Consider the following 57,326-nt stretch of genomic DNA (forward strand, 5'->3'; position numbering starts at 1 on the left):
ATGCAGAGCCGTACCGACCGCGCCATCCCGGCGATGAACCTGGCGCCCTCGGCAATCACCCAGGCCACCGGCCCCACCGGCGGCACCACGCTGTTCCCACCGCACGTCAACAAGGGCACGGAGCCGGGCGACCCGTTCACGCCGATGCTGCGCACCTACTCCGGCGACAACGTGCGCCTGCGCATGCATGCCGGTGGCCACGAAGAGGAGCACAACGTCACCTTGCACGGCGTCAAGTGGCTGCAGAACGGCTCGGGCTTCGGCAACAGCTCCAACTCGGGGTGGAAGTCGTCGCAGATGGTCGGTATCTCCGAGCAGCTCGGCTTCATGGCCCCGGTGTCGATGATCTCCAGCTCCGCCGCCACCAACGGCGACTACCTGTACTCGCTGGACGCCGCCCTGGAAGGCTACTGGAACGGCATCTGGGGCATCATGCGCAACTACACGGCCCAGCGCGCCGACTTGTTCGCCCTGCCGAACAACCCGCAGCCGGTGGCCATGCGCAACACTGTCAACTTCGACGGCATCTGCCCGAAAACCACGGCCAACGCCAATGGCATCGGCTCCCGGCCGACGGTCAAGCGCAGCTACGAGGTGGTCGCGGCCCTGGCCAACGACATCCTCGAGAACCGTCATGGCGTCAGCATCAACGACCCGGCCGGCATCGGCCAGCACGTGGGCGGCGCGCTCAAGGCCAACGGCGGCACCCTGGTGTTCAACAGCCGCAAGGTGGATATCCCCATGGCCACGGTCACCGACGAGGAGGACGGCACGACCTTCACCGTCGGAGGGCACAGCTCGCCGCTGCACGATCCGACCGCGGTGCTCTATGTGCGCAAGGCCGACCTCGATGCCAGCACCGGCAAGCTCAAGGCCGGCGTGCCGGTCGAGCCCCTGGTGCTGCGGGCCAACGCTGGCGATTGCATCAGCATCACCCTGGAGAACCGCCTGCCGCTGGTGATGCCGGACCTGCCCAGCACGGCGGTGATGCAGAACGTGGTCAAGCGCGACCGCGCGGGCAGCGAAGGCTCCACGGCGTTCAACAACAACCTGATGCGTCCGTCCAGCCACGTCGGCCTGCATGCGCAACTGCTGGCCTACGACATCACCAAGTCGGACGGTGTCAACGTCGGCCTCAACCCGGTGCAGACCGTGCCACCGCGCGCCGGCAGCAGCGGCGCCTACCCGAGCAAGGTGTACCAGTACTACGCCGGGCACCTGGAGCGTGAAGGCAAACCGGTGCTGCAGCTGGGCCGCACGGTGGACAACATCAACACCACCGCCATCGAGTTCGGCGGCCTGAACCTGACCCCGGCGGATGTCATCAAGCAGCCGCAGAAAGGCCTGGTCGGCGCCATGAGCGTGCTGCCGCAAAGCGCCACCTGGACCGAGGACGCCGCCAGCCGCGCCCAGGCCACGGTGAAGGTCAGTGGCCAGCCCGACTACCGCGACTTCGTCACCGTATGGCAGCGCTCGCTGAACATGCGCTGGGCCGATGGCCGTCCGGTGGAAGGCATCGCCACCGAAGGCAACGGCGTACCCGGTGATCCGAAGGACAACGGCAACATGGCCATGAACTACAAGACCGAGCCGCTGTGGCTGCGCTTCGGCCTGGCGCCGGACGCGCCGTTCGGCCATGCCGACGGCTTCGGCTTCGCCGATGTGCCCAACGCGCACATGGCCTACAGCAACGCCCTGGTCGGCGGCGATCCGCAGACCCCGGTGCTCTGGGCCAAGCCCGGCCAGCCGGCGCGCAGCCATGTGCTGATGCCCAGCGGCGGCAGCCGCGGCATCACCTACCAGCTGGACGGGCACCTGTGGCCGTTGCACAACTACCAGGCCGAGAAGAGCGATGTGCATGGCTACCCCATGGGGCTGCCGGGGATTGGCTCGGTGCGCTTCGGCTACAACCCGATGGCCATGTACGTGGGCGCGCAGGAGAGCGTGCTGCCGGCGGCGCACTTCAGTTTCATGCTGCTCAGTGCGGGCGGGGCCAATGCGGTGCCGGGGGATTATCTGTTCCGCGACTATGCGGCGTACGGCAATGCGTCGGGGTTGTGGGGGATCTTGCGGGTGACCAACGAGGCGCCGCCGGCCACGGCTCCGGCGCAGTGAGGACGCCTGGTGGCCGGACGCGGGATTGGGGGAGGCCACCCGGTGTTCGTCGAGGGAGTTGCAGCGCCTATTAGATCGAGCGCCGCCCGCGCGGCGCATCGCCGGCAAGCCGGCTCCCACATCTGTTTCGGGCCAGTCAATCCTGTGAGCTTATCGCTGTCCGCCTTGGCGCAGGCCTTGAAACAGGTGGGACGGCAGTGGTGCCCACGCTGAAACCGCGCCATACCAACAAGGCGTACAGCCGCGGCGGCGCAGGCATAACTGGCCCGAAACAGATGTGGGAGCCGGCTTGCCGGCGATGCGCCGCGCGGGCGGCGCTCGATCTCACAGGCGCTGCACAACCAATAGCCCGGCACCTGGTCGCCCACATGCGCTCGAAAGACAGGCTCATGACCCTCCTGATGCGGTCATTCCCAGCCAGGCGAATCAGATCTCAGCGCTTCTTCTGTAGTCCACTCCCCAAACACCCTGCGAGCGTTTTTTCATTGCGGGGGCGTCTAGTCTCGCCGGGCTGCTGTTCATGCTCACGATCGCCCCTCGCGCCGCGAACGGGACACAAAGCGCCCCCGGCTTTGGGGCAGCCTCCCCAATTTTCTCGGGTTGTTTATCCAACTATCTGATTTAGAACGATACTTTTCATGGCATAGCGCTTGCTTCCACCCTCCACAGACCCCTTGAGCCCTGTGGAGGTGCAGCATGATCATCCCGCTCGAAGGCGCCGCCCCGTGCGCGCAAAACCCGGCCAGCGGAGCGCGGGCATGAACCGCGCACTGCGCCCGGCGTATCTCGGGCTGCTGCTGGGCGCGGCGCTGATCGGCCTGGGCGTCGCCTACGAAAAGCTCTGGTGCGACCCGCGCGAACTGCTCGAACAGGCGAGCGATCCGCAAGCCCTGCACACCCTCAGCCGCGACGGCGTCACCGTCGAATTCGAGGCCCGCCCCCTGAGCGGCGGCGAGCTGCGCGAGGGCGACTTCGCCACGATCCGCTTCAAGGTCAGCGACCAGGCCAGCGGCCAGCCGCTGTCGGGCATGGCGCCCGGTGCCTGGCTGGACCCGGCGCAAGCGGCGCCGGACGGCGATCGCGACAGCAGCTGCAAGGCACGCGTGGCGCTGTTCCTCAAGAGCAGCATCGGTGCCCGGCCACTGCTGGACCTCAACAGCTACTTCCTGCTGGTGCTGAACAAGGACGCCAGCCTGACAGTGATCGACCCGACGGTGTCGGTGGGCGGCATCACCAGCACCCTGGCACGTATCGACCTGCCGGGCCGGCCCATGGACTGGGTGGCCACGGGCGATGACAAGCTGGTGTTCGTGTCCATGCCCGAGCGCAATCAGGTGGCATTGATCGACACCGAGACCTTCACCCGGGTGGCCACGCTGGACGCCGGCGAGCAGCCGTTGCGGGTCGCCCTGCAGCCCGACCAGCGCCAACTGTGGGTGGGCAACAACAGCAGCGACCCGGCCAAGGGCGGGGTGAGCGTGATCGACGTGCCCAGCCGCACGCTGCTCAAGTCGTTCGTCACCGGGTCCGGGCATCACGAGATCGCGTTCAGCGCCGACTCGCGCCACGCCTTCGTCAGCAACCGCGATGCCGGCACCCTCAGCGTGATCGACATCGCCCAGATGCGTCTGGTGAAGACCCTCGAGGTCGGCCCGCACCCGTTGTCGGTGGCGTACTCGGCGTTGTCCCAGGCGGTCTATGTGGTCGATGGCCAGGAGGGCACGGTGCGGGTGATCGATGCCCGCAGCCACCTGCCACGCCACACGGTCAAGGCCGAGCCGGGTCTGGGGCCGATGCGCTTCAGCGGCGATGGCCGCTTTGGCGTGGTGCTCAACACCCTGGAGAACCAGGCGTTGGTGATCGATGCCAGCAACGACCAGCTGATCCAGCGCATCCCGGTGGCCGCCGAGCCCTACCAGCTGACCTTCACCAAGGCCTATGCCTATGTGCGCGGCCTGGCCTCGCCGAAGGTCAGCATGATCAACCTGGCGAGCCTGGGGCAGGGGCGCGAGGCCATCGTCCAGGGCTTCGAGGCCGGCCCCGCGGCACCGCGCCAGGCGGGGGACCTGCCGCTGGCGCAGGGCCTGAGCGTGGCGCGTGACGACAATTCGGTGTTCGTGGTCAACCCCGTGGACAACACCACGTATTTCTATGCCGAGGGCATGAACGCGCCGATGTCCGGCTACAACAACCGTGGCCACCAGGCCCGCGCGGCCCGTGTCATCGACCGCAGCCTGCGCGAGGTGGCGCCAGGGGTGTACGGCTCGACGGTGAAACTGCCGGCGGCCGGTACCTTCGACGTGGCGTTCCTGCTCAACCAGCCGCAGATCATCCACTGTTTCAGTACCCAGGTGGCGGCGCTGCCCGAGGCGAACCAGCGCAAGCGCGTGCGCGCCGAGTTCCTCGGCACCGATCAGCCGTTGTCGCGGCACGGTCCCTACCTGGCCCGGGTGCGCATCCTGGCCGAGGATGGCAAGCCGCGCGTGGGGCTGGGTGACCTGAGTCTGCGCTATTTCCTGGCACCTTCCTCGCTGCCGCGCAATGTGCCGCTGACGGAAGTCGGCGAAGGGATCTACCAGGCACCGCTGGAGCTGGCCGAGGCCGGCGCCTGGTACCTGCACCTGCAGTCGCCCAGCCTCGGGCGCACCTTCACCGAGGAAAACTACACCAGCCTGCGCGTCCTGCCGGACGCCTTGGCGCCCACCGCTTCCCAAGGGGAACCCAGGAGTGTGCGATGAACCGTCTTCATGGCTCAACATTGCTCGGCCTGAGCCTGCTGCTGGCCAGCCAGCTGGCGCTGGCCCACGCCGGCCACGATCATGGCGGCAAGCCAGAGCAGCCGCCCGCCGCGCGACAGGAAAAGGCCAGCGTGCGCTTTGCCGATGTGTCGCTGCTCGACCAGGACGGCATGCCGGTGCGCCTGGAGCAAGACCTGGTGGGTGACCATCTGGTGGTGATGGGCTTTATCTACACCCGTTGCACCACGGTGTGCCCGGTGGTCTCGTCGATCATGAGCAAGGTCCAGCAGCAGTTGGGCGGGCGGGTGGGCGAGGAGGTGCGCCTGGTGTCGATCAGCGTGGACCCGCAGCGCGACGACTCGAAGCGCCTGGCCGGCTACGCTCGCGCATTCCAGCATGGCCCGGGTTGGAGCTGGCTGACCGGTTCGCCCTATGCCATCAGCGAAACGCTCAAGGGGCTGGGCAGCTTCAGCGCCAACCTCGCCGAGCACCCGCCGCTGATCCTGGTCGGTGACGGGCGCAGCGGGCACTGGACCCGTTACTACGGCTTCACCGATCCCAACGTGCTGCTCGGCGAGATCGACCGCCTGAGCGCACGCCGGGTGCATGCCAAGAGCACGGTCATCGCCGGCCAGGAGGTGCAGCCATGAACGCGCGAACTTCGCGCCATGGCGGCATGCGCGGCCTTGACTGGCTGGTGCTGGGCGGCTGCCTGTGGATCCTCGCCTCGGTGGCGGTCGCCCATGAAGGGCATGCACCTGCGCCGCAACCGGCACCGCAACCGATGCTCAGCGGCGCCGGCACCCGCGATGCGCAGAGCTGGTTCACCGACACCGTGCTCAAGGACCAGGATGGCCGCGAACTGCGCTTCTACAGTGATGTGCTCAAGGACCGGGTGGTGATGCTCAATGTCATCTTCACCCACTGCAACGACGCCTGCCCGCTGATCACCCGCAAGCTGCGCGAAGTGCGCGAGGCCATGGGGCCTGAGCTGGCGGCGCGGGTGACATTCGTCTCGGTGAGCAGCGACCCGTCGAACGATACCCCCGAGGTGCTCAAGGCGTTTGCACGCAAGCAGGGCGTGGACGGGCCGAACTGGTTGTTCCTGACCGGCGACAAGGCCAGTGTCGGCCTGGTGCTCGGACGCCTGGGGCAGTTCCTGCCCAGCCCCGAGCAGCACTCCACGCAGTTGATTGCCGGTGACGTGGCGGGCAAGCGCTGGAGCAAGATCCGCCCGGACGCGCCGCCGGTGGCGATCGCCCAGCGCATGCAGCTGCTGACCCAGCCGCTGGCGGGGCGCTGACATCATGAGCAAGCCCGCTCCCGCGTTGGTCCTGCTCGTGCTGTGGTTGTGCCTGTGGGGGCCGGCGCAGGCGGCGCAACTGAACGAGCAGGAGCAGGCCGGCAAACGTCTCTACCGCGAAGGCGTCTCCAGCAGCGACGCCCAGTTGCTGGCCCGGGTGGGGCCTGGCGACATGAGCGTCCCGGCCAGCGTGCTGCCGTGCGCCAGCTGCCACGGCAACGATGGCCGTGGCCGCAGCGAAGGCGGGGTGCGCCCACCGAACCTGGACTGGCAGCGCCTGGCCCTCGGATCGGCTGAGCGCGAGAGCAACAGTCGACGCTACCCGGCCTACAGCGATGCGAGCCTGGCGCGGGTCATCCGCAGTGGCATCGACCCCGCCGGCAACCGCCTGGACCCGGCCATGCCTCGCTTCGACCTGAGCCTGGCCGATCAGCGCAACCTGCTCGCCTATCTCAAGCGCCTGGGCGAAGACCATGATCCGGGCGTGGAGGAGGGCACGTTGCGCCTGGGCACCCTGTTGCCGCAACGAGGCCCGCTGGCCGAGGCCGGGCGCACGGTGCGGGCGGTGCTGGAAGACGGTATCGAGCAACTGAACCGGCAGGGTGGGATCCATGGCCGACGCCTGCAACTGATCGCGCGCGATCCGGGCTTGGACCCGAGCAGTACAGCGCAGGCGCTGGACAACCTGATACGGCAGGAGCGGATCTTTGCGCTGATCGCGCCGCTGGCTCCGCTGCTCGACGGTCGTCAGTTGGAACAGGCAGGCCTGCCGCTGATCGGGGCCACGCCGCGCGGTGGTGGTAACGCACAGGTGTTCGACCCTTTGCCGGGCGTGCCCGAGCAATTGCTCAGCGTGGCCTTGCATGCCCGTGACGCGCTCGGCCTGGCCCCTGATGCCCTGCGGGTGGTCCACGCCGGCGAAGACCAGGCCGAGGTGGCGCAGGTGGTGTCTGGGCGTATGCGTCAACTGGGCTTTGTCGTCGCGCCCGCCCAAGCCTTCACCGGTCAGGCCCCAGAGGGTGAGGGCATTGTCTTCGTCGGGCGCGCCCAGGCGTTCGCCGAGCTGGCGTCCAGCCTGCAGGCGATCGGGCGCCACCCCTACCTGCTCGCGGTGTCGGGCCAGGTGGCCGGAGCCGTGCCGGGGTTGGCGCCGGTGTGGTCGCAGCGGGTGTTGCTGGCCTATCCCTTCGTGCCCGGCGACTGGACGGCGCAAGGGCGGGCGACCCTGGCCGGTGTGCAGCAGCGTCAAGGACTCGAGGCGCGGCAGGCATCGTTGCAGGTCAGCACCTTGAGCGCGTGGCGCTTGCTGGTCGAGGCCTTGCGGCAGGTCGGGCGCGATGCCAGCCGCGAGCAACTGCTCGACGCCCTGGAGCGGCTGCATGATGTCGACACCGGACTCACGCCGTTGCTGGGCTTCGGCCCTGGGCGCCGGCAGGGTATGGCCGGTGCCCATGTGGTGAAGGTGAGCCTGCCGGGGCCGGCCTACACCGAGGTGGCGCCGTATCGCCCGGTGCCGCAGAGCCCATGAGTGGTGTGTGCGCCTTTGATGCATCGATGAGGGGAGAAGCTTGCCATGCGAATCCTGATTGTTTGCCTGTTGTCGCTGCTTGCCCAGGCAAGCCACGCCGATACCCCGGTAGCCCGGGTCAACGGGGTGGAGATCGGCGTGCTGCGCCTGGAGCGCTATTTCACCGAATACCTCCAGGCCCAGGGCAGGGCGGTGGCCAGCATCCGCAATCCCAACCTGTACCGCAGCCTGCGCGAACAGGCCCTCGATGAGCTGATCGACAAGGAACTGCTCTGGCAGGAGGCCCGACGTCAGGGCATCGATATCAGCGACGCGCAGGTAGTGGCACGAGTCGGCGAGATGGAAGCGGCATTCGCCAGCCCTGCGGTGTTCGAGCGCCGCCTGGGCGAGGCGGGTTTCGATCGCGCGAGCTTCGCTGACTACACTCGACGTGAGATGGCGGCGCAACAGGTCTATGCCCGGCTGACCGAGGTCCGGGCGCCCAGCGAGGCCGAGGTGCTGGCCTTTCATCAGGCCAACCGGCAAAGACTCCAAACCATGCAGAACCAAAGCGATAACACTTCTGTCTCACCTGAGACTGACCTGAAACTGGCCCGGGCGGCGCTCGTCGCGCAATTGCAGGCCCAGCTGCGGCAGTCGGTACGCCAACGTTTGCGCGAATCCGCTAAAGTGGAGCGCGCCGACTGAGGGGATGCCTGGGGTTTCCCCAGTGTTGGGGAATCGCGACTTGGCAAAGTGCCATCAGTTTCCCCGGTTCTGGGGAAACTGGCGGCCGGGTAGTTCGGGATGGGTGACAATCTCCATCGTTATCAACGACTTGAAAGCGGTGCGCAATGACTTTTAATGCCTGGCACGAAGCCTGCTCAAGCCTCTACAAGGCCGCACTTCGCAGACCGGGAAACCGGGCAGTTCATGGGAGTGGACCTTGGTGAACAGAGTATTGGTAGTCGATGACGAACAGACCCTTGCGCAGAATCTGCAGGCGTATCTGCAGGCGCAAGGCCTGGAGGTCCATCTCGCCCATGACGGTACCAGTGGTATCGATCAGGCCGAGAGCCTGGCACCGGACGTGATCGTGCTGGATTACCGCTTGCCCGACATGGAGGGATTTCAGGTCCTGGAGACCGTGCGCAGGAACAGGCCGTGCCATTTCGTGCTGATCACCGCCCACCCGACCGCCGAGGTCCGTGAGCGGGCCGCCGAGCTGGGCGTGACCCATGTCCTGTTCAAGCCGTTCCCGTTGATGGAACTGGCCCGCGCCGTCTTCGACCTGATGGGCATCGAGCGCCAGCGCAGGGCCACGGACACGCCGGCCGAAGGGTTCGTCGAACGACGCCAGAACAGGAACGAGTCGTTCCCCTTGCAGTTGTACGATGGCAGCTGGGTCCTGGCCGACCGCCGACGCAATGGCGCCAAGCCTCCCGAAGCTGACAACGATCAACTGCTCACCGGGGAATAGCGGCGCCCGCGGCTACCCCGAAGCCTGCGACGCCGCCCCTGAGCGGAGTCGCAGGCCATGTCCCAGGCATTCGATGCAGATTCACCGGCACCCGCGGATCCGCGGCAGCGGGCTTGCCCCGAGATTGCCGCCTATCCTCGCGACCTCCTGGCCCAGGCCCGCCAGCAAGCCGGTGAAGAGCGCCTGCTGGCCTGCCTGGAGCGCCTCTGCAGCGACACCCCCGCCATCTTCACCCAGCGCCTGGCCGCCACCCTGCATTACCCGGTGCTGGCCACCCAGGCTCTGTTCGCCTGCGCCCCGGCCTTCGAACGGGTCAGCCTGGCGCAGTGCCTGAAACGCGAGTTCGCTCTGGTCGAGCACGAAGGTCAGCAGGTCGGTGTGTTCGCCGATCCCTTCGACAGCGCCCGTCTGGCCTGGATCGACGACTGCCTGCAGGGCCTGGCGCTGTACCTGGTCCATGCAGCCGACCTGGCCGCGTTTCTCGCCCGCCACGAAGAGAGCTTTCACGCGGTCGACGCGCTGGGCCAGGACACCGAGGCCAGCAGCGAGACCGATCCGCTGCAACGTCTGTCACTGACCAGCATCAGCGAGGACCAGAGCCGTGTGGTCAAGCTGGTCAACTCCACGCTCTACGACGCCCTCAAGCTGCATGCCAGTGACATCCACCTGGGCATGACCGGCCAGGGTCTGACCATCAAGTACCGCATCGATGGCGTGCTCAACGGCGCCGGCAAGGCCAGCGGCAGCGCGTTCGCCGAGCAGGTGATCTCGCGCATCAAGGTGATGGCCGAGCTGGACATCGGCGAGAAGCGCGTGCCACAGGACGGCCGCTTCAAGGTGGCCATCGGCGAGCGGCAGATCGACTTCCGCGTGTCGATCATGCCGAGCATCTTCGGTGAGGACGCGGTGCTGCGGGTGCTGGACAAACAGGACCTGGCCGACCAGGTCAGCGGCGTGCAGCTGCAGGCCCTGGGCTTCGAGGAGCAGACCCTGCGCGCCTTGCGCCGGCTGGCCGGCGAACCCTACGGCATGATCCTGGTCACCGGCCCCACCGGCAGCGGCAAGACCACCACCCTCTACGCCATGCTCAGCGAGATCAATCATGGCACCGACAAGATCATCACCATCGAGGACCCGGTCGAGTACCAGCTGCCCGGTGTGCTGCAGATCCCGGTCAACGAGAAGAAGGGCCTGACCTTCGCCCGTGGCCTGCGCTCGATCCTGCGCCACGACCCGGACAAGATCCTGGTCGGCGAGATCCGCGACCCGGACACCGCGCAGATCGCCGTGCAGTCGGCGCTCACCGGGCACCTGGTGTTCACCACCATCCACGCCAACAACGTGTTCGATGTGATCGGCCGCTTCAGCCAGATGCAGGTCGACCCCTACAGCTTCGTCTCGGCGCTCAACGCCGTGCTGGCCCAGCGCCTGGTGCGCCTGGCCTGCCCGCACTGCGTGGTGGCCGCTGAGCCAGATGACGAACTGCTGGCCGCGTCCGGCCTGAGCCGTGACGGGGTCGCCGGCTGGCACTTCGTGGGGGCCCAGGGCTGCGGCCAGTGCCGTGGCAGTGGCTACCGCGGGCGCAGCGCGATTGCCGAGCTGCTGCACCTGGACGACGACCTGCGGCAGATGATCGTCGAACGGCGCCCGCTCTCACAGATCAAGCAACTGGCCTGCCAGCGCGGCCTGCGCCTGTTGCGTGCCTCGGCCCTGGACCTAGTCCGCGCTGGCCGCACCACTCTCGAGGAGATCAACCGTGTCACATTTATCGCCTGATCGGTATTGCGCGGTGCTCGGCGCCGAAGGTGTCGGCCTGGGTCGCTGGCACGGCCAGCAACATCAATGGCTGGGCAGCCGTGGCTTCAGCTGCGAGGCAGCCCAGCCGGCGTGGGCCGCGGCCCTGCAAGCGCTGTCTGGCCTGCTGGGCGAGCACGCGGTGCGTGGCGCGCAACTGCGCGTGCTGCTCTCGGCGCGCTACAGCCGCTTCTGTCTGGTGCCCTGGAGCGAGGCCATCGGCCATCCCCGCGAGCTGGAGGCCTATGCTCGGGCCTGCTTCGAGAATCTCTATGGCCAGGTGCTGCACGACTGGCGCATCGTCCTGTCGCCGGAGCCGGCCGGTGCCGCGCGCATCGCCACCGCGCTGCCCGAGGCGTTGCTCCAGGGCCTGCAGGCCCTGGGGCGCGAGTGCCGGCTGAGCCTGCGTTCGGTGCAGCCCTACCTGATGGCGGCCTACAACCGCTGCTCGGCGCAGCTGGCCCAGGGCGACTTTCTGTTCGTGCTCGCCGAGCCGCGCCGCAGCGTGCTGCTGCTGGCCGCCGGCGGCCTGTGGCAGCAGGTGCTGGCCCAGGGCTGCGCGGACAGCGACCAGGCCCTGCAGGCGCTGATCGAGCGTACCTGCGAGCTCTACGGCGAGCAGGTGCCCCGGGTGTACCTGCATGCACCGGGACGCACCGCTGGGGCCGGCATCGCGGCGGTGCAGCTGTGCGCGCCGGCCACCGAGGCCGACCCGCTGTGCGCCATGTGGCGGGCGGTGGCCTGACATGCGCCGCCTCGACCTGGAATTCCAGCCCCGGCGCAGCGGCCCGCTGGCCTGGGCCCTGCTGACGGTGGCCGCTGCCGTGCTGGCGCTGCTGGTGCTGGTCCAGCAGCGGCTGGTCGGCGAACAGGTGGCGCTGGAGGGGCGGGTGCACCAGCTCGAACTCAAGCTCGGCCGCCGCCCGGCGAGCGCCGCTGTGCCAAGCGGCACGGTGGTTCGCGAGCAGGCCGAGCGCCTGGCGCAGATGCGCAGTGTCTCGCAGCAGTTGCAGCGGCCCTGGCAGCAGCTGTTCGCCATGCTCGAAGCGATGCCCCAGGAAGATGTCGCGCTGCTCAGCCTCACCCCTGATGCGCGCAAGGGCCAGGTCCGCATCAGCGCCGAGGCGCGCAACCTCGAAGCGATGCTGCAGTACCACCAGCGCCTGGAGCGCAGCGAGGCGCTGTCGGATGTGTCGCTGCTCAACCACGAAGTGATGAGCGGGCAACCCGAGCATCCAGTGCGCTTCAACCTCACCGCCACCTGGGAGACCGGCCATGCGCGTCCCTAGCCTGATCGTTCACGAAGCGGCCCGGCGCCTGGGCCGGGCAGGGCAGGCCGCCGTGCTGGTCGGCAGCCTCGCGCTGGCCGTTGCCGTGACCCTCGTGCTGCCGCAGTGGCAGGCCGTGCGCGAGCTGCGTGCCAGCGAGGCCGATGCCCGTGCCCAGGTGCAGCGCCTGGCGCGGGGCGAGCTGAAGGTGCAGGCCAGGCCCGAGCAACAGGTGCTGGACGATTTGCGTCGACAACTGCCGGGCCAGCCCCAGGCCAGCGAGCTGATCGAGCGCCTGTACCAGCTGGCCAGCGCCGAGCGCATCAGCCTGGCGCGTGGCGAGTATGCCCTGGGCGTGGACCCGAAGACCCAGCTGGCGCGCTACCAGATCGTCCTGCCGGTGCGGGGCAGCTACCCGCAGATCCGCGGCTTTCTCAAGGCACTGCCCGGTCAGCTTCCGGCACTGGTGCTGGAGGACCTGGAGTTGCAGCGCAAGCGGATCGGTGACCAGGAACTGACCGGTCGTGTGCGCATGACCCTTTACCTGTCGAGGTCGTGATGAACGCAAAGCGCGCGGTGACATGGGCCGGGTTCCTGGGGATGAGCGCAGTGCTCGCCTGGGCACCGGGGCATTGGTTCGGTCAAGAAGACGCGGTGGCCCCATTCGCGGGTAAACCCGCTCCCTCAGGGGCGACGGCGAGCACCGAGCCTGTGGGAGCGGCTTCAGCCGCGAAAGGACCGGCACGGCCTTTGAGAGATCTGTTTCCCAGCCAGCAATGGACCCCGACGCAAACCCTGGCCACCGTCACCGAACAACCCGTGGTCACCGCCCCGGTGGTGGCCGCGCCCACGGCTCCGGCCTTGCCCTTCCAGTTCATCGGCCGCCTGGACGATCGCGACGACCTGCAGGTCTTCCTGCAGAGCGGCGACAAGCTCTACGTCGTACGCCAAGGCGACGTGATCGATGACACCTACCGTCTGGACCACGTTTCGGCCACCGAGCTGAACCTGGTCTACCTGCCACTGCACCAGCCACAGACCTTGTCTGTCGGGAGCGCGCCATGAAACCGTCGAAGTTGTGCAAGCCTGCGCCGTTCGTGCTTCTGGCCCTGTGCGTGGCCATTGCCGGATGTGGCTCGAGCGCCGTGCGCAAGGACAGCCAGGACCTGATCAAGGAAGGGCAGTACGAAGCCGGCATCGCCCGCCTCGAAGAAGCCCTGCGCGAGGATCCGCGCGACACCGAGCTGAACCTGGCCCTGGCCCATGGCCGTCAGGCCGCCGTCGAGGCGCTGCTCGGCCAGGCCGACAGCGACCGCACCCGCCACGACTTCGCCGGCGCCCGCATGGGCTATGGCCGGGTGCTGACCCTGGAGCCGAACAACCGCCGCGCCCAGGAGGGCATCCGCCAGCTGGAGCTGATGCGCACCCTGGACGACCGTGTCGCCCTCGGCCAGGCGGCGCTGCGCCAGGGCGATCTGTTCGGTGCCGAGCGCCACATGCGCGAAGTGCTGCGCCTGGACCCGCAGAACCAGAAGGGCCAGATCCTGCGCAGCGACATCGAGAACGTGCAGGCGCGCACCGCCACGCCGTATCCGCAGCTGCGCAGCAAGCTGGAGCGCCCGGTCACCCTGGAGTTTCGCGAGGCCAACCTGAAGACCATCTTCGAGGTGCTGGCCCAGGTCGCCGGCATCAACTTCATCTTCGACAAGGACCTGCGCCCGGACATGAAGGCGACCATTTTCGTGCGCGAGGTGCGCATCGAGGATGCCGTGGCCCTGCTGCTGGAGCAGAACCAGCTGCACCAGAAGATCGTCAACGACAACACCCTGCTGATCTACCCGGACTCGCCGCAGAAGACCAAGGACTACCAGGAACTGGTCATGCGCACCTTCTACCTGACCAGCATCGATGCCAACACCGCGCTGAACATGGTCAAGACCATGCTCAAGACCCGTGACGTGTTCGTCGACGAGCGCCTCAACACCCTGACCATGCGCGACACCCCCGACGCCGTGCGCATGGCCGAGAAGCTGCTGCAGTCCCAGGACCAGTCCAACCCCGAGGTGGTGCTGGAAGTGGAGGTGATGGAGGTGGCCCGTTCGCGCATCCTCGACCTCGGCCTGCAGTGGCCCAACACCTTCGGCCTGCTGAGCAACGACGGCAAGCCGGTCAGCGTGCTCGACCAGCTGCGCGGCATCAACTCCAGCCGCATCAGCATCGCGCCGGCCCCGCAGGCCAAGATCAACGCCGCGGACAAGGACATCAACACCCTGGCGAGCCCGGTGATTCGCGTCAGCAACCGCGAGCAGGCGCGCATCCACATCGGCCAGCGCGTGCCGATCATCAGCGCCACCTCGGTGCCCTCGACCCAGGGGCCGGTGATCACCGAAAGCGTCACCTACCTGGATGTCGGCCTCAAGCTCGAAGTCCAGCCCACGGTGCACCTGAACAACGAGGTGGCGATCAAGGTGGCGCTGGAAGTGAGCAACGCCACGCCGCTGGAGGCGACCCGCCAGGGCACCATCCCGGTTCAGGTCGACACCCGCAACGCCCAGACCACCCTGCGCCTGCACGATGGCGAAACCCAGGTGCTGGCGGGCCTGGTGCGCAACGACAAGACCGGCAACGGCAACAAGATCCCGGGGCTGGGCGACATCCCTGGCCTGGGCCGGCTGTTCGGCAGCAACCATGACGAGACCAGCAAGTCCGAGCTGGTGCTGGCCATCACCCCGCGCATCGTGCGCAACCTGCCGTACCAGAGCCCGTCGGACATGGAGTTCGCCACCGGCACCGAATCGAGCCTGCAGGTGCGCCAACTGGCCCAGCCGGTGCCCGCCAGCGCCTCGCCCGCCGAAGTGCCGGGCGAGGCGCCGCTGGTGCAAGGTCAGGTGGCGGCGGTGCCTGCCGGCGTGGGGGCGCGGCCATGAAACGTCGGCAGCGGGGTTTCAGCCTGATCGAGGTGGTGCTGACCCTGGCGCTGCTCGGGCTGCTGGCCAGCATGGCCGCGCCACTGACCGAGACCGTGGTGCGCCGTGGCAAGGAACAGCAACTGCGCGAGGCCCTGTACCAGATCCGCGATGCCATCGATGCCTACAAGCGCGCGTTCGACGCTGGCTACATCGAGAAGCGCCTGAACGCCAGCGGCTACCCGCCGAACCTGCAGGTGCTGGTGGACGGCGTGCGCGATGTGCGCAGCGCCAAGGGGGCCAAGTTCTATTTCCTGCGGCGCATCCCGCACGACCCGCTGCGCAGCGCCAAGCCTGACGATGAAGGTGGCTGGGGGCTGCGCGCCTACGACAGTGGCGCGGACAACCCACGTGAAGGCGAGGACGTGTTCGACGTGTATTCCAAGGCGCCCGGCAAGGGCCTGAACAGCATTCCCTACGGTCAATGGTGACGGCGATGAAACCGAGCAAGGGCTTCACCCTGATCGAGCTGCTGGTGGTCATGGCGATCATCGCCACCCTCATGACCATCGCCCTGCCGCGCTACTTCAACAGCCTGGAGGCCTCTCGCGAGGCCACCCTGCGCCAGAGCCTGGCGGTGCTGCGCGAATCCCTGGACCACTACTACGGCGACACCGGGCGCTACCCCGAATCCCTCGAGCAACTGGTGGAGCAGCGCTACCTGCGCAATACACCGCTCGATCCGATCACCGAACGCCGCGATGCCTGGCAATTGCTGCCACCCCCCGAGGGTGTGGCGGGTGGCGTTGCCGACATCAAGAGCGGAGCCACCGGGAGGGCGCGCGATGGCAGCCTCTATGCCGAATGGTGAAGCGGGCTTCACCTACCTGGGCGTGCTGCTGCTGATCGCGGTCAGCAGTGTGGCCCTGGCCGCCACCGGCAGCCTGTGGGCCACCAGCGTGCAGCGCGAGCGTGAGCGCCAGTTGCTGTGGGTCGGTGGCCAGTACGCCCAGGCCCTGCGCAGTTACTACCGCGCCTCGCCCGGCCTGGCGCAGTACCCGCGGGACCTGGGCGAACTGCTGGAAGACAACCGTTTTCCCTCACCCCAACGCCACCTGCGCAGGTTGTACCCGGACCCGCTCGGCGGCGCTGACGACTGGGGCCTGCTGCGCTCGGTCGATGGGCGCATCACCGGGGTGTACAGCCGTTCGCGCGCCACGCCGCGCAAACGCAGCGGTTTCGATGCCCAGTGGAGCGGTTTCGAGGGGCTGGAGCATTACAGCGACTGGCAGTTCGTCGCCGAGCAGGCCTTCGCCGAGAGCGCCAGCGGCGCCCGCCGGCACGGCGGCCCGGGAGACGCGCCATGAGCCGCCTGGGGGTACTGCTCTGCCTGTGCCTGGTCCTGTTGCACGGGCCGGCGCGGGCCGGGGAGGAGGACGAGATGATGGGCTTCATCGTCGACAACACCATCTCGCACATCGGCCACGACTTCTATCACGCCTTCAGCGACCGGCTGCACGCCACCAGCCGGCTGGATTTCAACCTGGTGGTGCGCGAACGCCCGGATGCCCGCTGGGGCAGCCTGGTGACGGTGGAGTACGAACGCGAGGTGGTGTACCGGCGCTTCCTGCCGCCCAGCACCACGCAACTCAAAGACGAGGCCATTGCGGCCGCCGACCTGGTCAGGCAGCAGATCATCCAGCGCAAGCTGCAACGGCTGCTGCAGGACACAACCGATCTGGAGAGGGACGAGCTATGAGCAACCCGATGCCTCAACGTGTCGCCGCCGGCCTGCTGGCCATCGGCCTCAGCTGCCAGGTACTGGCCACGGAGCTGGTGCATACCCCAGTCAACCCGGCCTTTGGCGGCAACCCGCTCAACGGTGCCTACCTGCTGAACAACGCCCAGGCCCAGAACGACTACGACGATCCAGACCTCAAGGACCGGGCCTCGGCGTTCACCGGCACCTCGGCCCTGGAGCGCTTCAGCAACCAGCTCGAATCGCGCCTGCTCGGGCAACTGCTGGACAACATCGGCAACGGCAGGACCGGCAGCATGGCCACCGATGCCTTCCTGATCGACGTCATCGACGACTCGGGCGCGTTGAGCATCAAGGTCACCGACCGGGCCACCGGCGAAGTTTCGATCATCGAGGTCAGCGGCCTGAACCCCTGAGAGGGACGGGTCTTTACCGGGGAGAGAACACCATGAAACGCCTGCTGAGCACACTGCTGATCCTCGCCGCCTTGCAAGGCTGCGGCCTGCGTGAGCCGATGCCCGCCGAACAGGACGTCGAGACGCCCACACTGACGCCTCGCGCCTCCACCTATTACGACCTGGTCAACCTGCCTCGGCCCCGTGGCCGACTGATGGCGGTGGTCTATGGTTTCCGAGACCAGACCGGGCAATACAAGCCGACCCCGGCCAGCTCGTTCTCCACCAGTGTCACCCAGGGCGCGGCGAGCATGCTGATGGATGCCCTCAATGCCAGCGGCTGGTTCGTGGTGCTGGAGCGCGAGGGGCTGCAGAACCTGCTGACCGAGCGCAAGATCATTCGCGCCTCGCAGAAGAAGGCCGATGTACCCGAGAACATCCAGGGCGAGCTGCCGCCGCTGCAGGCCGCCAACCTGATGCTGGAGGGCGGCATCATCGCCTACGACACCAACGTGCGCAGTGGTGGCGAGGGCGCGCGCTATCTGGGCATCGGCCTTTCCCGCGAGTACCGGGTCGACCAGGTCACGGTCAACCTGCGCGCGGTGGATGTGCGCACCGGGCAGGTGCTGGCCAACGTGATGACCAGCAAGACCATCTATTCGGTGGGGCAGAATGCCGGGGTGTTCAAGTTCATCGAGTTCAAGAAGCTGCTGGAGGCAGAGGTGGGCTACACCACCAACGAGCCGGCGCAGCTGTGCGTGCTGTCGGCCATCGAGGCGGCGGTGGGGCACCTGCTGGCCCAGGGCATCGAGCGGCGCTTGTGGCAGGTGGCGGGGGATGGGGCAGGAGACAAGGCGATGCTGGACAAGTACCTGAGTCAGTCCCAGCAGCCGTGAGCAGCGGCCACGGGCGTGGCCCTATGGTATGTGGTGCCGAGTGAGAACCTGGTAATTCTGTCAGTAGCACCGGTTTTTTTCGCATGGGTAAATGGCCCGACAGATGCCTGCCCACACCCTGCGATCGAGGTGCTTCATGAAAGAACCCCCCTGCCTGGCTGCAAGATGCCTTGCTGGTTTTACGCTGCTTCTGACCCTGGCCTCATGCAGCTCGACAGCACCGCCTGGCCTGACGGCCACGTCTTCACCGATGCAGCTCGACGCGCGCGGCCGGCAGGCCGTCAGCGAGCTCAGGCGCTGGTACAACAGCACCACCGAGGACTGCGGCGGTCCGGACAAGCCTGCCTACCTGTGCAGCGGCATGGCCTTGCGCACCACCTCCAGCAGCCCGGATTTCCTGCCTTGGGAACCCACCGACGGCCAGCTTGAAAAAGGCAGCGTCGCCTTCTCCTGGGTGCGCCGGGACAACAACTTCGGCAATCCCTTCGGCAACCAGAACGGCCTGCTCCTGTACCCGCCCCAGGCGGTGCCGGCTGGTAAGATCGCCGATCTGAACGTGCTGTGCACGTTCCCGATCAATGCCAACACCAACCAGCGCCCGGCGTTGCACGGGTGCGGCCCGATCACCGGTTTCGAAAGCACCACCGACACCTGCATGGCCCTGGGCATCGACACGGCGCAGCAATGGCTGGGCGCCTATCCGCAGGCGAACAACTACCGGGTGTGCGGCTGGGACCTGCGCCAACGGCCGGACGCCGCGGCCAGGTGGTTCCAGACCGCGATCCAGGCACGCGCGGGGATGTCCGAGGCACATTGGGCGATCAACAACGAGGTGCTGTTGCCGGTATGGGCGAGGGGCAAGGGTGGCGAGCTTCCCGTGCACTCGTTCTTCTACGTCGAGGGCGAGCGCGAAGCGTTGGCCAAGGCGCAGTACAACCAGATCCGCTACGCGCAACGCTACCAGCAGTGGTTGCCTGTGGTGCGGGTGACGTTCCCGGCGCAAAAGACCGACGGCATGACCTTCAGCTACCTCCCTCAGGACCAGGCGGCGGGCCGTCCGACGCCTACGCCGTCCATCGACTTCGAGGACCAGGCCATCGGGCCGCGCAACCAGGTGACCAGCCATGGCGTCGAGTTCAGGTTGGGCGCGCGTAACCGCGGTGTCAGTGACAAGCCGCACGAGAAGAGCGCAGGCCTGATCACGGGCAAGCACCTGGAGGCGGACGCCTCGATCAGCTTCGTGCTGGAGGGCGCCGGGCGTCGGTTGGTGAGCTTCTCCTGGGGGTGCAACACCTACTGCTCGATGCAGACCGCCATCGGGCAGGACCAGGTGGACCTGTACGAAGACGAATTGGGCGAGATGCACTATGGCAGGCAGGAATTCATCATCGACGGGCCCGAGGCATTCACCCTGAACATCGACAATGAACACGACGGCAGCCTGCTGGTGCTGGACAACCTGAACGTGCGGGAACTGCCAGAAAAGTAATCGCCGTGCTGCGTGACGGGCTCATTCGCGACGGCGTCGCCGAGCCCGTCGCGACAGTCGCAGGCACACCCATCCTCCGCGGGCGCCGGGCATTGGAAGCCGCGCGCCCGGTCCCCGCTTCGCCGATGAACCTTTCATGACAAAAGTTCGGTAGCAAAGCGCCATCTCTGTCAAAGCCATGAACACGGACAAGGCACCTGGCCAACTGGCCAGGCGCGCCGTCGGAGCACGCGGGGAGCGGGGCGATGGGGACTATGGAACGCTACACGAAAGTGGGAATGCAGGAGCTCGACCAGCGTCTGGCGAAGATCGTCGAGGCGGCGCGCAAGCAACCAGTGTCGGTGTACCGCTACGGCGCGCCCTGGGTCTGGATCGTCTCCCAGGAAGACTGGCAGGGCGCGCTGCGCGAGGTGGCCAGCTGCGTGCCGCCGGGGCACTCGCTGGCGCAGCTCAGGCCGCGCATCGAGGCGCTGCTGGACGAGCACCAGGCGGCGCTGACGCAGCTGGCCGAGCAGCAAGGCATGATCATCGCCCCCCACACCCTGATGCACGTGCTGTTGCTGCAGCTTCTCTACTCGGTGCCCAGCGAGAAGCAACTCTACGAACAGCTCAACTACAACCTGCTGTTTCGCTGGTTCGCCGGCCTGGAACTGAAGTCGCGGGTGTGGAACTTCAGCCTGTTCAGCCACGACCTTGGCGTGCTGCTGGGCAGCGCCATGGCGGTGTCGCTGCTGCAGCGCATGGTCGACGAGGTGCTGGGTGCCAGCCTGCAGGCGATGCCCGAGTTCAGCCTGAACCTGGCGCTGCTGCACAGCTGGCTGGCACGTCATCAAGGTCAGGGTTCGCCTGACCACCATCACTAGAAACCAATCGGATTACGGGCTCTGTAAGGGGGCGGTGTGGAGCATTTGTTCTTCAAGCGATGCGGCGTGGGCGCAGGGGCGCTGCTGTGCCTGTTGGCGGCCACGGTGGCCGCCGATGAGCCCGACCGTCGGGTCGAAATCAACGAGTACGTGGTGCGCGGCAATAGCTTGCTCGACGCCCAGGCCATCGAAGAGGCGGTATACCCGTACCTCGGTCCGGACAAGACCCTGGCCGATCTCGAGGGGGCCCGCGAGGCCCTGCAGAAAAGCTACCAGGCCCGCGGCTACCAGTCGGTGTTCGTCGAACTGCCGGAGCAGAAGGTCGAGGGCGGCATCGTCTACCTGCAGGTGACCGAGACCAAGGTCGGCCGGGTGCGCGTGGTCGGCGCCAAGCACTACTCGCCGGTGGAAATCCGCGAGCAGGTGCCGGCGCTGGAAGAGGGCAAGGTGCCCGACTTCGCTAAGGTGCAGGACGAACTGGCCACGCTCAACCGCACCCCGGGCCGTCAGGTCATGCCCCTGGTGCGCGAGGGCCGGCGCCCGGGGACCATGGATGTCGACCTGCAGGTCGAGGACAAGCAGCCCTGGACCTTGAGCCTGGGCCTGAACAACGACCACAGCGCCGACACCGAGAAACTGCGCAGCGTCGTCAGCCTGGGCTACAACAACCTCTGGCAGGCCGGCCACAGCGTGTCGCTGACCTGGTTCACGGCGCCCGAGGACCGCAACAACGCCGAGGTCTGGTCCGGTGCCTACGCCATGCCGCTGAGCGAGCGCTGGACCTTGCAATTCTCCGGCTACCAGTCCGACAGCGACGTGGCCACGGTCGGCGGCACCAACGTGCTGGGCAAGGGCCACTCGTACGGTGTGTCGGCCATCTACAACCTGCCGGGCGTCGGTGCCTGGGCCCATGCCTTGTCCATGGGCGTGGATTTCAAGGACTTCGACGAGCAGGTCGGCCTGGGCGGCAGCCGCGACAAGGTCCCGCTCAAGTACGCACCGATCACCCTGGGCTACAACGGCTATCGCTTCACCGAACAGGACCAGCTGACCCTTGGCCTGAGCCTGGTGGCGGGCACCCGCAGCCTGTTCGGTTACGGCAGCGACGATCAGGCGTTCGACTACAAGCGCTACCGCGCCGATTCGAGCTTCGCCGCAGTCAAGGGCGACGCCAGCTACACCTTCGACTTCGCCGGCACCTGGCAAAGCGCCTCGAAGCTGGCCTTCCAGCTGGCCTCCGGCCCGCTGGTGTCGAACGAGCAATTCGCCGCTGGCGGCGCCACGTCGGTGCGCGGCTACCTGGCGGCGGAGAGGACCGGCGACGATGGCGCGCTGTTCTCCCAGGAGCTGCGCACGCCGTCCCTGGGCCGCTATGTCGGCAGCTACATCAGCGACTGGCGCTTCTACCTGTTCGCCGAAGGCGCGCAGCTGCGCCTGCAGGATGCCCTGCCGGAGCAGGACGACAGCTACAGCCTGGCCAGTGTCGGCATCGGCACCCGCGCCACCCTCAACGACTGGCTGTCCGGCAGCCTCGACTGGGCCGTGCCGCTCAAGGACGGCCCCAACACCGACAAGAACGATTCCCGTGTGCACTTCAGCGTGCAGGCGACCTTCTGACTCACTGACCGGCATCGACCTGGAGACCTCTCATGCAACGCCTGATATTGACCCTGCTGCTCTGTCTGGGCTTCGCCCTGCCGGGCAGCGCCAGTGCCTGGTGGCAGGACGACTGGATGTACCGCAAGCAGATCGCCGTGGACACCACGCCCCAGGGCGCCGGCCTGACCCAGCCGTTGGGCCGCACCGCGCTGCTGGTGCGCCTGCACACCGGCAACTTCAGCTTCGACGGCGTCAGCGAGACCGGGGCGGATATCCGTTTCGTCAGCGCCGACGACAAGACCGTGCTCAACCACCATGTCGAGCAGTTCGACCCGCTGATGGGCATGGCGCTGATCTGGGTGGACGTGCCACGCATCGAGGCCGGTCAGCGTCAGGATCTGTGGATGTACTACGGCAACCCGAAGGCCCAGGCCCCCGCCGGGCAGCCCGCCTTCGACGCCGACTACACCGCGCTGTACCACTTCGACGGCGCCACCGTGCGTGATGACAGCCCCTACGGCAATCAGTTGCAGGGGCCGACGGTCAGCGTCGATGGTGTGATCGGCCGGGCCATCCAGCTCGGCGGCCAGGCACTGCAACTGCCGGCCAGCGCCTCGCTGCAGTTGCCGGCTGGCGCCGCCTTCACCTTCAGCGTCTGGTTGCGCCAGGACCAGGCCGTGGGCGACCAGCTGCTGCTGGCCCGTCGCGAGTCTGGCCACAGCCTGCTGCTGGGCTTGGCCCAGGGCGTGCCCTTCGTCGAGGTCGATGGCCAGCGCGCCAATGCCAACCAGGCCGTGACCGCCGGTCAATGGCAGCACCTGGCGCTGGTGGGCGAGGGCGGCAACCTGAACCTGCTGCTCGAAGGTCAGGCGGTGGCCCGTCTGGCCGCCAGCCCGGCGGCCTTCAGCGGTGCGCTCGGCATCGGTGGCGACCTGCCGCCGGCCGAGGGCGAGCCGGCCAGCGGCTTCGCCCCGTTCGTCGGTGCCCTGGACGAATTGCGCGTCTCCCGGGTCGCCCGCAGTCAGGCCAGCCTGCAGGCCGATGTGCTGGCCCAGGGCGCCGAATCGCGCCTGGTGGCATATGGCGTTGACGAAGAGCAGTCGGGCTTCGGCTTCGGCGGCCTGGGCTTCCTGCTCAAGGCAGTGCCGGTGGATGCCTGGGTGATCATCGCCATCCTGGTGCTGATGATGGTGCAGTCGTGGGTGATCATGCTGCGCAAGCAGCGCACCCTGAACCGGGTGACCGCCGCCAATACCCGCTTCCGCGAACAGTTCGCCACGGTGGGCACGCGCCTGGAGCAGTTCGCCGACGAGCAAACGCTGCACGAGCGCCTGAACGACTCGCCGCTGTGGCGCCTGTATCTGGTGGCGGTGCAGGAGATCCGCACCCGTCGGGCACAGGGCGCCGACACCACCGCGGTGTCCGCCGCCACCATCGAGGCCATCCGCTGCTCCATGGATGGCGTGCGCACCCGCGAGAACCAGGCGCTGTCGGCGAAGCTCTCGACCCTGTCCAACGCCATCGCCGGGGGGCCCTACATTGGCCTGCTGGGCACCGTGCTGGGGATCATGGTGGTGTTTCTCGGCACCGCCATGGCCGGTGACGTGAACATCAATGCCATCGCCCCGGGCATGGCCGCCGCGCTACTGGCCACCGCCATGGGCCTGTTCGTCGCCATCCCCGCGCTGTTCGGCTACAACCGCCTGACCACCCGCAACCGCGAGGTCAGCGCCGACATGCGGGTGTTCGTCGACGAGTTCATCACCCGACTGGCCGAGCTGCATGGCGAGGGCCAGGCCGGTGAAGTGGCGCAGCGCCCGGCCGGGCGCAGTGTCAACCCGTCGGTTCCGGCGTGAGGGCGCGGCCATGGCATCCGTGAACAACGCCCATGACGATGAAGCCGACGCCGCGGTGGACAGCATCAACATCACCCCACTGGTGGACGTGCTGATGGTGGTGCTGGTGATGTTCATCCTCACCGCCACCGCCCAGGTCTCCGGCATCCAGGTACAGCTGCCCAAGGCCAGCGCCTCGGTGTCGCTGGCCCAGCCCAAGACCAAGGCGATCTCGATCAACGATGCCGGGCAGGTGTTTCTCGACGCCTACCCGGTGACCCTGCAGGAGCTGGAGGACCGCCTGCGCAGCGAGAAGGCGCGCAACCCGGACTTCCCGCTGATCGTGCGCGGCGATGCCGGCGTGCAGTACCAGAAGGTGGTCGAGGTGCTCGACCTGCTGCGCCGTCTCGAACTGGCCCAGGTCGGGCTGGTCACCGGCAAGCCGAACCAGGGATGAGGGCGGGCATGGAACGTAAAGCCAACCCCCGCCAGCTGCTGACCTGGGCCGTGCTCGCCGTGATCGGCGCGGGCCTGGCCTGGCTGCTGTGGCAGTGGGCCAACGACATGGCCGGGGTGCGCCGCGAGGCGCCCAAGGTGCCAGCGATCATTCCGCTGCCGCCACCTCCGCCGCCGCCGCCACCGGAGCCGCCCAAGGCGCCCGAACCGCCGGTCGAGGAGAAGCTCGTCGAGCCCGAACCCGTGCCCGAGGCCGAAGAAGTCAAGCCCGCCGAGGACGCTCCGGACCCGGCCCAGGACCTGGCCGAGCCGATGCAGATGGACGGTGACGCGCAGTCCGGCAACGACAGCTTCAACGTCGGCGCCGGCAAGGGCGGCGGCATGGCCGGTGGCGGCGGTGGTGGCCTGGGCAGTGGCACCTACAGCCAGTACCTGGCCTACGCCTTCCAGCGCCTGCTGCGCGACAACCCTGAGCTGCGCAACCTGGTGTTCAACCTGCAGGCCGAGATCTGGCTCAGCGCCGCTGGGGAGATCACCCGGGTCGAGCTGCTGCGCGGCAGCGGCGAGCCCGAGGTCGACGCCCAGGTGGTCGCCGCCTTGCGCGCGGCACCGGCCCTCGACCAGCGCCCACCCGCCAGCCTCACCTTGCCGGTGAAGATCGCCCTGCAAGGGCGCCGGCCATGAACAACGAAGCACGACCGACCTACAGGAGTTGCAAACCCATGAAGTGCCCAGTGAACCGATTGACCCTGGCGCTCGGCCTGCTGGCCGCCGCCACCGCGGTCGGTCCGGCCGTCGCCCAGGCTTCGCCGTCGGAGAACGCGACCGTCAACCTGATCCGCCTGCTGGTGGAGCAGGGCGTGCTCAAGCAGGACAAGGCCGATGCGCTGATTGCCCAGGCCGAGCGCGAGGCCCGGGACGCCCGGGCCGCGAGCAGCGCCGCGCCGATCGTCGCCCAGGCCCCGGCGGCCAACGGTGAAGTGCGCGTGCAGTACGTGCCGGCGATCGTCCGCCAGCAGATTCGCGACGAAATCAAGGCCGAGGTGATGAGCACCGCCAAGCAGGAAAACTGGGCCGCGCCCAACACCTTCCCCGACTGGGCCTCGCGCATCAGTTTCGACGGCGATGTGCGCCTGCGCGGCGAGTCGCGCTCCTACGCCGATGGCAACAGCAACGAGATCGTCGACTTCGCCAAGCTCAACGACAAGGGGCCCTACGACGTCAACCCCAACAGCAGTTCGAGCCTGCCGCCGCTGCTCAACACCCGCGAGGATCGCGACAGCATCCTGCGCCTGCGCGCCCGCTTCGGGCTCAAGGCGCAACTGGCCGAGGACTGGGTGGCCGGCATCCGTGTCGCCACCGGCTCCAACAACAATCCGGTGTCGACCACCCAGAACCTGGGCGGTGGTTTCGGCAAGAAGGACCTGTGGCTCGACCAGGGCTACATCAGCTGGAGCCCGAGCGAGCGCCTGACCCTGACCGGTGGCCGTATCGCCAATCCGTTCATGTCCACCGACATCCTGTATTCCCACGACCTCAACTTCGACGGCGTGGCGGCGCTGTTCGACCAGCCGGTCAACCGCGACCTCAGCCTGTTCGGCACGGTGGGCGCGTTCCCGGTGCAGTACAGCGACGACAGCGCCAGCAGCAACGGCTTCGACAAGGAAGACAGCGAGAACAAGTGGCTGTACGGCGCCCAGCTCGGTGCCAAGTGGGCGATCAACGACCACCACCGGCTCAAGGGCGCGGCAGCCTACTACCGCTTCGACGATATCGCCGGCTCGCGCTCCAGCCCCTGCGCCCCCTGGGATGGTCAGCCCGCCTGCGACACCGACGAGACCCGGCCGACCTTCATGCAGAAGGGCAACACGGTGTTCCTGCTGCGTGACATCACGCCCAACCCGGCCAACCCGACCGCGACCGCGCAGCCACAGTTCGTCGGCATCGCCTCGGAGTTCGAACTGCTCGACCTGAACCTGGTCTGGGACGCCGACCTGCCGCATGACTTCAAGCTGCGCAGCCAGGTCGACTACGTGCACAACCTGGCCTACGACGAAGGCGACATGCGCAAGCGCTCCGCCGGCCAGCTGGCCAACAACGTCGACGAGAACGGCAACATCAAGAGCGGTGGCGACGCCTGGATGTTCCAGTTCACCCTGGGCAACGCCCTGGACATGCGCAAGGCCGGCGACTGGAACCTGTTCGCCGGCTACAAGCGCATCGAGCCCGACGCCTTGCCCGACGGTTTCAACGACTCGAGCTTCCACCTCGGCGGCACCAACGCCAAAGGCTATTTCCTGGGTGGCAACTACGGTCTGGCCAACAACGTCTACGCTACAGCGCGTTGGTTGAGCAGCGAAGCGGTCTACGGCGCGCCGTTTGATATCGATGTGCTACAACTTGAAGTCAACACGCGGTTCTAGGGAAGGAGCACCTCATGAACAAGGGAGCTTATCGCCGTCTTTGCACCTGGCTGATGCTGGCCCTGGGCGCGAGCCTGGCGGCTTCGGCGTCGGCCGAAACCCTCGAGGAACGCCTGCGCGCCCAGTTGCGCAGCACCACTCAACAGTTGCAGGCACTGCAGAGCGAGCAGGCCCAGGCCAGCGCTGCCCGCCAGGCCGCCGAGCAGCAGCGTGACGCCGCGCTGGGCCAGGTACGCGAACTTACCGCGCAACTGGCCAGGGCTCGCGGCCAGAACGAGCAACTGAGCGGCCAGCAGCAGTCGGTGCAGCACCAGGCCCAGGCGCTGGTGGCCAGCAGCAACGAGCAACTGCACAAGTACAAGCAAGCCTATGAAGAGCTGCTGGGCATGGCGCGCGCCAAGGAAAGCGAGCGGGCCAGCCTGCAGGCGCGGCTCGGCGAGCGCGATGGCCAGGTCCAGCAATGCCTGGCGCGCAACCAGCAGATGTACGGGGTGGCCAAGGAAATGCTGGCCGCCTACGAGAAGGTCGATATCGCCGATGTCGTGAAGATGCGCCAGCCCTTTGCCGGCGGTGCCCGGGTCAGGTTCGAGGAGCTGGCCCAGGCCTATGGCGACAAACTCTACGAGAGCCAGTTCGACGCCCCGCAGGGCGCGGCCCAGTGACGTTTTTCTCAACGCAAGGAAGTAAGCACATGACCGAAGTCACCCTGATCGAAACCGTTAGCGCCGACTCCCTGACCAAGCTGCTGCAGGATGCCGGCTGCCGGGTCAACCGCACCGAGCAGAACGCCGTGGTGCAGTTGCTCAGTGCCAGCCAGGGCGTGGGCTATGCCGTACGTTTCGGCAACCGTGCCGCCAATCAGGACGGCGAGTTCCTCGACTTCACCTTCAGTTGCGCCCTGCGCATCCAGGGCGAGTTGCCGGCCGGCCTGGCCGAGCGCTGGAACGCCAGCCGTCGCTTCGCTCGCCTGTCGGTACAGGGCGAGTTCCTGGTGATGGAGAAGGATGTGGTGGTCGCCGATGGCGTCAGCGAGAAGCATCTGCTGGGCAGCCTGCTGCTGTGGGATCGCCTGCTGCAGGAGTTCATCGTCTACCTGCGGGATTACAGCCGCAACGTTGCTGACCAGGCGTCCAGGCAGGTCGAACAGGATGAGGCGAACGCGTCGTGACGGCGCGTACCTTGTGGGCCGGCGTGGGGGCGCTGGCCATCGTCGCGGTGGCGGTCGCCCTGGCCTTGCGCCCGGGCGCCGAGCCGGTGGCGGCGGCGCGTGCGCCTGCCACCGCGCAGGCGCCGGGCGACAACGGCCAGACCCTGGCGCGCCTTGGCGAGCAGCAAGTCGGCAGTGGCGAGCTCAAGGCCCTGTTCGCGCAGTTGCCGCAAGATGCCCGCGCCAACCTGCGCGGCGACCGTCCGGCGCTGGAGGCCTGGATTCGCGCACGCCTGGCGGAAAAGGCCCTGTACCAGCAGGCCGAGGCCCAGGGCTGGCTGCAGCGTCCGGACGTCCAGGCGCAGACCCGGGCGGCCACCGAGCAGATCGTCCTGCGCGACTATCTCAATTCGGTGAGCAAGGTCCCCGACGACTACCCCAGCGACGCGGAGCTCAAGCAGGCGTACGAGGCGGGCAAGGCTGGCTTGCAGTTGCCGGCGCGCTACCGCCTGAGCCAGATCTTCCTGCGGGTCGAAAACCCCAAAGACGACGAGGCCGTGCGCAAGCAGGCCCAGGCGTTGGCCAAGCAGGCGCAGGCTGCGGAGGCGGACTTCGCCGCCCTGGCCCGCGAGCACTCGCAGGATGCCGGTACGGCGGCCAAGGGCGGTGATACCGGCCTGCAAGCCCTGGTGCAACTGCTGCCGGAGGTGCGCGGGGTGGTGCCCAAGCTCAAGGTCGGCGCGGTCAGCGAGCCGGTGCAGAGCGCGGCGGGCTACCACATCATCAAGCTGGTCGAGCAGCAGCCGGCCCGCGCCGCGACGCTGGAAGAGGTCGCGCCACGCCTGCGCGAACTGCTGCGCGCCCAGCGCCAGGAACAGGTGGCCAAGGCGTATGTCGAGGGCATGTTCGACACCGCGACCTTGAGTATCGATGGCGCGGCACTCAATCAGGTACTGGAAAGCAGCCGCTGATCCTCAACAACCATGGAAGAACCGGGCCTGTCCAGACGGGCCCGGGGGAGGCGAGGGATGCCGATCGATCTGTCCCGGGGGCGGCCCCCGGAAACCACCGTTGCTGTGGTTCGCCCCCAGGTGCCGCTGGCCCTGGACGAGCAGACCCAGGACTGTTTCATCATCACTGCCCGCTGTGGCTGTTTCATGCAGGCGGCGCGGCGGCTCAACCTGAAACCGGTGGCGCTGCGCAAACGCCTGGCGGCGCTGGAGGCGCGCCTGGGCTACAGCCTGTTCGTCAACCGCAACAACAACCCGGTGCTCAGTCAGCAAGGGGAGCGCCTGCTGCAGATTCTTCAGGCGCGTGAACCGACCTTGCCCGTGCCTGCACCCCGGGTGGAGGGCGCTGTCGTACGCCTGGCGGTGGCCGAACCGCTGCTGCAGGACCTGCTGGGTCGCAACCTGATCAATTTCGTTCGCCAGCATGCGGGCATGCGCCTGGAAGTCGCCACGCTCGACGGGCGCCAGGGGCCGGAGCAGATGGCCGATGTGGCGCTGTGGCTGGGTGATCTGCAACGTCCCGCCGATTTTGCCGGAACCGCACCCGAAGCGCTGGCCACTCTCGAGTATCTGCCGCATATCGCCAAGCGCTATGCCCGCGAAGCCAACCGACCGACGCACCTGGCGGATCTGCAGGACTACATGCTGGTGCAATGGCAGGGAGAGTCGGGGGTACAGGCGCTGACGCCGTGGCAGGTGCTGCTGCGCACGCGCGCCGGCGGGGTGACGCAGATCCAGGACTACGAGATGTACTGTCAACTGATCAAGTGCAGCGCCAGTGTGGGCCTGCTGCCTCACTACGCGAGCCATCTGGATCGTGGCCTGCTGGCATTGCCTGGATTGTTCCGAGAGCCGATGCGTCGGCGGGCATGGCTCGCGGTGAATACCGAGACCGCGGGCGATCCGTTGGTGCAGGTGATGGTGGGTGCCATCCGGGCCGCGTTCGATGAGCGGCGCGAGTGGTTCGTCGGGGATTGAGCGGTGCCGGCGCTGCCGGTGATCCCCGTAGGAGCGGGCGTAGCCCGTGCCATCCACCGTGCCGCCTGCTTCGCGGGTAAACCCGCTCCCACAGGAATGGCGCATGACTTGAAGTCAGTGCAGCCGCTGTGTGTGGTTTACCATCGAACACCTGCGAAGCGGGTGCCAGGCTCCTTGGCGCTCAACCCGCCTTGCGCAAGGTCAGGTTGATCCGCCGCTCGCCCATGCGTGGGTGCACACCGGGCTTGATGGGCAGCACACCGTGAAATCGAAGCCGGTCCTCGCCGCCCCATACCAGCACGTCGCCATGGCTCAAGGGTATCCGTTCAGCACGGTCCGAGCGCTGCATCCCGCCGAACAGGAACACGGCCGGCAAACCCAGCGAGATCGACACGATCGGCTGGCCGAAATCCGCCTCGTCGCGATCCTGGTGCAGGCTCAGGCGGGTGCCCGGCACATAGTGGTTGATCAGGCAGGCATCAGGGACGAAACCGTCGAAACCGGCCTGGGCGGCGGCGTGGCCGGCCAGGTCGAGCAGGATTCTGGGCAGGGCGGGCCAGGGCGAGCCGCTGAGCGGGTCGATGGGGCTGTAGCGGTAGCCGTGCTGGTCGCTGACCCAGCCCAATGCGCCGCAATTGGTCAGCGCCACGGCCATGCGCAGCCCGCCGGGCGTGCTCATGTGTCGCCATGGCGCCGCACGCAGGACCGGGCGCAGGGCGTCGAGCAAGGGTTCGAGGTCGGCCAGGGCGAAGCCGGGCAGCAGCACGGTATGGCCGGCCAGGCGTTGCGGCTGTCGGCCGAACAGGTCGAGGTGGGACTGGATCATGCGGCGTGCTACCAAGAGGCGATGGGCGATTGTAGCGTTTGACGCGGCGTGGAGCTCGGGGGCCCGACGAAACCTGAGTGTTGACTTGCACCCATGAGCCAGGCTAGTTTCTCTGCCCATGAACACATTCCCGCAGTGTCGCGCCCTCAGCATTATTACCGCCATTATCAGTTTGGCGGGCTAGCGCACACATGCACTGAACCCGCCCTGGAGGCGGGTTTCTTCTCTCTGACTCCTGGGCACTGCAAAACCACCAGGAGTCATCGATGACCAGCCTTCGTACCCCCGCAACGCCCCTGCAACTGCTGTCCGCGCAGGTGCGCCGCATTCTTTCGGCGCCCGTGTACGACCTGGCCATCGAGACGCCGCTGCAGCCTGCGCCGGCCTTGTCCGCCGCCCTTGGCAACCAGGTCCTGCTCAAGCGCGAGGACCTGCAGCCGACGTTTTCCTTCAAGATCCGTGGCGCCTACACCCGCCTGTCGCGCCTGACAGCCGAGCAGCGCGAGCGCGGGGTGATCACCGCGTCTGCCGGCAACCATGCCCAGGGGGTGGCACTGGCGGCCTCGCGCCTGGGCCTGAAGGCCACCATCGTCATGCCGACCACCACGCCTTCGCTGAAGGTCGAGGGGGTGCGTTCGCGCGGCGGGCAGGTGGTGCTGCATGGCGAGAGCTTCCCCCATGCGCTGGCCCACGCACTGGCCCTGGCCGAGCGTGACGGCGCCACCTTCGTGCCGCCGTTCGACGACCCCGACGTGATCGCCGGGCAAGGTACCGTGGCCATGGAGATCCTGCGCCAGCACCCCGGCGCGTTGCACGCGATCTTCGTGCCGGTGGGCGGCGGCGGGCTGATCGCCGGCATCGCCGCCTACGTCAAGTACCTGCGTCCGGAGGTGAAGGTGATCGGTGTCGAACCGGAGGACTCCAACTGCCTGCAGGCGGCCTTGGCGGCTGGCGAGCGGGTGATCCTGCCACAGGTCGGCACGTTCGCCGATGGCGTGGCGGTGGCGCAGATCGGCGCGCACTGTTTCGAGCTGTGCCGCCACTTCGTCGACGAGGTGATCACCGTGAGCAGTGACGAGCTGTGCGCGGCGATCAAGGACATCTATGACGACACCCGTTCGATCACCGAGCCTTCCGGCGCCCTGGCGGTGGCAGGCATCAAGACATACGTGGCCCGTGAAGGCGTGCAAGGCCAGGCCCTGGTGGCTATCGATTCCGGCGCCAACGTCAACTTCGACCGCCTGCGCCATGTCGCCGAGCGCGCGGAGCTGGGCGAGCAGCGCGAGGCGATCATCGCCGTGACCATCCCCGAGCGGCCGGGCAGCTTCCGCGCCTTCTGCCTGGCGCTGGGCAAGCGCCAGATCACCGAATTCAACTACCGCTACTACCCAGGCAAGGAGGCACGGTTGTTCGTCGGCGTGCAGACCCATCCTCAACACGATCCGCGCGAACAGCTGTTGGCCAGCCTGCGCGAGCAGGGCTATCAGGTGCTCGACCTGACGGATAACGAACTGGCCAAGCTGCACGTACGCCATACCGTCGGCGGCCATGCGGCGCCGGGGGCGGACGAGCGGGTACTGCGCTTCGAGTTCCCCGAGCGGCCGGGCGCCTTGCTGGGTTTCCTCGAGCGGCTGGGCAAGCGCTGGAACATCAGCCTGTTCCATTACCGCAACCACGGTGCGGCGCAAGCACGGGTGTTCGCCGGGCTGGAGGTGCCCGATGACGAGCTGGCCGGGTTGCCCCGGGCGTTGGACGAAATGGGCTACCAGTACTGGGACGAGACGCAGAATCCGGCGTATCGCCTGTTCATGGGCTAGGGTTGCGCTGGGTCAACGCGCCGCGCTTCATTCAGGCGGATCCTCGAACTCTACCGTCAGCTTGAGAGGATCCGGCCATGAGCAGCACATTCTTCATCCCCGCCGTGAACATCATGGGCATCGACTGCCTGGACGAGGCGATGGCGGCGATCGCGGGCTACGGCCTGCGCAAGGCGCTGATCGTCACCGACACCGGGCTGGTCAAGGCCGGCGTCGCCGAGCGCATCGCCGGCCTGCTGGCCATGCGCGACATCGACTCGCGGGTGTTCGATGGCGCCAAGCCCAACCCGAGCATCGCCAATGTCGAGGCGGGCCTGGCGATGCTCCGGCGCGAAGGGTGCGACTGCGTGATTTCCCTTGGCGGCGGCTCGCCCCATGACTGCGCCAAGGGCATCGCCCTGTGCGCCACCAACGGTGGGCATATCCGCGACTACGAGGGCGTGGACCGCTCCGCCAAGGCGCAACTGCCACTGATCGCGATCAACACCACGGCGGGCACGGCCAGCGAGATGACCCGCTTCTGCATCATCACCGACGAGCAGCGGCAGGTGAAAATGGCCATCGTCGATCGCAATGTCACGCCGATCCTCTCGGTCAACGACCCGGCGCTGATGGTCGGCATGCCCAAGGGCCTGACCGCCGCCACTGGCATGGATGCGCTGACCCACGCCATCGAGGCCTATGTGTCGACCGCCGCCACGCCGATCACCGACGCCTGCGCGCTCAAGGCCATCAGCCTGATCAGCGACAACCTGCGCCAGGCGGTCGCTGACGGCGGCGACCTCTCGGCCCGGGAGAACATGGCCTACGCGCAGTTCCTGGCGGGCATGGCGTTCAACAATGCCTCGCTGGGCTACGTGCATGCCATGGCGCACCAGCTGGGCGGCTATTACGACTTGCCTCACGGTGTGTGCAATGCGGTGCTGCTGCCCCATGTGCAGCGCTTCAACGCCAAGGTCAGCGCCGCGCGGTTGCGTGACGTGGCCAAGGCCATGGGCGTGAAGGTCTGCGGGCTGGATGCGGAGCAGGGCGCCGGCGCGGCGATTTCGGCCATCGAGCACCTGGCGGCGGCCATCGGCATTCCGGCGGGGCTGGCGGAGCTGGGGGCCCGGGTCGAGGATGTGCCGGTGCTGGCGGCCAATGCTTTGAAGGATGCCTGTGGCCTGACCAATCCTCGGGTGGCGAGTCAGGTGGAGATCGAGGCGATCTTCAAGGCGGCGTTCTAGTGAGGAGACCTGTGGGAGCGGGTCTACCCGCGAAGCAGACACCGCAGTGGATGGCGCCCGCTCCCGCAGCCCTCAACGCTCACGCATGAAGAACCCGGCCACATACTTGCGGAAGGTCTCCAGGCTCTTGAAGTCGGCATAGCGCTTGAAGTTCTCGGCATCGGGCTCCGGGCCGATCGGTCGCTCCAGCAGCGATACCGACAGCACGCGGTCCTGATCGGAGGTCAGCACCAGCTCGTCCATCACCTGACCACCGATCACCGGGCGGCGCATCAACACCTTCACCCCTTTGCTGGCCATCCAGTCGATCAGCGACACCAGCGCTTTGAGCGGCTCACGCTCTTCGTCGCGGTACACGGGGAACAGGTGCCCGCGCGACAGCACCGGCACGCTGGCCACATGGATCAACTCGTAGAAATGGCTGCCGGCGCTGGCCGGCGAGTACAGCGCCAGGGCCAGCAACGGCCCCGAAGCACGGTTGCCGCCCCAGTACAGATGGTGGCCCTGGAAGTCGAAGCCGTCCTCGCTGCGATTGTTGAACAGCTTGCGCCCCTTGACCTGGTCGACGCAGTCGAGCAACAGACCATGCCGGCGGTGGTTGCCGAACACCGTGGCCTCGCGCAGGCGCGCCTTGAGCATCATCATGTGCTTCATGTCCAGGCGGGTTTCCAGGTAGTTGCTGGCCGGTACCCGTTCGAGCAACGGATAGCGGCTGGCGACACCGCGCAGCTCGGCGAACTGGGCGGTGAGGTCTTTCTTCAGGTGGGTGGCGTAGACGTTCAGGCCGCTGGCTTCGATCCAGGTCAGCAGCAGCGACAGCAGGCGCTGTTGCTCGCGCCGCTCGCCTGGGTTGCGCGGGGAGCTGGGTGCTTCGCCATCGCTGGCGCGGGGGTAGTCGCCAAGCAGCCGCAACGGCGTGTCCGGTGCGAGCCAGGAAGCGGGTGGGGCAGCCTCTTCGGCCCGTTCGCCGCCCTCGCGCTCATCCTTGCTGAATGGACAGCCCGGGGTGTGTTCGGGGGTATCAGGGTTGTTGCGCAGGAACAGCGTGCCGGTGCTGCCGTTCAGCGACACGTTGAGCACCGGCAAGGCGTCCTTGCGGCAATCGCAGGCCAGCCACTGGTTGGCGCTGCGTACCTTCATCAGCCACTGGTTGGCCTGCAGCAGGCGGGGGCCGGCCAAGGTGCCGCAAGCGAAGCCTGCCAGCAGTTCTTGCTCCGCCGGGGTCAGGCTGCGCACCAGGGCGCCGGTTTTTTCGATGATTCGCATTGAGGGGCAGCTCCAAGCTACAAGCCTCAAGCTTCAAGCAAAGCCGCGCGGCTTTCAACTTGAAGCTTGCGGCTAGGCGCTGGCCGCTCAATTACCGCCGAACAGCTGGGCGGCGCGGGCGCGGATTTCCTCGGGGCTGAGGTCTTCCTTGTGGGTGGAGACGAACCACAGGTTGTTGAACGGGTCCTTCAACGTGCCGCTGCGGTCGCCGTAGAACTGATCCTTCACTTCGCTGACCTGCCTGGCCCCGGCGGCGATGGCCTGGGCGTAGACCTTGTCGCAGTCCTCGACGTACAGATGCAGGCCGACGGCGGGGTGCTCGATGGTCTGGCTGGGCTTGAGGCCGCCCTCCATGTCGCACGGGTCGCCCAGCATCAGCGAAGAGTCGCCGATTTTCAGCTCGGCATGACCGACGCGGCCGTCGGGGCCCTCGAGGCGGAACATCTCGATGGCGCCGAACGCTTTCTTGTAGAACTCGATGGCCTTGGCGGCGTCCTTGATGCCCAGGTAGGGCGTGAGGCTGTGCTGGCCTTCGGGGATGGGTCTGGCTGCCATTTTCGTCTTCTCCTTTCACGTGGGTTGATTGCAACACCTTGGTGATTAGAGTCGTTTGCGCGGGTGGAAAATCGACAGCTGCTTTATATCGTTTATCTATAAAAAAACAGTGGGGCCGCGTTGTGGCCCCACTCACGAACCGCGTCAGAAGATGTAGTCGGTGGTCAGGAAGCTCGACTGCCGGTTGCGGATGATCTCGCTGATCAGTTCCTTGTTCGCTTCCTGGAACTTCGTCGCCACCAGGGTGCGGATGGAGAACACCCGCAACGCGTCATGCACCGACAGCGTTCCTTCGGCGCTGTTCTTGCGGCCATTGAACGGATAGGTGTCCGGCCCGCGCTGGCACTGGGCGTTGAGGTTGATGCGGCCGACCTGGTTGGCGAAGGTGTCGATCAGTGCGCCGATGGTCGCGGGGTCGTTGCCGAACAGGCTCAGTTGCTGGCCGTAGTCGGAGTCGAGCACGTAGTCGATCACCGTCTGCAGGTCGCGGTACGGCACCACGGGTACCACCGGGCCGAACTGTTCCTCGTGATAGACGCGCATGTCGCGGCTCACCGGGTACAGCAGGGCAGGGTAGAAGAACGATCCGCGGCTTTCCCCGCCACCCTCGTTGAGCACCCGCGCGCCCTTGGCCGTGGCGTCCGCCACCAGGCCGTCGAGGTAGTCGATCTTGCCCGGCTCCGGCAGCGGTGTCAGCGCCACGCCCGGTTCCCAGGGCATGCCGGGCTTGAGCGCGGCCAGCTTGCGCTGGAACTTGTCGAGGAAGGGTTCGACCACGTCCTCGTGCACGAACAGGATCTTCAGTGCGGTGCAGCGCTGGCCGTTGAACGACAGCGAGCCGGTGACGGCTTCCTCGACGGCGTTGTCGAGGTTGACCTGGGGTAGCACGATGCCGGGGTTCTTGGCGTCCAGGCCCAGAGCGGCGCGCAGGCGGTGAGGGCGCGGGTGGAGCTTCTTCAGGTCGCTGGCGGCCTTGTGGGTGCCGATGAAGGCGAACACATCGACCTTGCCGCTGGCCATCAGCGCGCTGACGGTCTCGCGGCCGCGGCCGTAGATGACATTGATGACGCCGGCGGGGAAGCTGTCGCGGAACGCCTCGAGCAGCGGACGGATCAGCAGCACGCCGAACTTGGCCGGCTTGAACACCACGGTGTTGCCCATGATCAGCGCTGGAATCAGCGTGGTGAAGGTTTCGTTGAGCGGGTAGTTGTAGGGCCCCATGCACAAGGCCACGCCCAGTGGTGCGCGGCGGATCTGGCCGAGGGTACCTTGTTCGAGCTCGAAGCGGCTGGAGCGGCGGTCGAGGTCCTTGAGGGCATTGATGGTGTCGACGATGTAGTCGCAGGTGCGGTCGAACTCCTTTTCCGAGTCCTTGAGGTTCTTGCCGATTTCCCACATCAGCAGCTTGACCACGGCGCTGCGCTGCTCGCGCATGCGCGCCAGAAAGGCTTCGACATGCTGGATGCGCTCGGCCACGCGCAGGGTCGGCCACGCGCCACGGCCCTTGTCGTAGGCGGCGACGGCGGCATCGAGGGCGGTCAGCGCGGTGTCGGCGTCGAGCAACGGGGCGCTGCCCAGGATCACCTGCTGTTCGCCAGTGCCGTCCTTCAGCCAGATCGGGCTGCGCACGGTGGCCAGTGGCCCGTGCCATTGCCTGAGTTCGCCGGCGACCAGGTAGTCGCGCTGCTCCAGGGGTGGCCCCAGACGCCAGGCTTGGGGAATGTCCTCAGGCGTGGGAAACAGTGAGTCGAGCAGACGATCCATGGGTACTGCACCTCTCTCATTCGGTGATGAAGCGTTTCAGCTTGCGAGCATGCGCTCGCCGGTCGAAAAACGCCAGTCTGGCGCAGGGCCGATGACACGGCACCTGCCAGGGACGCATTGATCGATGGGCGGTAGAGTGCGCTCAACATTGTGCGCGTGGCGCCGATAACCCTGGAATCGATCGCCAACGCCGACCTATGACCCTATCCCCCATCCCTGATGACCAGCCGCCCAGCCATGGGACGCTGCGTCAAATCCTGAATCGCCTGTTGCCGGTCGGCTTCGCCCTGATCGGCATCGGCCTCTCCGTCGCCCTCGGGCATCTCGACGCCCAGCGCGAGCGCAGCGAGCAACTGGGCAACTTGGCCGCCCGCCTGGCCGGGATACGTGGCGCGCTGGAGGCGCAACTGGGGACGGCGTTCGGCGAGGCCGAGGGCATCGCCCAGCTGATCGCCGCCGATGGTGCCATCAGCCCGGCACACTTTCACGGCATGGCCCGTGACGCCCTGCAGTCGGTGCCTTACATGCGCCATATCGCGCTGGCACCGGCGGATGTGATCAGCGATGTCTATCCGCGTGAGGGCAACGAACAGTTGATCGGGCTGGACTATCGCCAGTTGCCCGAGCAGTTCCCCATGCTGCAATCGGCCCGCGATCAATTCCAGCCGGTCCTGGCGGGGCCCCTGCCGATCCTGCAGGGCGGTCGGGCACTCATCTATCGGCGACCGGTGTTCATCGCCGGCAAGCGCGGTGTGCAGTTCTACTGGGGCAACGTGTCGATCGTGGCCGACATCGATCGGCTGCTGCTCACCGCAGGTCTGCGCCCGGACACCGCGTTCGAGCTGGCGGTGCGCGGTGGCGACGGCAAGGGCGCGCAGGGCAGCGTGATCTGGGGCGACCCGCAGTTGTTCGACGACCCGCAGGTGAGCATGACCGTGCAGGTGCCCGGGGGCCTGTGGCAACTGGTGGCCGCGCCCCGGGGCGGCTGGTCGGGCCTGGACCTGTTCGGCTCGCCGCTGTTCCTGTTCGCCCTGAGCTGCACGGGCCTGTTCAGCCTGTTCGTCGCCCAGCTCAGCCGCAAGCAGCGCCTGCTCGAACTGCGCAACCGCGAGCTGCGCCGCTACCAGGCACAGCTCGAGCGCTTGGCGCACTACGACACCATCACCGGACTGCCCAATCGGGTGCTGTTCCAGCAGCAACTGGGCCAGGCCATCGCCCAGGGCCACGGCCTGGCCGTGCTGGTGCTCGATATCGACGGTTTCAAGCAAGTCAACGACAGCCTCGGCCATCCGCTGGGCGACCTGCTGTTGCAGCAGGCCACCGCGCGCTTCTTGCAAGCGCTGGACAGCCAGGATCGCGTTTGCCGCCTGGGTGGCGACGAGTTCGTGTTCATGCTGCAAGGCACGCAGGTGCAGGTGAACCAGCAGATCCGCACCTTGCTGCGCTGTCTGCAGCGGCCCTTCGACCTCAACGGCAACGCCGCCCTGGTCACCGGCAGCATCGGCCTGGCCTGGTGTCCGCGCCATGGCGAGGACGCCGACAGCCTGCTGCGCCATGCCGACACGGCCATGTACGCGGCCAAGGAGGCCGGGCGTGACGCCTGGCGGCCCTACCATCCGGAGATGACCGAGCGCCTGCAGCAGCGTCTGGAGCTGGAGCGCAACCTGCGCCGGGCGCTGGAGCGCAATGAGTTCGAGTTGTGGTACCAGCCCAAGGTGGACCTGTTCAGCGGGCGGCTGGAGGGCGTGGAGGCGCTGTTGCGCTGGCGTGATCCGGAGCATGGCCTGGTGTCGCCTGGCGAGTTCATCCCCCTGGCCGAGCGCACCGGGTTGATCATTCCGCTGGGTGAGAGAGTGCTGGAGCTGGCATGCGCCCAACTGGCCGAGTGGCGCGCCAACGGTGATGTATCCGGCCCCTTGGCGATCAACGTCGCCGCCTTGCAGATCGAGCGCAGCGACTACGTGACCAGCCTTGCCTCGGCGCTGGAGCGCCATGGCCTGCCGGCCAGCCTGCTGGAAGTGGAGATCACCGAGAGCCTGCTGATGGAGAGCCAGCAACAGGCCTGTGCCGTGCTGGCGCAGCTGCAGGCCATGGGCGTGGCCACGGCGGTGGACGACTTCGGCACCGGCTATTCGTCCTTGGCCTATCTGCGCGCCTTGCCGATCGACCACCTGAAGATCGACCGTGCGTTCATCAAGGACCTGCCAGGGGATGATGACGCGATCGCCATCGCCCGGGCGATCATCGACCTGGGGCACGCGCTGGGCTTCCGGATCACCGCCGAGGGCATCGAAACCCAGGAACAGTACGGCTTCCTGCGCAATGCCGGGTGTGATCAGGGACAGGGCTTTCTGCTGGGGCGGCCGATGCCGGCCGAGGCCCTGCGCCGCTGGCTGACCGACAACCACGAACGGCGGTATCCGCCGCCGCGGCCCTAGATAGCTTCGCGTTCGCGGGTACGGGATGGATGCGTGGCGCCTCAGGGACGCAGCGCGGCCAGCGGCGTGCCAGCCTGTCCCAGGCTCGCGTAACCGACCCGAGGCACCTGGCCAAGGCGCTGCTCGACCAACGCCAGCAGCGATTCTCCGCTGGCCAGGTAGGCGTCGCCGAAATCGTGCCCACCCAGCGCGCAGGGGTGGGCGACCACCTCCAGCACACCATGCTCGGGCGCCAGCCCGGCCTTGAGGTCGGCCGGGGTGCAGACAAAATCAGCGGTGCTCCCGGCGAGCTGGCGCAGGCGCCGGTTGAGCAGCGTCTTGAACACGCGCTTGAGCGGCCCGATGTTGCGCCCGACGTTACGCGCAAGACGTACCGGCACTCCCTGCTCGCGGGCGAAACGGGCGACGATCGCGCCGACCGGCCAGATGTTGTGCACGTGCTGGTGCGAGTCCAGGTGGCTGGGCATCAGGCCGTGATCGAGGCAGTGCTTCCACTGTGCTTCGAGCTCCTCCTCCACGGCCGCCCGCTCACGGCGGGACAGGTGCAGGGTGCGTTGCTTCAGACGCAGATCGAATTCGCCGTGCGGTGCGCAGAAGCGCGGCTCGGCAAGGATCGCCTGGCTCAGCGGGCGGCCGTAGGTCAGGTTGAAGTGCAGCCCGATCCGCCCCTTGAGCGCTGACTGCCGGGCCAGCACGCAGGCGGCGGCGAAGGCCGGCATGTTGGCCATCGCGGTGGCCGAACTGATCAGCCCGGCCTGAAAGGCGTGGAGGATGACCGCGTTGGTGTGGGCGCTGAGGCCGAAGTCGTCAGCGTTGACTATGACCTGGGAGGGCATCCGGATGCTCCTGTGGCGGGTTGGGGGCGACGGTGCCCGGTGCGTTGGTGGTTTTGCGCAGGCGTGGCTTGAGCCATTGCCAGCAGCGCAGCGCCAGGCCCAGCAGGACACCGTCGGGGCGCCAGCTGTAGCTGCTCAGGCGCCATTGCTCGATCTGGCCGGTCATGCGTTCGTGTAGCTGGTGGCTGGAGTTGTCCAGGCTGACCCGCGAGGCGTCGACCCACTGCCAGTCCTCGTCCAGGCCCCAGTGAATCCACTCTTCGAGCAGCACGCGACCGCTGCCCAGGTCGCGGTACTCGGGCACGAAGGCGAGGTTGTAGTCGTACACCCGGCCCCGTTCGAGCAGACCCAGGCGGTAGCTGATGCAGCGTCCGTCGAGCTCGAGCAGCACCAGGCACACCAAGCCTTCGGCGGCCAGCGCGGTGAAGGCCTGGTACATCCACTGCCGACGCTGCGCGCCAGAGAAGATGCCGACCTCGTCATCGCCTTTCCAGCTGACGGCTTCCACAGCACTGATCGCATCGAGCAGTTCGTCCATGTTCTGGGGCGTGGCCATGATCCGGCGCACCCGGGCGCCGCAGGCGTCGATGCGCTTGCGCGCGCGGCGCAGTTTGTAGCGCGGGTCGCCGCTGACTTCCTGGCGGTCGCCTTCGTTGATGCGGTGTACCGGCACGCGGCAGGTCAGGCGCTGCTGCCAGGTGGAGCTGGCGCTGGCCCACTGGCGTAGCCAACCCTCGGTCTCGACGCTGCCTGGCACTTCGCTCAGTTGCAGCAGCGCATGGGGCAGATGCTTGCGGATGGCCTGCAGCACCTGGTCGGCGTACAGCGTCGGCAGGTCGATGAGCAACGCGATGCGGTCGCTCAGCGGGTAACCCAGGTGGCGCACCACCGGGGCGAACAGCGGACCGAAGGGTTCGCGAACGCGCAACAGAGGCAGGCACAGGCACAGGCGTTCGTCCTGGTAGCCCAGCAGTACCTGCAACTGCTGGCCCGGCAGCAGGGCGGCCTCGGCGGCGCACAGCCAGCCGAGGTGGTTGAACGGCGTACTGCCGGGCAGGCGCTTGCGCAGCGCCTCGTACTCGGCGGCGGGGAAGTCGTGGGCGCGCAGCGAGGCGCACCATTTCAGCTGCAAGGCCATGGGTTCAGGTCGCCGTGGTCGTGGAGGTGGCGGCCTCGGGCTTGCGCAGCGGCTCCAGGCGCGATTCGGTGTAGCGGCTTTCGCGGAAGAACTTCCAGCGACCGAACAGGCAATACACGTTCATGATCCGTCGTTGCTCCTGGTAGCCCATGCGCAGGTGCAGCTTGAGCGCGGGGATGTTGTGCTGCTCGCACACGTCCACCACCTTGGTGCAGCCTTTGGCGGCCATGGCTTTCCACAGCGCCAGTTGCAGGTCCACCGACAGTTCCGTGCCCCAATAGCGGCGGATCAGCTCGCCGCCGAACTCGAAGAATTCGCCAGGCCCCACCGGGAACCAGCAGCCATAGTAGTGACGGTCGTGATAGTGGCGGTTGCTGCCCCAGATGAACGCCACGGCATCGTTGTCGTCGTCGAGGAACATCAGCCCGGTGTGGCCCTCGGCGGCCAGCTCGCGCATGGTTTCCACCCGGTCGCCGAAGTGGCGGGCGAAGGCCTTTACGTTATGCGCGGTGATGGTCTCGATGCGCAACGGGCCATAGGGCTTCAAGCGGTGGGGCGGGACCGGGCTCACCAGGTCGCGCTCCATCCACAACAGCTCCCAATGGTAGAAGACATAGTGCCTGAAGGCGCTACCGAGGGTTTCGCGCAGTCCCTTGCGCTTGATGCGGTCCTGGATCTTGGCCAATGCAGTCATGGTGCCTCCTGGGAATGGCAGGTCGAGGTGCGTCTCATGACGCGCTCCAGGTCAGGGCGAACACGGTCTGCCCCGGCAGTTGAAAGCGGATCTGACCGTCGCGGCAGCTGAAGCTGGCGCGGCGGCTCTGGTTGTCGGGGCCGAACAGCTCGAGTTGGCCGGCGGGGCAGTCGGCCAGGGTCAGCGCCACCTGCTGCTGGCGCTCGGCCTTGTTCACCCCCAGCAGGCTGCGCTGATGCTGGCGGGCCATGGCCAGGGCATCGACCTCGAACGCGTCGTTGTCCAGGGCCAGCACCTGGTCCAGCCAGTGGCGCTGGATGAACTGCTGGGCCAGGCCCACGGGCTTGAGCACGTAGTGCTGGTTACCGGCGTCGCGCAGCATGCCCTTGGGCCATTCGGGCTCATCGGCGACATGGAACCAGTTGAGCATGTCGAGCAAGCCGTCGCTGGCGGCGTTGATCACCACCGAGGTCCACCACAGGCCGGCGTAGTGGGTGTTCTGGTCGTAGGGGCTGAGGCTCGAGCCACTGGAGAGGTTGGTCTGGTCCAGCAGCAGCGCCTTGCGTGGCCGGCCGTTGGCGTCGAGGCCCACCAGGTTCGCGGCCTGGCGCACGCTGTCGCGGTAGCTGCGGGTGGCCAGCAGGTCGCGGACCATCCATTCGTGCCAGGCCAAAGCGTCGATCTGTTCGCCGTGCTCGGCGAGCAGGCGCCGGGCCCAGTCGATGCCACGGCGCTGCTGGCTGTTGTCGGCGAATGGGCCACCGACGAAGCGCGAAGACGCCGGCATGGCGATGCGCACGCCGGCCTCGTGGGCCCCCGGGTACTCGCGCACACGTTTGGCCATGGCCTGGAAGAAGTCGCGATAGCTCGGGTAATCGCGGTAGTTGAGGTTGGGCTCGTCGGCGAAGGCCAGGTAGTGGATACCCTTGCCGCCGAGGGCCTTGGTGGCCTGCAGCCAGGCATCGAGCGCGTCGGTGCTGGTGCGGTCGCTGCGCAGGTCGGCGACCCGCGCGCTGCCGGCCAGCAGGGTGATGTCCTGGCGGATGCCGAAGCGTTCCTGGTAGAGCTTGCGCCAGGCGTTCTCGAAATCGGGTTGACGCTGCAGCACGTCGACGAAGCTGTAGAACCCGGCGGCCTGGGGGCGCAGGGCATCCAGCGCGGCGAAGCTGCTGGCGGGCGGCAGCACGTAGGGCAAGGCCACGCCCAGCCGTGGCGTGGGCCCCAGCACCTTGCTGCCCAGGGCCAGGCGCACCTGGCCATCGGCCTGCGGCAGTTCGCCAAGGTCCTCGGCACGCTGGGCGAACAGGTTGGCAGTGCCATCGAGCCAGAACGCGGCCTTGCCGCTGCCTTGCAGGCCCAGGCGCCAGGTCTGGTCGCGGTTGCTGGTGGGCAACGCCTGCTGGTCGAAACGCCAGTAGGCGCGGTAGGGCTTGAGCGCCAGCTGGACCCGGCGCCCGTCGCCGAGGCGCTCGGCGAACAAACCGTGGACGCCGCCATGGTACTTGCCGGCCAGCACCGCCTGCTCACCGGCCTTGACTCGGAAATACAGGGTGACGCCTGGCCCCACCTCGGCGGCGAAGTGCACCTTGGCCGGGGCGAACAGCGCCCGGGTACTGCCCTGGTGCTGGATACGGTAGTCGCGGAAGCTGTAGCCGGGCACTTCCAGGCGATAGGCGCCGTTGCCGGTCGGCAACGGCCAGCGTTGTTCGCCGCGCACCTGCTCGGCCTTGATCAGGCGTTCGCCGGCCAGGCGTCCCTGGCCGTCCAGCAGGAACAGGCGCTCCTCGTTGGCATCGGCCTGCCATGCGGGTCGCCACTGGATACGCAGTTCATCGGCGCGGGTCGGCAGCAGGTACAGGCTGCCATCGCGCAGGTCGCCCCATTGCACGGGGGCGGCCTGCGCCGTCTGCGCCACCAGCGCACCGACCAGCAGCAGGCGTCTCATGCCGGCCTCCGTTGCAGCATCTGCCGCAGCGGGGCCAGGTCGGCGGGCAGGATGATCAGGGTCTGGCCCAGCGGCACGCCGCTGAGGCGGCAGTACAGCACCAGCATGGCCACGGTCACCGCCAGGTAGGCGATGGACGAGGCCGCCGCGGCGCCGACGATGCCCCAGGTGGGGATGAGCAGGATATTCAGCACCAGGTTGAGCGCCGCGCCCACGCCCATCAGCAGCGAGACCGTGCCGGGCCGGTTCTTGCCCAGCAGGTCCAGGCGCAGGATGCTCGCGTAGCACAGCCCCAGCAGGCCCGGCAGCAAGGCCAGCAGCGCCGGGTAGGCCGGCGCGTACTCGGCGCCGAACAGGGTGACGATCAGCCACTGGCCGATCAGCGCCATGCCCAGGCAGGCGCCGAGCATCACCGTGGCGGTCAGGCGCAGGGCCAGGGGGGTGATCTTCTCCATGCCGGCATCCTGCTGCAGCAGGCGTTTCATCAGCGGCGTGGTCACCGCCTCGGGTACGATCAGCAGCAGCTCGGCGGCGGCGCTGGCCATGGCGTAGTGACCCAGGGCGGTACTGCCGAGCATGGCGCCGATGAACAGGTAGTCCGAGCGCAGGATCAGTTGCTGGAACAGCAGGTCGGGGTGGCTCTTGGCGCTGTAGCTCAGCAGCTCGCGCTGGCCGCCCCGATCCCAGCGCAGTGCCAGCGGGTGCTGGCGGCGCAGCCACCACAGGCCCAGCACCAGGACCAGGGCGATGCCGCACAGCCAGCTGATCAGCGCCGCTTCCAGGGCCGCGTCGCGCCACATCCAGTACAACCCGAGGAACAGCAGCAACGGGGCCAGCGACTCGGCCAGGCGCAGCGCATTGAAGGCTCCGACGCCGCCGCTGGCGTTGTGCAGGGTCAGCAGGCCGCTCTTGAGCACGGTCATCGGCACTGCCAGCAGCAACAGCCAGGCCAGCAGGCCAAGCTGCACGGTGACTTCCAGGTCGGCGCCGAATTCGCGCACCAGGAACACGCAGAGCAGGGTCAGCAGCCCGGCCAGCAGGCAGCCGTAGACCAGCACCTGGGTCAGCAACAGGCCCATGTCGCGCTGCTTGGCCGCCTGGTAGCCGACCGCGCTGTTCAGGCCACCGCTGGTGGCGGCGCTGATCAGGTCGGGCAGGGTGCTGAGCAGGGCGAACAGGCCGCGCTCGCTGGGCCCGAGGATGCGCGCCAGCAGCACGTTGCGCAGCAGGCGCAGGGCGATCATCGCAAGCTTGGTGCCCATGCTCAGCGCCAGGTGGCGCAGGTAGCTGTTGCGGTTCATCCGCGCTCTCCACGGCTGATGCGCCAGGCCAGCAGCGAAGGACGGCTGGCATTGCGCTGGCTGACGCCGATGCGCGGCAACGCCAGCGGATCATCGTGGCCCTGGCAGATCCCCGGGCGGGTGCTCAGGGCATAGGGGTAGCGGTGCGCGGCCACCCGGGCGCGCACGCGGTCATCGTGATCGCCGTTGGGGTAGCAATAGACCGGCAGCGGATCGCGGCAGCCCTGGTTGAGCGCCGCGTGGCTGCGCTGCAGCTCCTCGTCGAGGCGGTGGTCGTCCAGATAAGGCAGCAGGGCATGGCTGGCGCCGTGCGGGCCGAAGCGCACCAGGCCGGAATCCTCGAGGGCGCGCACCTGCTGCCAGTCCATGGCCTGGGGCAGCGACTCCGGCGGGCAGGCGTCGGTGAGCACATGCAGGGCCTGGGGGCTGAGGCTCTTCAAGGTCTGCAGGTAGCGCGCCAGCACCAGGCTGCGGGCCTTGCTGTGGTCGTGCATGAAGTAGGCCGCCGGCAGGGGGCGACCGATCTTGCGCAGGCGCTCGATCAACTGCCGCCGGGCATCTTCGCCGTGGCTGCCCCACAGGGTCTCGCCGACGCTCTCCCACCAGAACCGCTGGCGGCTGCCGATGTAGTCGGTGGACAGGAAGATGCTCGCCGGCACCTGGTGGCGCTGCAGCAGCGGGAAGGCGTTGACGGCGTTGTCGCGCCAGCCGTCGTCGAAAGTCAGCGCCACCTTGGGCCGGGCGTCGCCGCGGGGTTGTTCATGGCTCTTGAGCAGGTCCATGAGGCTGACGCAGTCGAAATGCCGGGGCAGCCAGCGCAGCAGCCCTTCGAAGGCCCGGGGGCCGACGCACAGTTCATTGCGATGGGGCAGCGCGGCGCTGGCATCGTCGGCCAGCACCCGGTGCAGCATGAGGATCACCCCGGCGCCCCGAAGCTCGGAGCGCCCGCGCGGCGACTTGAAATAGAACCAGCCACTGGCCTGCTTGATGGGGGTCTTGATCGGCATGTCCGTCGCTCATCGGTTCTGGTCGGGGTTCCACTGGCTGTAGCTGTGCCCGCGCAGGAACTGCCACAGGCCCACGCTCATGCCAGCGAGGGTGACCAGCACGAAGGCGGCCAGGCGAAACGGTCGGGGCAGGCGCCGACGGGCGTCGAGCAGGCCGGCGATGGCGGCGGCGTAGCCGAGCAGTTGCAGGGCCAGGGTCAGGCGATAGAAGCCAGGTTCCGCGGCCAACCACAGGTTGGCCAGCAGCAGTGGCAGCAGCAGCACCGGGGCCAGGCGGCGGATCAGCTTGTGGCTGATCAGGGCGATGGCGTACAGGCCATGGCGCCCCGGATTCAGCAGCTCGCGGCGGGCGGCCAGGCTCAGCAGGCCGCCGACGGTGACGCGCTGGCGGCGGCGGAACTGCTTGTCGGCCTCGTCCACACCCTGGTCCAGCACCACGGCTTCGGGGACGTAGACGATGCGCAGGCCGGCGGCCGGCGCGCAGGTGCTGATGAAAAAGTCGTCGTTGACCTGTTTCGGGATCGGCTGGTACAGCGCCCGGCGCAGGGCGAGCAGGGCACCGTCGGCCGAGACCATGCAGCCGGTGCGATTCTCCACCTTGCGTACCCACGCCTCGTAGTGGCGATACAGGCTGTCGCCGATGCTCAGGCCCTTGCCCGGGTCGGGGATGATCATGTGCCCGGCGGTGCCGCCGACCTGCTCGTCGGCAAAGGGCGCCAGGAGCAGGCCGAGGGTGTTGGCCGACCACTGGTTGTCGGCGTCGGTGAACACCAGCAGCTCGCCCGTGCACACCTGCACCGCGCTGTTCAGCGCGCCGGCCTTGCCCAGGCGCGGCAGGTCCAGTACCTGTACCCGTGGGTCATCCAGGGCGCGGGCCAGAGCGACGGTGCGGTCGCTGGAGCCGTCGCTGGCCACCACCACCTGCAGCTCGGCGGCCTGGTAGTCCTGGCCGAGCACGCTGGCGAGCTTGGCTTCGATATGCCGTTCCTCGTTGTGCGCGGCGATCACCACGCTGACCCGCTGCGCGGCGAGCGGCCCTGGCCTGCCGCGCGGGAAGAACGGCGCGGCGAGGCTCAGCAGCAGCGGGTAGCCGACCCAGGCGTACAGTGGCAGCAGCAGGCAAAGCCAGAAGATGAACTCAGCCACGGGCGGGCCTCCTTGCGGTGCGGTTGAACAGGCTGAGGATGAACGCGGCGCCCGCCAGGTGCAGGCGCAGCCAGTGCAGGCCCCAGAGTTGCAAGGTGAGCAGCAGGTCACGGTGCCTGCGGCTCTGGCGCAGGCTCAGGAACAGGGCGGGCAGGGCGCTGAACAGCAGCAGGTACAGCGCCACATGGGGAAAGCCGTCGAGCAGCGCCGACAGGGCCATGGCATCCAGCACCCAGGCACCCACCGAGAGCAGCGGGAAGCGCAGCAGGCGCAGGCTGACGCCGTGGCTGCGCAGCAGTTGCAGGTGGCTGCCCTGGCGCCACATCTCCTTGCCCAGCCACTCGCGCCAATTGGCTTCATAGCCCCAGTGCAGCACGGCGGGCTGGCGCAGCACCCGCAGGCGCGCGCCGCACGCATGCAGGCGCAGGGTGAAGTCCTTGTCCTCGCCGGTGCGCAGGCGTTCGTCGAAGCCGCCGACCTGCTCGAACCAGCTGCGCCGCATCAGCAGGTTGGGGGTGGGCAACCAGGTGCTGTCCTGCACGGTCTGCCCGGTGCGCAGGGTACGGCGCTGCCAGGCCTGGGCGAACCAGGGCGCATGGCGCGGGGTGTCGCAGTCCAGGGCGAAGACATCGCCTTCGCCCCGGCGCTGCAAGTCCAGCAGCAGGTCCAGCCAGTGCTCTGGCACCTCGATGTCGGCGTCGAGGAACGCCAGCCACTCGCCCTGGCTGGCGCGCACGCCGGCATTGCGCAGCGCGCCGATGGCCACGCCGGGCAGGCTCAGCACCTGGGCGCCGTGCTCGCGGGCGATCCGTGGGCCGTCGTCGCTGGAACCGTTGTCCACCACGACCAGTTCGCAGGCCAGTCCCGCGGCGCTGGCGGCGCGCCGGGCGGCGTCCAGGGTGCGGCCGATATGGCGGGCCTCGTTGAACATCGGGATGACGATGCTCACCCGGCTCATCGTGTCATCTCCTGCTGTTGGCGGTCGCGGGCCTGCCCCAGCAGCACGCTGGACAGCGCGAGCATCAGCCACAGGTACTTGTGGCTCGGCGCGCTGAGGAACATCAGGAACAACCCGATGGCCAGCATGCTCATGGTCAGGTGGGTCATCAGGTCGGCCTGGTCGGGGTCGCCGGCCGCGCGCCAGGCGGCGCGTGCCTGCCAGAAGTTGCGCAGGGCCAGGGCGATCATGCCGACGAACAGCAGGCCCGCCGGCAAGCCGACCTCGCTGAACAGCTCGAGGTAGGTGTTGTGGGCGCGGCGATAGAGGTCGGTGGTCTTGCTGTTGACCGGCGCGAAGGCCTTGGAATAGCCGGTGTCGGCGTAATGCAAGGGGAAGGTCCCGGGGCCGGTGCCGAGCAGCGGGCTGTGGCTGATCATCTCCTTGCCCACCACCAGGTAGGAGGCGCGTCGACCCAGCGACTCGTCCTGGTGCGCATTGACCCCGGACTTGAGCAGCACCAGCGACTGGATGCGCTCGGCGTAACCCGCCGGCATCAGCGCCACGCCCAGGGGCAGGACGATGGCCAGGCCGAGCATGGCGAAACCCAGGTGCCGTGGCCGGATGCGCGTCAGTTGTTCGCGGTAGTTGTACAGCACGATCCCCAGGCTGATCAGCAACACCACCAGGCCCGAGCGCGATTCGGTCTTGGTCATGCCCACCAGCAGCAACAGGCAGCAGCCAGCCCAGAACAGCTTGACCGGGATCTGCCGGGCCTTGATCGCCAGCCACAGTCCCAGCGGCATGGCAATGGTGATCAGCAGGGCGAAGGCGTTGGGGTCGAGCATGGCCGAGGCGCGGCCCTGCTCCTGGTACTTGGTGGAGAAGATGGCGAACAGGCAGGTGACGCAGACGCTGACCGTGATCAGCCGCGCCAGCATCGGCAGGTTGAGGTCGCGGCCTACCAGCAGGGTGATGACGAACACCACCAGGCCCACCAGCAGCTCGCGCAGGTGGCTGGCCGACAGGGCCACGTCGTCGCTGGCCCACAGGCTCAGCAGGTACAGCGCCATGAACGGCAGCAGCAGGCGCCACTGGTTGCTGCGCAGGCGCTCGCCGGGCAGCTGGCGTACCGCCAGTTGCAGGCTGAGGATCAGCACCAGGCCGATGCCCACCAACTTGGCACCGGACACCAGGCCATCCTTGAGCAGACCTTCGAGCGGTACCAGGGTGGCGATCGCCAGCAGGCCCCAGGCCGGCTTGCGGTACAGCACCAGCACGCCGGCCAGGCCGATCACGCCGCCGGGGGCCAGGAACGGGTAGGGGCTGGCCAGCAGCCCCAGGCTCAGCAGGGCCACCAGGCCCACCAGCGACAGGGGGATGATCATGCGACAACCTCCTCGGCCGTGCCCCGGTACACCAGGGCCCAGCGTTGTGCCAGGGTCGGCAGGTGGTAGCGTTCGCGTTGCGTCTGGCGTGCCCCGGCGACCAGTTCGGCGGCTTGTTCGGGGTCCTGCAACAGGGCCTCGAGGTGCTCGGCCAGTTCGCGAGTGGCCAGCGGCGCGGCCAGCAGGCCGTTGCGGCCATGTTCGATGACGTCGGGAATGCCGCCGACCCCGAAGGCGACCACTGGCACACCGTCCTGCATGGCCTCGAGCAGGATCATCGGCGTGCCTTCGGTGCGCGAGCTGATCACCAGGGCGTCCAGGCGGCTCATCCAGCTGCGCATGTCGCGCTGGAAGCCGGGCAGGGTGATGCGCCCGGTCAAGCCGGCGGCGTCGATGCGGGCTTGCAGGGTGTCGCGCTCGGGGCCTTCGCCGAGCATCACGGCGTGGACCTGGGGATGGCGCTGGCACACCGGGATCAAGGTGTCGAGGAACAGGTCGGGGCCTTTTTCGCTGGACAGGCGGCCGACATAGGCGGCGAGCCAGGTTTTTTGGTCGTGATCGCAATCCCTGTGGGAGCGGCCTTGTGTCGCGATCGGGCGCGAAGCGGCCGCCGGGGCATGGCAATCCGGTGTGCCTGAGTCATTGGCGTGGGTGGCCTCGGGACCGCTTTGCGGCCCATCGCGACGCAAGGCCGCTCCGACATGATCGTCATCGGCTGGACTGGCCTCGGGCAGGCCGTTGGGAATCACCCGCAGCTTGGCCTCGGGCACGCCGGCGTCACGGTGGATGCGGGCGATGCTCTCGGCCACGCACACCACGGTGTCCACCGTCGGCGTGCGGCACAATTGCAGGCTCAGCCAGGTGTAGAAGCGTTGCTTGCGGCTGCGCGGGGTGAAACCGTGCTGGGTGCTGACCATCGGCAGGCGCCACAGGGTGGCGCCGATCCAGCCGAACAGCTGGCCCTTGAAGTTGTGGCTGTTGACCAGTGGCCGTTGCGCGCGCCGCGCGCCAAGTTCCTTGAGCACCGCGCCGAGCCCCTGGCAGGTGTCGCACTCGACGCCGGCTTCGCGAAAGCGCGCCACCAGGTCGGCCGGGGCATCGAGGAACAGCACCCGGTGGCGGCCCGGCGTGGCCTGGCAATGGTCCAGGAGCATGCGCTCGGCGCCGTAGAACCCGCCACTGCCGAGCAGGTGCAGGATCGGCCGGCTGCCGGCGTGCAGCGCCGCGTTCAATTGCGCACCCAGTGCCACAGGCGTGGCAGCGACCAGGTCTTGTGCGGGTTGGGCAGCGCCGGGGTCTGGTCGTTGATCACCAGCAGTACCGGCAGGCCCAGTTCGTGGCTGATCTGTGCCGGGTGCTTGAAGCGATGGTCGAAGAACTCCTTGACGTAGACGACGGCGATCGCCAGCAGCAGGCCGGTGATCAGCCCGAACGGAATGATCAGGCCGGGTTTCGGGAAGCTGGCCGAGGCCGGCTCGTAGGGCGCGCTGAGGATCCGGGCGTTGGACTGGCTGCCGTCGAGCAGGCCCTGGCCACGGCTTTCCTCGTAGCGCTGGGCATAGGTGGAGAAGGCCTTGTGCAGGGCATCGATCTCGGTGTCCAGCTGGCGGGTCTTGCTCTGGGTCTCGCGCAGTTGGAGGATGCGGTTGCTGTAGTCGGCGATGCGCTGGGTCTTCTGCTCGATCACCTGCTGGGTCACGGCCAGGTCCTGCTGGCGTTCACGGATGCGGTTCTCGACGATCTTGAGGAATTGCGCGCGCAACTGGGCGATCTGCTGGCGCGCCAGCACCATCTGGTCGGAGCTGGGCTGGAACACCGTGGCGTCGCCGTTGTAGCGGGCCAGTTGGGTGGTCAGCTGCTCGCCGAGCTGCTTGATCTCGCGGTCCTCGAAGGCCACGTTGTCGACCGTGGTGGTGAAGGTATAGGGGAACGCGTAGTCGGCCATCCTCGCCTTGCTGGCCGCGGCCAGGCTGGTCTGCAGGTAGTCCAGCCACTTCTGGTTCTGCAACTGGCGATCACGTTGCAGGTTGAGCGCCTGTTCCTCGGTGTTGATGGCATTGAGGCGGAAGGTGATCTCCTCCTTCGGATCCGACGAGCCGATGGCGGTCAGCAGGCCCAGGCGCTGGCTTTCCAGATCGCCGAGGCGAGCCTGGTAGTGCAGCTTCTTCTGTTCATAGAAGGCCTCGGGCAGCTCGTTGGATTGCAGGTCCTGGCGGTTGGTGAGGAAGTTGTTCAGCAGCCGGCTGACGAACAACGTGCCCAGCTTCGGATCGTCGGCGCTGTAGGTGATGGAGATCACGTTGGAGCCGGGCAGGGTCTCGACCTTGAGGTCCTTGACCGCCTGGTCGGTGAGGGCGTCCAGCTGGGTGTCGCGTTCATCGGCCACGCTGTTGCCGAACAGCCGGTGCAGCGGCTCGATCACGCCATGGCGCAGCGGGTCGAGCACGGTGCGGCGCAGCAGGCTGGGCTCGTCGGGGTAATGGCCCTCCTTGCGCAGCTCGCCGAGGGTCTGGCGGATCAAGGTAGGCGAGCGCAGGATGTTGCTTTCGGTCTCCATGTCGGCCAGCGACGGCGGGATGAACTGGTCGGCCTGCTGGCCGAGGGCCGAGGTGGTGTCGCTCTGCGAGAGCTTCTTGGACTGCACGATGACTTCGGCGGTGATGTCGTAGCTCTGCTTGAGCACCAGCGGCAGCAGCACGGCGATCACCGCGAACACCAGGAACACCCGTTTCACCAGTTGGCGGTTGGCGAAGAAGATGCGGAAGAACTCATGTACGTAGTTTTCTTTCGGTTGCGTGGTCATGGTCCGTCCCCCGGTCAGTCGTCGCTTTCTTTGTTGTCGACGCGGTAGCTGAAGCTGAAGCCGAAGCCCTGGAACAGCACCACGTCGGCCAGTTGCCGGGACAGCTCGGCGGCGCTGGCCAGCTTGGTCTTGGGCACGTAGAGCATGTCTTCGGGCTGCAGGTAGGCGAGCTTCTGGCTGCCGCCGGAGAGCGCCTGGTCGACGTCGTAGTTGACCGCGTGCACGGTGTTGCCTTCACGGCGCATGATCACCACCGAGCCGAGCTTGGCCTTGAGGGTCGGGCCGCGGGCCAGGGTCAGCGCCTCGAGCACCGACACCGGCCGGCGGATCTGGAAGGCGCCGGGCTGGCCGACTTCGCCGAGCACATAGATCTCGTTGGCGGCGGTGGACTTGAGCAGCACGTCGACGCTCATGCGTCCGGGCAGGCTGGCGTAGCGTTCGTTGAGGTAGTCACGCAGCTGGTTGACGGTCATGCCCTGCAGCGGCACCGAGCCGATCTCCGGGAAGGTGGCGCGGCCGTCGTTGCCCACGGTGATGTCGCGGCTCATGCCGGTGCCAGGGTGCGTCAGGGCGTTCTTCAGGTTGACTTCGTCGGTCATCGGGCTGAGCACGCGCACGGTGACCTGGTCGCGGTTGGGCTTGAACACCCGCTTGTCCTGGTAGGCCTGGCGGATCGCGCTTTCCGCCTGGCCGGTGGTCATGCCTTCGACACGCACCGCGGCGTTGGTGCTGGGCAGGGTGATGGTGCCGTCGGGCTGCACCAGCTGGTTGCCGTTCAGGCCGCTGGCGGCCATGAAGTTAAGGTCCAGGGTGTCGCCGGACTGGATGCGGTAGACCCCGGCGGAGCGGTTGCTGACATGGAAGATCACTTCCAGCACGTCCTGCGGACGCAGCACCTGTTCGCGGCGGGCGACCTCGGTGGCCTGGCTGTCGGCGGGCGGCGCGGTGAGGATCTGTACCGGCATCTCGCGGCTTTCCTGGCTGGCGCAACCGGCGAGGGCCAGCACGCACAGGGCAATCGATGGGTATCTCATGGCGTTCATCCTGGGCGGCCTCTCAGAGGTTGTCGTACAGCCACTTGGGCATGTAGTACTTGCGCTTGTTGAACACGCTGCCGATCAGCCGCGCGCCGGCCTGGGTCAGGCGCTGGGCGGCGGCCTGGGCAACTTCCCAGCGGGTCTCCTCGGCCGTGACCACCAGGATCACCCCGTCGACCAAGGTACCGATCACCAGGCTGTCGGCGCTGGCGTAGATGGCTTCGCCGTCGATCACCACGAAGCGGTACTGGGCGCTGAGCTGGCGCAGCAGCACGCGCAACTGCTCGGGATCGAGGCGGTCGCGGCCGCGCTTCCAGGTGCCGCCGGGCAGCACGTCGAACGGCTGGTCGGACAAACGCACGATGCAGTCCTGGGCCAGGGGTGGGGTGTCCTGGTCGAACAACAGGTCACTGTAGCCACGCAGCTTGGTCAGGCCCAACTGCTGGCTGAGGCCGCCGGGCGTCAGGCTGGCGTCGATGAGCAGCACGTTGCCCGCGCTCATCAGCGCCAGCTGGCTGGCGAAGGCCAGGGCACTGGTGCTGGTGCCACTGCCGGTGTTGGCCGCGGTCAGCAGCAGGGTGCGCTGGTCGAGGTCGAGCACGGTAGCGGTCAGGTTGGTCTCGCTTGGGGTTGCGATCGTCAGGCTTCTTGATGTTGAACCGTCCATCTCAGCTTGCTCCGTGGCCAGTGAAGACTTTGAACGGGGTCTTGAGCAGGATCTTCAGGTCCAGCATCAGGCTCTGTTCGTTGATGTAGCTAAGGTCGAGCTCTACGCGTTGGTCGAAATCGATGTTGCTGCGTCCGGAGATCTGCCATAGGCCGGTCATGCCGGGGTAGATCGACAGTCGCGCAAGGTGGCTGTCGTGGTAGCGGTAGGCGTTGAACGAGGTGGGGCGCGGGCCGACCAGGCGCATGTCGCCGGTCACCACATTGATCAGGTTGGGCAGCTCGTCCAGGCTGCTGCGCCGCAGCCAACCTCCGATCGAGGTGATGCGCGGGTCCTGGTCGATCTTGAAGTCGATGGAGTCGGCACCGTGCTTGTTCAGGTGGCGCAGCGAGTCTTTGAGCGCTTCGGCGTTGGCCACCATGGTGCGGAACTTGAACATGCCGAAGGCGCGGCCACGGTAGCCGGTGCGTTTCTGCACGAAGAACACCGGGCCTGCGCTCGAACGTTTGATCAGCAGCGCCAGCACCAGGAACACCGGCGACAGCAGCAGCAGCAAGGTCAGCGCGGCCAGGCACGAGAGTACGCGATTGGTCCGTGACAGGGTCCACGGCCGCCCTCCCGCGCGGCCGGTGAGCCAGCCCCGGCCCTGCATGTGGATGGCCGCATCGATGCGCTGCCGGTGCGCCGGGTCCATGCGTTTGTCCTGGTACAGCGCCTGCAGTTGCGCGCTTTTTGGTTGTCCTGTCATACCGCCCTCCGTTGATCCGACTGCTCGCCCGTGGGCGCCGCTTCGCTGGCGGCAGGCGAGTAGTAGCTCTTGAACCAGGCGACGAAGCGCCCGAGCCCTTCATCAAGGCCTATCTGTGGGGTGAAACCGGTGACCCTGGCCAGTGCGCTGGCATCGGCGCAGGTGGCCAGCACATCGCCTGGCTGCAGTGGCAGCAGCTCGATCACCGCTTTGCGGCGCAGGTGCTTTTCCAGCAGGGCCAGGTAGTCGAGCAGCTCCACCGGGCGCTGCCCGCCGATGTTGTACAACCGCCAGGGCGCGTGGCTGGTCGCGGCATCCGGCGCGAAGGCGTCCCACTGCGGGTCGGCGGTCGGCGGCAGGGGGATCAGCCGCACCAGGCTTTCGACGATGTCGTCGATGTAGGTGAAATCACGTTGGTGGCGGCCATGGTTGAACAGCTGGATCGGCCGGCCTTCGCTGATGGCCCTGGCGAACTGCATCGGCGACATGTCCGGGCGGCCCCAGGGGCCGTACACGGTGAAGAAACGCAGGCCGCTGCAGGGGATGTCGAACAGGTGGCTGTAGCTGTGGGCCATGGCCTCGTTGGCCTTCTTGGTGGCGGCGTACAGCGACAGTGGGTGGTCCACTGCGTCCTCCACCCGATAGGGTGTCTGCTGGTTGGCGCCATAGACCGAACTGGACGAGGCGTACAGCAAGTGGCGCACCGGGTGGCGACGGCAGCCTTCGAGAATGTTGAGAAAGCCGGCCAGGTTGCTGTCCAGGTAGGCTTGCGGATTCTGCAGCGAATAGCGCACCCCGGCCTGGGCCGCCAGGTGCACCACCACCTCCGGGCGCTCGTTGGCGAACAGCCGGGCCATGCCGTCACGGTCGCCCAGGTCCAGGCAGTGCAGCGGGAAGTCGGCGGCGGTCTGCCGGACCCAGTGCACGCGGGCGTGCTTGAGCGACGGCTCGTAGTAGTCGTTGAAGTTGTCCAGCCCTACCACCTGATGGCCTTCGAGCAGCAGTTGGCGGCAGGTGTGGGCACCGATGAAACCGGCCGCGCCGGTGACCAGCACCTTCATGGCGCGTCCGCCTGTGGGGCGATCTGGCGCAGGCCGATGCCGCTGTAATGCAGGCCGTGGGCAGCCACCTGCTCGGGGTTGTACAGATTGCGGCCGTCGACGATCACCCGCGCGCGCAGCTTGCCGGCCAGCATCGAGAAGTCGACCACGCGGAAGTTCTTCCATTCGGTGCAGATCACCAGGGCGTCGGCGTCCTGCACGGTGTCGTCGCGGGTGGCGCACAGTTGCAGGTCGTCACGGTAGCCGTACAGCCGCCGGCATTCATCCATGGCCTCGGGGTCATAGGCGCGCACCGTGGCGCCTTCGGCCCACAGCGCTTCCATCAGGTAGCGGCTGGGGGCTTCGCGCATGTCGTCGGTGTTGGGCTTGAAGGCCAGGCCCCAGAGGGCGATGGACTTGCCTGCGAGGCTACCGAGGCGCTGCTTGAGCTTGGCGAAGAGGATGCGCCGTTGCTGGTCATTGACCTCGCTGACGCTCTGCAGCAGGCGCAGCGGCATGCCACTGCGCTCGGCGGTGTGCAGCAGGGCCTTGATGTCTTTGGGGAAGCACGAGCCGCCAAAGCCGCAACCGGGGTAGATGAAGTGGTAACCGATGCGCGGGTCGGAGCCGATGCCCCGGCGCACCGCCTCGATATCGGCGCCCAGGTGCTCGCTGAGGTTGGCCAGCTCGTTCATGAAGCTGATGCGGGTGGCGAGCATGGCATTGGCGGCGTACTTGGTCAGTTCGGCGCTGCGGTTGTCCATGAACATCAGCTTTTCGTGGTTG

53 protein-coding genes (2 of these 53 running past the window's edge) are annotated in these 57,326 nt (G+C 67.5%); 33 read left to right on the forward strand and 20 right to left on the reverse strand.

Annotated features, from left to right (window positions below; translation table 11 throughout):
* From mnxG to N7422_RS08850, 30 genes are all read left to right on the forward strand, one after another.
* Positions 1-2,115: the 3' end of a manganese-oxidizing multicopper oxidase MnxG gene (gene mnxG, locus N7422_RS08705; RefSeq protein WP_279806170.1), read on the forward strand. 3,735 nt of this gene lie to the left of the window's left edge; 2,115 of the gene's 5,850 nt are visible here — the last part of the coding sequence; the start codon falls outside the window, past its left edge; its stop codon occupies positions 2,113-2,115.
* A 758-nt stretch (positions 2,116-2,873) separates the two neighbouring features.
* Positions 2,874-4,853, forward strand: a complete 1,980-nt coding sequence (locus N7422_RS08710) for a cytochrome D1 domain-containing protein (protein ID WP_279806171.1) — start codon at positions 2,874-2,876, stop codon at positions 4,851-4,853.
* Positions 4,850-5,503 (forward strand): SCO family protein, encoded by a 654-nt coding sequence (locus N7422_RS08715; RefSeq protein ID WP_279806172.1) that lies wholly within the window; start codon positions 4,850-4,852, stop codon positions 5,501-5,503. The genes N7422_RS08710 and N7422_RS08715 overlap by 4 nt, the downstream gene beginning before the upstream one ends.
* Positions 5,500-6,156, forward strand: a complete 657-nt coding sequence (locus tag N7422_RS08720; RefSeq protein WP_279806173.1) for an SCO family protein — start codon at positions 5,500-5,502, stop codon at positions 6,154-6,156. Before N7422_RS08715 ends, N7422_RS08720 begins: the two co-directional genes overlap by 4 nt.
* Before the next feature lie 4 nt (positions 6,157-6,160).
* Positions 6,161-7,684 (forward strand): ABC transporter substrate-binding protein, encoded by a 1,524-nt coding sequence (locus N7422_RS08725; protein WP_279806174.1) that lies wholly within the window; start codon positions 6,161-6,163, stop codon positions 7,682-7,684.
* Between the two features lie 45 nt (positions 7,685-7,729).
* Positions 7,730-8,371 (forward strand): SurA N-terminal domain-containing protein, encoded by a 642-nt coding sequence (locus N7422_RS08730; RefSeq protein ID WP_279806175.1) that lies wholly within the window; start codon positions 7,730-7,732, stop codon positions 8,369-8,371.
* 238 nt (positions 8,372-8,609) lie between these two features.
* A complete protein-coding gene (locus N7422_RS08735; protein WP_279806176.1) occupies positions 8,610-9,143 on the forward strand; it encodes a response regulator in 534 nt (177 codons plus the stop codon).
* A gap of 57 nt (positions 9,144-9,200) precedes the next feature.
* Positions 9,201-10,919, forward strand: a complete 1,719-nt coding sequence (locus N7422_RS08740) for a GspE/PulE family protein (RefSeq protein ID WP_279806177.1) — start codon at positions 9,201-9,203, stop codon at positions 10,917-10,919.
* Entirely contained in the window at positions 10,900-11,682 is a 783-nt protein-coding gene (locus tag N7422_RS08745; protein WP_279806178.1) for a hypothetical protein, read from the forward strand. Before N7422_RS08740 ends, N7422_RS08745 begins: the two co-directional genes overlap by 20 nt.
* A 1-nt stretch (position 11,683) precedes the next feature.
* The gene (locus tag N7422_RS08750; protein ID WP_279806179.1) at positions 11,684-12,226 is read left to right on the forward strand and encodes a PilN domain-containing protein; all 543 of its coding nucleotides are present in this window, start codon (positions 11,684-11,686) and stop codon (positions 12,224-12,226) included.
* Entirely contained in the window at positions 12,213-12,764 is a 552-nt protein-coding gene (pilO, locus tag N7422_RS08755) for a type 4a pilus biogenesis protein PilO (RefSeq protein ID WP_279806180.1), read from the forward strand. The genes N7422_RS08750 and pilO overlap by 14 nt, the downstream gene beginning before the upstream one ends.
* Positions 12,764-13,270 carry a hypothetical protein gene (locus tag N7422_RS08760; protein ID WP_279806181.1) on the forward strand — a complete coding sequence of 169 codons (507 nt, stop codon included), beginning with the start codon at positions 12,764-12,766 and terminating at the stop codon, positions 13,268-13,270. Before pilO ends, N7422_RS08760 begins: the two co-directional genes overlap by 1 nt.
* A complete protein-coding gene (locus N7422_RS08765) occupies positions 13,267-15,132 on the forward strand; it encodes a secretin N-terminal domain-containing protein (RefSeq protein WP_279806182.1) in 1,866 nt (621 codons plus the stop codon). The genes N7422_RS08760 and N7422_RS08765 overlap by 4 nt, the downstream gene beginning before the upstream one ends.
* Positions 15,129-15,602 carry a type II secretion system protein gene (locus tag N7422_RS08770; protein ID WP_279806183.1) on the forward strand — a complete coding sequence of 158 codons (474 nt, stop codon included), beginning with the start codon at positions 15,129-15,131 and terminating at the stop codon, positions 15,600-15,602. Before N7422_RS08765 ends, N7422_RS08770 begins: the two co-directional genes overlap by 4 nt.
* 5 nt (positions 15,603-15,607) lie before the next feature.
* A complete protein-coding gene (locus tag N7422_RS08775; protein WP_279806184.1) occupies positions 15,608-15,982 on the forward strand; it encodes a type II secretion system protein in 375 nt (124 codons plus the stop codon).
* Positions 15,957-16,478, forward strand: coding sequence for a type II secretion system protein (locus N7422_RS08780; protein ID WP_279806185.1), 522 nt, complete (start codon positions 15,957-15,959; stop codon positions 16,476-16,478). Before N7422_RS08775 ends, N7422_RS08780 begins: the two co-directional genes overlap by 26 nt.
* The gene (gene csgE / locus N7422_RS08785) at positions 16,475-16,870 is read left to right on the forward strand and encodes a curli production assembly/transport protein CsgE (RefSeq protein ID WP_279806186.1); all 396 of its coding nucleotides are present in this window, start codon (positions 16,475-16,477) and stop codon (positions 16,868-16,870) included. Before N7422_RS08780 ends, csgE begins: the two co-directional genes overlap by 4 nt.
* The gene (locus N7422_RS08790; RefSeq protein ID WP_279806187.1) at positions 16,867-17,286 is read left to right on the forward strand and encodes a curli assembly protein CsgF; all 420 of its coding nucleotides are present in this window, start codon (positions 16,867-16,869) and stop codon (positions 17,284-17,286) included. The genes csgE and N7422_RS08790 overlap by 4 nt, the downstream gene beginning before the upstream one ends.
* 32 nt (positions 17,287-17,318) lie before the next feature.
* Positions 17,319-18,161, forward strand: coding sequence for a CsgG/HfaB family protein (locus tag N7422_RS08795; RefSeq protein WP_279806188.1), 843 nt, complete (start codon positions 17,319-17,321; stop codon positions 18,159-18,161).
* A 250-nt stretch (positions 18,162-18,411) separates the two neighbouring features.
* Complete coding sequence (locus N7422_RS08800; RefSeq protein ID WP_279806189.1) at positions 18,412-19,650, forward strand: hypothetical protein; 1,239 nt, start codon at positions 18,412-18,414, stop codon at positions 19,648-19,650.
* Between the two features lie 245 nt (positions 19,651-19,895).
* Entirely contained in the window at positions 19,896-20,513 is a 618-nt protein-coding gene (locus N7422_RS08805) for a transposase (protein ID WP_279806190.1), read from the forward strand.
* A 66-nt stretch (positions 20,514-20,579) separates the two neighbouring features.
* Entirely contained in the window at positions 20,580-22,130 is a 1,551-nt protein-coding gene (locus tag N7422_RS08810) for a ShlB/FhaC/HecB family hemolysin secretion/activation protein (RefSeq protein ID WP_347815264.1), read from the forward strand.
* 32 nt (positions 22,131-22,162) lie between these two features.
* Positions 22,163-23,968, forward strand: a complete 1,806-nt coding sequence (locus tag N7422_RS08815; RefSeq protein WP_279806191.1) for a MotA/TolQ/ExbB proton channel family protein — start codon at positions 22,163-22,165, stop codon at positions 23,966-23,968.
* 10 nt (positions 23,969-23,978) lie between these two features.
* Positions 23,979-24,404 carry a biopolymer transporter ExbD gene (locus tag N7422_RS08820; RefSeq protein ID WP_279806192.1) on the forward strand — a complete coding sequence of 142 codons (426 nt, stop codon included), beginning with the start codon at positions 23,979-23,981 and terminating at the stop codon, positions 24,402-24,404.
* Positions 24,405-24,412: 8 nt separating this feature from the next.
* Positions 24,413-25,087, forward strand: a complete 675-nt coding sequence (locus N7422_RS08825) for an energy transducer TonB (RefSeq protein WP_279806193.1) — start codon at positions 24,413-24,415, stop codon at positions 25,085-25,087.
* Positions 25,088-25,125: 38 nt separating this feature from the next.
* Positions 25,126-26,826, forward strand: coding sequence for a putative porin (locus N7422_RS08830; RefSeq protein ID WP_279806194.1), 1,701 nt, complete (start codon positions 25,126-25,128; stop codon positions 26,824-26,826).
* Positions 26,827-26,840: 14 nt separating this feature from the next.
* Positions 26,841-27,488, forward strand: a complete 648-nt coding sequence (locus N7422_RS08835) for a DNA repair protein (protein ID WP_279806195.1) — start codon at positions 26,841-26,843, stop codon at positions 27,486-27,488.
* Positions 27,489-27,517: 29 nt separating this feature from the next.
* Positions 27,518-27,994, forward strand: coding sequence for a YbjN domain-containing protein (locus N7422_RS08840; RefSeq protein WP_279806196.1), 477 nt, complete (start codon positions 27,518-27,520; stop codon positions 27,992-27,994).
* The gene (locus N7422_RS08845; protein ID WP_279806197.1) at positions 27,991-28,944 is read left to right on the forward strand and encodes a peptidylprolyl isomerase; all 954 of its coding nucleotides are present in this window, start codon (positions 27,991-27,993) and stop codon (positions 28,942-28,944) included. Before N7422_RS08840 ends, N7422_RS08845 begins: the two co-directional genes overlap by 4 nt.
* Before the next feature lie 57 nt (positions 28,945-29,001).
* Positions 29,002-29,961, forward strand: a complete 960-nt coding sequence (locus N7422_RS08850) for a LysR family transcriptional regulator (RefSeq protein ID WP_279806198.1) — start codon at positions 29,002-29,004, stop codon at positions 29,959-29,961.
* Between the two features lie 181 nt (positions 29,962-30,142).
* Here the strand turns inward: N7422_RS08850 and alkB are convergent, their stop codons facing one another.
* Positions 30,143-30,787, reverse strand: a complete 645-nt coding sequence (gene alkB, locus N7422_RS08855) for a DNA oxidative demethylase AlkB (protein WP_279806199.1) — start codon at positions 30,785-30,787, stop codon at positions 30,143-30,145.
* Positions 30,788-31,053: 266 nt separating this feature from the next.
* Between alkB and ilvA the strand changes: the two genes are divergently transcribed.
* Positions 31,054-32,604: a threonine ammonia-lyase, biosynthetic gene (ilvA, locus tag N7422_RS08860; protein ID WP_279806200.1), complete on the forward strand. Its 1,551-nt coding sequence runs from the start codon at positions 31,054-31,056 to the stop codon at positions 32,602-32,604.
* Between the two features lie 77 nt (positions 32,605-32,681).
* Positions 32,682-33,830, forward strand: coding sequence for an L-threonine dehydrogenase (yiaY, locus tag N7422_RS08865; protein ID WP_279806201.1), 1,149 nt, complete (start codon positions 32,682-32,684; stop codon positions 33,828-33,830).
* A gap of 72 nt (positions 33,831-33,902) precedes the next feature.
* Here yiaY and N7422_RS08870 read toward each other — a convergent pair whose 3' ends face one another.
* The 3 genes from N7422_RS08870 to N7422_RS08880 form a co-directional block, all read right to left on the reverse strand.
* Positions 33,903-35,096, reverse strand: coding sequence for a hypothetical protein (locus N7422_RS08870; RefSeq protein WP_279806202.1), 1,194 nt, complete (start codon positions 35,094-35,096; stop codon positions 33,903-33,905).
* 87 nt (positions 35,097-35,183) lie between these two features.
* Complete coding sequence (locus tag N7422_RS08875; RefSeq protein ID WP_279806203.1) at positions 35,184-35,651, reverse strand: VOC family protein; 468 nt, start codon at positions 35,649-35,651, stop codon at positions 35,184-35,186.
* 144 nt (positions 35,652-35,795) lie between these two features.
* The gene (locus N7422_RS08880) at positions 35,796-37,415 is read right to left on the reverse strand and encodes an NADP-dependent glyceraldehyde-3-phosphate dehydrogenase (protein ID WP_279806204.1); all 1,620 of its coding nucleotides are present in this window, start codon (positions 37,413-37,415) and stop codon (positions 35,796-35,798) included.
* A gap of 197 nt (positions 37,416-37,612) precedes the next feature.
* On the opposite strand from N7422_RS08880, the gene N7422_RS08885 reads away from it, so the two are divergent.
* Entirely contained in the window at positions 37,613-39,853 is a 2,241-nt protein-coding gene (locus N7422_RS08885) for an EAL domain-containing protein (protein ID WP_279806205.1), read from the forward strand.
* Positions 39,854-39,894: 41 nt separating this feature from the next.
* Here N7422_RS08885 and N7422_RS08890 read toward each other — a convergent pair whose 3' ends face one another.
* The 16 genes from N7422_RS08890 to N7422_RS08965 form a co-directional block, all read right to left on the reverse strand.
* Entirely contained in the window at positions 39,895-40,689 is a 795-nt protein-coding gene (locus N7422_RS08890) for a ChbG/HpnK family deacetylase (protein WP_279806206.1), read from the reverse strand.
* Entirely contained in the window at positions 40,661-41,827 is a 1,167-nt protein-coding gene (locus tag N7422_RS08895; RefSeq protein WP_279806207.1) for a GNAT family N-acetyltransferase, read from the reverse strand. The genes N7422_RS08890 and N7422_RS08895 overlap by 29 nt, the downstream gene beginning before the upstream one ends.
* A 4-nt stretch (positions 41,828-41,831) precedes the next feature.
* A complete protein-coding gene (locus N7422_RS08900) occupies positions 41,832-42,521 on the reverse strand; it encodes an N-acetyltransferase (RefSeq protein ID WP_279806208.1) in 690 nt (229 codons plus the stop codon).
* Between the two features lie 34 nt (positions 42,522-42,555).
* Complete coding sequence (locus N7422_RS08905; RefSeq protein WP_279806209.1) at positions 42,556-44,466, reverse strand: hypothetical protein; 1,911 nt, start codon at positions 44,464-44,466, stop codon at positions 42,556-42,558.
* Complete coding sequence (locus N7422_RS08910; RefSeq protein ID WP_279806210.1) at positions 44,463-45,767, reverse strand: oligosaccharide flippase family protein; 1,305 nt, start codon at positions 45,765-45,767, stop codon at positions 44,463-44,465. Before N7422_RS08910 ends, N7422_RS08905 begins: the two co-directional genes overlap by 4 nt.
* A complete protein-coding gene (locus N7422_RS08915; protein WP_279806211.1) occupies positions 45,764-46,774 on the reverse strand; it encodes a polysaccharide deacetylase family protein in 1,011 nt (336 codons plus the stop codon). Before N7422_RS08915 ends, N7422_RS08910 begins: the two co-directional genes overlap by 4 nt.
* 9 nt (positions 46,775-46,783) lie before the next feature.
* Positions 46,784-47,920, reverse strand: coding sequence for a glycosyltransferase (locus N7422_RS08920; protein ID WP_279806212.1), 1,137 nt, complete (start codon positions 47,918-47,920; stop codon positions 46,784-46,786).
* Positions 47,913-48,878, reverse strand: coding sequence for a glycosyltransferase (locus N7422_RS08925; protein ID WP_279806213.1), 966 nt, complete (start codon positions 48,876-48,878; stop codon positions 47,913-47,915). The genes N7422_RS08920 and N7422_RS08925 overlap by 8 nt, the downstream gene beginning before the upstream one ends.
* Entirely contained in the window at positions 48,875-50,245 is a 1,371-nt protein-coding gene (locus N7422_RS08930) for an O-antigen ligase family protein (RefSeq protein WP_279806214.1), read from the reverse strand. The genes N7422_RS08925 and N7422_RS08930 overlap by 4 nt, the downstream gene beginning before the upstream one ends.
* On the reverse strand, positions 50,242-51,399 hold the full coding sequence (locus N7422_RS08935; RefSeq protein ID WP_279806303.1) for a glycosyltransferase family 4 protein: 1,158 nt from the start codon (positions 51,397-51,399) through the stop codon (positions 50,242-50,244). The genes N7422_RS08930 and N7422_RS08935 overlap by 4 nt, the downstream gene beginning before the upstream one ends.
* A 74-nt stretch (positions 51,400-51,473) precedes the next feature.
* Complete coding sequence (locus N7422_RS08940) at positions 51,474-53,048, reverse strand: lipopolysaccharide biosynthesis protein (RefSeq protein WP_279806215.1); 1,575 nt, start codon at positions 53,046-53,048, stop codon at positions 51,474-51,476.
* A gap of 14 nt (positions 53,049-53,062) precedes the next feature.
* Positions 53,063-54,082, reverse strand: coding sequence for a polysaccharide biosynthesis/export family protein (locus tag N7422_RS08945; protein WP_279806216.1), 1,020 nt, complete (start codon positions 54,080-54,082; stop codon positions 53,063-53,065).
* 22 nt (positions 54,083-54,104) lie between these two features.
* Entirely contained in the window at positions 54,105-54,752 is a 648-nt protein-coding gene (locus N7422_RS08950; protein WP_279806217.1) for a CpsD/CapB family tyrosine-protein kinase, read from the reverse strand.
* Between the two features lies 1 nt (position 54,753).
* Entirely contained in the window at positions 54,754-55,500 is a 747-nt protein-coding gene (locus tag N7422_RS08955) for a sugar transferase (protein ID WP_279806218.1), read from the reverse strand.
* Positions 55,497-56,561, reverse strand: a complete 1,065-nt coding sequence (locus tag N7422_RS08960; RefSeq protein WP_279806219.1) for an NAD-dependent epimerase — start codon at positions 56,559-56,561, stop codon at positions 55,497-55,499. The genes N7422_RS08955 and N7422_RS08960 overlap by 4 nt, the downstream gene beginning before the upstream one ends.
* Positions 56,558-57,326, reverse strand: the 3' portion of a protein-coding gene (locus tag N7422_RS08965; protein ID WP_279806220.1) for a UDP-glucose/GDP-mannose dehydrogenase family protein. 581 nt of this gene lie beyond the right edge of the window; 769 of the gene's 1,350 nt are visible here — the last part of the coding sequence; its start codon lies beyond the right edge, outside the window; it ends in the stop codon at positions 56,558-56,560. Before N7422_RS08965 ends, N7422_RS08960 begins: the two co-directional genes overlap by 4 nt.

This window comes from Pseudomonas sp. GD04091 (genome assembly GCF_029836165.1).
GTDB lineage: Bacteria > Pseudomonadota > Gammaproteobacteria > Pseudomonadales > Pseudomonadaceae > Aquipseudomonas.

Coding starts and splice junctions, on each gene's coding strand:
- N7422_RS08840 (WP_279806196.1), top strand. CDS start 27,518: ATGACCGAAGTCACCCTGATCGAAACCGTTAGCGCCGACTCCCTGACC.
- N7422_RS08935 (WP_279806303.1), bottom strand. CDS start 51,399: ATGCTCCTGGACCATTGCCAGGCCACGCCGGGCCGCCACCGGGTGCTG.
- N7422_RS08720 (WP_279806173.1), top strand. CDS start 5,500: ATGAACGCGCGAACTTCGCGCCATGGCGGCATGCGCGGCCTTGACTGG.
- alkB (WP_279806199.1), bottom strand. CDS start 30,787: ATGATCCAGTCCCACCTCGACCTGTTCGGCCGACAGCCGCAACGCCTG.
- N7422_RS08710 (WP_279806171.1), top strand. CDS start 2,874: ATGAACCGCGCACTGCGCCCGGCGTATCTCGGGCTGCTGCTGGGCGCG.
- N7422_RS08900 (WP_279806208.1), bottom strand. CDS start 42,521: ATGACTGCATTGGCCAAGATCCAGGACCGCATCAAGCGCAAGGGACTG.
- N7422_RS08950 (WP_279806217.1), bottom strand. CDS start 54,752: ATGGACGGTTCAACATCAAGAAGCCTGACGATCGCAACCCCAAGCGAG.
- N7422_RS08850 (WP_279806198.1), top strand. CDS start 29,002: ATGCCGATCGATCTGTCCCGGGGGCGGCCCCCGGAAACCACCGTTGCT.
- N7422_RS08875 (WP_279806203.1), bottom strand. CDS start 35,651: ATGGCAGCCAGACCCATCCCCGAAGGCCAGCACAGCCTCACGCCCTAC.
- N7422_RS08800 (WP_279806189.1), top strand. CDS start 18,412: ATGCAGCTCGACGCGCGCGGCCGGCAGGCCGTCAGCGAGCTCAGGCGC.
- N7422_RS08815 (WP_279806191.1), top strand. CDS start 22,163: ATGCAACGCCTGATATTGACCCTGCTGCTCTGTCTGGGCTTCGCCCTG.
- N7422_RS08790 (WP_279806187.1), top strand. CDS start 16,867: ATGAGCAACCCGATGCCTCAACGTGTCGCCGCCGGCCTGCTGGCCATC.
- N7422_RS08915 (WP_279806211.1), bottom strand. CDS start 46,774: ATGCCGATCAAGACCCCCATCAAGCAGGCCAGTGGCTGGTTCTATTTC.
- N7422_RS08925 (WP_279806213.1), bottom strand. CDS start 48,878: ATGAGCCGGGTGAGCATCGTCATCCCGATGTTCAACGAGGCCCGCCAT.
- N7422_RS08880 (WP_279806204.1), bottom strand. CDS start 37,415: ATGGATCGTCTGCTCGACTCACTGTTTCCCACGCCTGAGGACATTCCC.
- N7422_RS08795 (WP_279806188.1), top strand. CDS start 17,319: ATGAAACGCCTGCTGAGCACACTGCTGATCCTCGCCGCCTTGCAAGGC.
- N7422_RS08730 (WP_279806175.1), top strand. CDS start 7,730: ATGCGAATCCTGATTGTTTGCCTGTTGTCGCTGCTTGCCCAGGCAAGC.
- N7422_RS08780 (WP_279806185.1), top strand. CDS start 15,957: ATGGCAGCCTCTATGCCGAATGGTGAAGCGGGCTTCACCTACCTGGGC.
- N7422_RS08765 (WP_279806182.1), top strand. CDS start 13,267: ATGAAACCGTCGAAGTTGTGCAAGCCTGCGCCGTTCGTGCTTCTGGCC.
- N7422_RS08940 (WP_279806215.1), bottom strand. CDS start 53,048: ATGACCACGCAACCGAAAGAAAACTACGTACATGAGTTCTTCCGCATC.
- N7422_RS08750 (WP_279806179.1), top strand. CDS start 11,684: ATGCGCCGCCTCGACCTGGAATTCCAGCCCCGGCGCAGCGGCCCGCTG.
- ilvA (WP_279806200.1), top strand. CDS start 31,054: ATGACCAGCCTTCGTACCCCCGCAACGCCCCTGCAACTGCTGTCCGCG.
- N7422_RS08905 (WP_279806209.1), bottom strand. CDS start 44,466: ATGAGACGCCTGCTGCTGGTCGGTGCGCTGGTGGCGCAGACGGCGCAG.
- N7422_RS08805 (WP_279806190.1), top strand. CDS start 19,896: ATGGGGACTATGGAACGCTACACGAAAGTGGGAATGCAGGAGCTCGAC.
- N7422_RS08945 (WP_279806216.1), bottom strand. CDS start 54,082: ATGAGATACCCATCGATTGCCCTGTGCGTGCTGGCCCTCGCCGGTTGC.
- N7422_RS08830 (WP_279806194.1), top strand. CDS start 25,126: ATGAAGTGCCCAGTGAACCGATTGACCCTGGCGCTCGGCCTGCTGGCC.
- N7422_RS08930 (WP_279806214.1), bottom strand. CDS start 50,245: ATGATCATCCCCCTGTCGCTGGTGGGCCTGGTGGCCCTGCTGAGCCTG.
- N7422_RS08890 (WP_279806206.1), bottom strand. CDS start 40,689: ATGCCCTCCCAGGTCATAGTCAACGCTGACGACTTCGGCCTCAGCGCC.
- yiaY (WP_279806201.1), top strand. CDS start 32,682: ATGAGCAGCACATTCTTCATCCCCGCCGTGAACATCATGGGCATCGAC.
- N7422_RS08740 (WP_279806177.1), top strand. CDS start 9,201: ATGTCCCAGGCATTCGATGCAGATTCACCGGCACCCGCGGATCCGCGG.
- N7422_RS08885 (WP_279806205.1), top strand. CDS start 37,613: ATGACCCTATCCCCCATCCCTGATGACCAGCCGCCCAGCCATGGGACG.
- N7422_RS08960 (WP_279806219.1), bottom strand. CDS start 56,561: ATGAAGGTGCTGGTCACCGGCGCGGCCGGTTTCATCGGTGCCCACACC.
- N7422_RS08825 (WP_279806193.1), top strand. CDS start 24,413: ATGGAACGTAAAGCCAACCCCCGCCAGCTGCTGACCTGGGCCGTGCTC.
- N7422_RS08770 (WP_279806183.1), top strand. CDS start 15,129: ATGAAACGTCGGCAGCGGGGTTTCAGCCTGATCGAGGTGGTGCTGACC.
- N7422_RS08910 (WP_279806210.1), bottom strand. CDS start 45,767: ATGAACCGCAACAGCTACCTGCGCCACCTGGCGCTGAGCATGGGCACC.
- N7422_RS08725 (WP_279806174.1), top strand. CDS start 6,161: ATGAGCAAGCCCGCTCCCGCGTTGGTCCTGCTCGTGCTGTGGTTGTGC.
- N7422_RS08760 (WP_279806181.1), top strand. CDS start 12,764: ATGAACGCAAAGCGCGCGGTGACATGGGCCGGGTTCCTGGGGATGAGC.
- N7422_RS08820 (WP_279806192.1), top strand. CDS start 23,979: ATGGCATCCGTGAACAACGCCCATGACGATGAAGCCGACGCCGCGGTG.
- N7422_RS08835 (WP_279806195.1), top strand. CDS start 26,841: ATGAACAAGGGAGCTTATCGCCGTCTTTGCACCTGGCTGATGCTGGCC.
- N7422_RS08870 (WP_279806202.1), bottom strand. CDS start 35,096: ATGCGAATCATCGAAAAAACCGGCGCCCTGGTGCGCAGCCTGACCCCG.
- N7422_RS08955 (WP_279806218.1), bottom strand. CDS start 55,500: ATGACAGGACAACCAAAAAGCGCGCAACTGCAGGCGCTGTACCAGGAC.
- N7422_RS08715 (WP_279806172.1), top strand. CDS start 4,850: ATGAACCGTCTTCATGGCTCAACATTGCTCGGCCTGAGCCTGCTGCTG.
- csgE (WP_279806186.1), top strand. CDS start 16,475: ATGAGCCGCCTGGGGGTACTGCTCTGCCTGTGCCTGGTCCTGTTGCAC.
- N7422_RS08775 (WP_279806184.1), top strand. CDS start 15,608: ATGAAACCGAGCAAGGGCTTCACCCTGATCGAGCTGCTGGTGGTCATG.
- pilO (WP_279806180.1), top strand. CDS start 12,213: ATGCGCGTCCCTAGCCTGATCGTTCACGAAGCGGCCCGGCGCCTGGGC.
- N7422_RS08895 (WP_279806207.1), bottom strand. CDS start 41,827: ATGGCCTTGCAGCTGAAATGGTGCGCCTCGCTGCGCGCCCACGACTTC.